General features: G+C 73.7%; 53 protein-coding genes (2 of these 53 only partly in view). 31 read left to right on the forward strand and 22 right to left on the reverse strand.

The genetic code is table 11. The features are described from left to right. Positions 1-559, forward strand: partial view of a LamB/YcsF family protein gene (locus tag GA0074704_RS03420; protein ID WP_088969144.1) — the 3' portion only. It extends 191 nt beyond the left edge of the window; only the last 559 of its 750 coding nucleotides appear in the window; its start codon lies off the left edge, out of view; it ends in the stop codon at positions 557-559. Positions 560-944: 385 nt separating this feature from the next. Here the strand turns inward: GA0074704_RS03420 and GA0074704_RS03425 are convergent, their stop codons facing one another. The 8 genes from GA0074704_RS03425 to GA0074704_RS03455 all read right to left on the reverse strand — a co-directional run bounded on the left by GA0074704_RS03425 (position 945) and on the right by GA0074704_RS03455 (position 12,435). Next, positions 945-2,777 carry an NHL domain-containing thioredoxin family protein gene (locus GA0074704_RS03425; protein WP_088969145.1) on the reverse strand — a complete coding sequence of 611 codons (1,833 nt, stop codon included), beginning with the start codon at positions 2,775-2,777 and terminating at the stop codon, positions 945-947. A 121-nt stretch (positions 2,778-2,898) separates the two neighbouring features. Continuing rightward, positions 2,899-5,853 (reverse strand): hypothetical protein, encoded by a 2,955-nt coding sequence (locus GA0074704_RS03430; RefSeq protein ID WP_088969146.1) that lies wholly within the window; start codon positions 5,851-5,853, stop codon positions 2,899-2,901. A 331-nt stretch (positions 5,854-6,184) separates the two neighbouring features. Continuing rightward, positions 6,185-6,322, reverse strand: a complete 138-nt coding sequence (locus GA0074704_RS29005; RefSeq protein ID WP_013283356.1) for a hypothetical protein — start codon at positions 6,320-6,322, stop codon at positions 6,185-6,187. A 226-nt stretch (positions 6,323-6,548) separates the two neighbouring features. Further along, positions 6,549-8,012 (reverse strand): dihydrolipoamide acetyltransferase family protein, encoded by a 1,464-nt coding sequence (locus tag GA0074704_RS03435; RefSeq protein ID WP_088969147.1) that lies wholly within the window; start codon positions 8,010-8,012, stop codon positions 6,549-6,551. Between the two features lie 5 nt (positions 8,013-8,017). Continuing rightward, the gene (locus tag GA0074704_RS03440) at positions 8,018-9,007 is read right to left on the reverse strand and encodes an alpha-ketoacid dehydrogenase subunit beta (protein ID WP_088969148.1); all 990 of its coding nucleotides are present in this window, start codon (positions 9,005-9,007) and stop codon (positions 8,018-8,020) included. After that, positions 9,007-10,191: a pyruvate dehydrogenase (acetyl-transferring) E1 component subunit alpha gene (pdhA, locus tag GA0074704_RS03445; RefSeq protein WP_088969149.1), complete on the reverse strand. Its 1,185-nt coding sequence runs from the start codon at positions 10,189-10,191 to the stop codon at positions 9,007-9,009. The genes GA0074704_RS03440 and pdhA overlap by 1 nt, the downstream gene beginning before the upstream one ends. A gap of 601 nt (positions 10,192-10,792) precedes the next feature. After that, positions 10,793-11,551: a hypothetical protein gene (locus GA0074704_RS03450; protein ID WP_157743586.1), complete on the reverse strand. Its 759-nt coding sequence runs from the start codon at positions 11,549-11,551 to the stop codon at positions 10,793-10,795. A 197-nt stretch (positions 11,552-11,748) separates the two neighbouring features. After that, positions 11,749-12,435 (reverse strand): NUDIX hydrolase, encoded by a 687-nt coding sequence (locus tag GA0074704_RS03455; RefSeq protein ID WP_088969151.1) that lies wholly within the window; start codon positions 12,433-12,435, stop codon positions 11,749-11,751. Positions 12,436-12,510: 75 nt separating this feature from the next. Here GA0074704_RS03455 and GA0074704_RS29625 point away from each other — a divergent pair, with 75 nt between their 5' ends. Both GA0074704_RS29625 and GA0074704_RS03465 read left to right on the forward strand, forming a co-directional pair. Further along, positions 12,511-13,614 carry an SPFH domain-containing protein gene (locus GA0074704_RS29625; RefSeq protein ID WP_088969152.1) on the forward strand — a complete coding sequence of 368 codons (1,104 nt, stop codon included), beginning with the start codon at positions 12,511-12,513 and terminating at the stop codon, positions 13,612-13,614. Continuing rightward, positions 13,611-14,522: a diacylglycerol kinase catalytic domain-containing protein gene (locus tag GA0074704_RS03465; RefSeq protein WP_088969153.1), complete on the forward strand. Its 912-nt coding sequence runs from the start codon at positions 13,611-13,613 to the stop codon at positions 14,520-14,522. The genes GA0074704_RS29625 and GA0074704_RS03465 overlap by 4 nt, the downstream gene beginning before the upstream one ends. Before the next feature lie 10 nt (positions 14,523-14,532). Here GA0074704_RS03465 and GA0074704_RS03470 read toward each other — a convergent pair whose 3' ends face one another. From GA0074704_RS03470 to GA0074704_RS03480, 3 genes are read right to left on the reverse strand one after another with little or no spacing between them, the layout of a single operon-like run. Beyond that, positions 14,533-15,741 carry a hypothetical protein gene (locus GA0074704_RS03470; protein ID WP_088973420.1) on the reverse strand — a complete coding sequence of 403 codons (1,209 nt, stop codon included), beginning with the start codon at positions 15,739-15,741 and terminating at the stop codon, positions 14,533-14,535. Between the two features lie 56 nt (positions 15,742-15,797). Beyond that, positions 15,798-17,462, reverse strand: coding sequence for a GTPase (locus GA0074704_RS03475; RefSeq protein WP_088973421.1), 1,665 nt, complete (start codon positions 17,460-17,462; stop codon positions 15,798-15,800). A 17-nt stretch (positions 17,463-17,479) separates the two neighbouring features. Then, complete coding sequence (locus tag GA0074704_RS03480) at positions 17,480-19,318, reverse strand: GTPase family protein (RefSeq protein WP_088969154.1); 1,839 nt, start codon at positions 19,316-19,318, stop codon at positions 17,480-17,482. Between the two features lie 208 nt (positions 19,319-19,526). Here GA0074704_RS03480 and dnaK point away from each other — a divergent pair, with 208 nt between their 5' ends. The 5 genes from dnaK to GA0074704_RS03505 all read left to right on the forward strand — a co-directional run bounded on the left by dnaK (position 19,527) and on the right by GA0074704_RS03505 (position 24,560). Beyond that, a complete protein-coding gene (dnaK, locus tag GA0074704_RS03485; protein ID WP_088969155.1) occupies positions 19,527-21,389 on the forward strand; it encodes a molecular chaperone DnaK in 1,863 nt (620 codons plus the stop codon). 47 nt (positions 21,390-21,436) lie between these two features. Then, positions 21,437-22,201 (forward strand): nucleotide exchange factor GrpE, encoded by a 765-nt coding sequence (grpE, locus tag GA0074704_RS03490; protein WP_088969156.1) that lies wholly within the window; start codon positions 21,437-21,439, stop codon positions 22,199-22,201. 85 nt (positions 22,202-22,286) lie between these two features. Further along, a complete protein-coding gene (dnaJ, locus tag GA0074704_RS03495; protein ID WP_088969157.1) occupies positions 22,287-23,477 on the forward strand; it encodes a molecular chaperone DnaJ in 1,191 nt (396 codons plus the stop codon). A 31-nt stretch (positions 23,478-23,508) separates the two neighbouring features. Beyond that, a complete protein-coding gene (locus GA0074704_RS03500; RefSeq protein ID WP_088973422.1) occupies positions 23,509-23,952 on the forward strand; it encodes a heat shock protein transcriptional repressor HspR in 444 nt (147 codons plus the stop codon). Positions 23,953-24,350: 398 nt separating this feature from the next. Next, the gene (locus GA0074704_RS03505; RefSeq protein WP_088969158.1) at positions 24,351-24,560 is read left to right on the forward strand and encodes a hypothetical protein; all 210 of its coding nucleotides are present in this window, start codon (positions 24,351-24,353) and stop codon (positions 24,558-24,560) included. A gap of 88 nt (positions 24,561-24,648) precedes the next feature. Here GA0074704_RS03505 and GA0074704_RS03510 read toward each other — a convergent pair whose 3' ends face one another. Beyond that, positions 24,649-26,811 carry an MMPL family transporter gene (locus tag GA0074704_RS03510; RefSeq protein ID WP_088969159.1) on the reverse strand — a complete coding sequence of 721 codons (2,163 nt, stop codon included), beginning with the start codon at positions 26,809-26,811 and terminating at the stop codon, positions 24,649-24,651. A gap of 74 nt (positions 26,812-26,885) precedes the next feature. Between GA0074704_RS03510 and GA0074704_RS03515 the strand changes: the two genes are divergently transcribed. Then, entirely contained in the window at positions 26,886-27,527 is a 642-nt protein-coding gene (locus GA0074704_RS03515; protein ID WP_088969160.1) for a TetR/AcrR family transcriptional regulator, read from the forward strand. A gap of 27 nt (positions 27,528-27,554) precedes the next feature. Here the strand turns inward: GA0074704_RS03515 and GA0074704_RS03520 are convergent, their stop codons facing one another. The 4 genes from GA0074704_RS03520 to GA0074704_RS03535 form a co-directional block, all read right to left on the reverse strand. Next, complete coding sequence (locus tag GA0074704_RS03520) at positions 27,555-27,986, reverse strand: hypothetical protein (protein ID WP_088969161.1); 432 nt, start codon at positions 27,984-27,986, stop codon at positions 27,555-27,557. 180 nt (positions 27,987-28,166) lie between these two features. After that, positions 28,167-29,378, reverse strand: a complete 1,212-nt coding sequence (locus GA0074704_RS03525) for a cation:proton antiporter (RefSeq protein WP_088969162.1) — start codon at positions 29,376-29,378, stop codon at positions 28,167-28,169. A 5-nt stretch (positions 29,379-29,383) separates the two neighbouring features. Beyond that, positions 29,384-29,881, reverse strand: coding sequence for a cation:proton antiporter regulatory subunit (locus GA0074704_RS03530; RefSeq protein ID WP_088969163.1), 498 nt, complete (start codon positions 29,879-29,881; stop codon positions 29,384-29,386). Between the two features lie 136 nt (positions 29,882-30,017). Continuing rightward, positions 30,018-30,248, reverse strand: coding sequence for a winged helix-turn-helix domain-containing protein (locus GA0074704_RS03535; protein WP_088969164.1), 231 nt, complete (start codon positions 30,246-30,248; stop codon positions 30,018-30,020). 379 nt (positions 30,249-30,627) lie between these two features. Here GA0074704_RS03535 and GA0074704_RS03540 point away from each other — a divergent pair, with 379 nt between their 5' ends. The 17 genes from GA0074704_RS03540 (at position 30,628) to GA0074704_RS03620 (ending at position 44,598) form a co-directional block, all read left to right on the forward strand. Then, positions 30,628-30,963, forward strand: a complete 336-nt coding sequence (locus GA0074704_RS03540; protein WP_088969165.1) for a DivIVA domain-containing protein — start codon at positions 30,628-30,630, stop codon at positions 30,961-30,963. Further along, on the forward strand, positions 30,960-31,214 hold the full coding sequence (locus GA0074704_RS03545) for a hypothetical protein (RefSeq protein WP_088969166.1): 255 nt from the start codon (positions 30,960-30,962) through the stop codon (positions 31,212-31,214). Before GA0074704_RS03540 ends, GA0074704_RS03545 begins: the two co-directional genes overlap by 4 nt. Before the next feature lie 85 nt (positions 31,215-31,299). Continuing rightward, positions 31,300-33,891, forward strand: a complete 2,592-nt coding sequence (clpB, locus tag GA0074704_RS03550) for an ATP-dependent chaperone ClpB (protein ID WP_088969167.1) — start codon at positions 31,300-31,302, stop codon at positions 33,889-33,891. A gap of 114 nt (positions 33,892-34,005) precedes the next feature. Next, positions 34,006-34,383: a hypothetical protein gene (locus GA0074704_RS03555; RefSeq protein ID WP_088969168.1), complete on the forward strand. Its 378-nt coding sequence runs from the start codon at positions 34,006-34,008 to the stop codon at positions 34,381-34,383. 54 nt (positions 34,384-34,437) lie between these two features. Continuing rightward, the gene (locus tag GA0074704_RS03560; RefSeq protein ID WP_088969169.1) at positions 34,438-35,304 is read left to right on the forward strand and encodes a hypothetical protein; all 867 of its coding nucleotides are present in this window, start codon (positions 34,438-34,440) and stop codon (positions 35,302-35,304) included. Between the two features lie 160 nt (positions 35,305-35,464). Further along, entirely contained in the window at positions 35,465-36,097 is a 633-nt protein-coding gene (locus GA0074704_RS03565) for a DUF4178 domain-containing protein (RefSeq protein WP_088969170.1), read from the forward strand. Positions 36,098-36,099: 2 nt separating this feature from the next. After that, entirely contained in the window at positions 36,100-36,594 is a 495-nt protein-coding gene (locus GA0074704_RS03570) for a DUF2617 family protein (RefSeq protein WP_088969171.1), read from the forward strand. Continuing rightward, the gene (locus tag GA0074704_RS03575) at positions 36,591-37,016 is read left to right on the forward strand and encodes a DUF4247 domain-containing protein (protein ID WP_088969172.1); all 426 of its coding nucleotides are present in this window, start codon (positions 36,591-36,593) and stop codon (positions 37,014-37,016) included. Before GA0074704_RS03570 ends, GA0074704_RS03575 begins: the two co-directional genes overlap by 4 nt. A 32-nt stretch (positions 37,017-37,048) precedes the next feature. Further along, on the forward strand, positions 37,049-37,471 hold the full coding sequence (locus GA0074704_RS03580; RefSeq protein ID WP_088969173.1) for a DUF350 domain-containing protein: 423 nt from the start codon (positions 37,049-37,051) through the stop codon (positions 37,469-37,471). Next, on the forward strand, positions 37,471-38,280 hold the full coding sequence (locus GA0074704_RS03585; protein ID WP_231926751.1) for a hypothetical protein: 810 nt from the start codon (positions 37,471-37,473) through the stop codon (positions 38,278-38,280). Before GA0074704_RS03580 ends, GA0074704_RS03585 begins: the two co-directional genes overlap by 1 nt. Further along, positions 38,277-39,848 carry a polyamine aminopropyltransferase gene (locus tag GA0074704_RS03590; protein ID WP_088969174.1) on the forward strand — a complete coding sequence of 524 codons (1,572 nt, stop codon included), beginning with the start codon at positions 38,277-38,279 and terminating at the stop codon, positions 39,846-39,848. The genes GA0074704_RS03585 and GA0074704_RS03590 overlap by 4 nt, the downstream gene beginning before the upstream one ends. A gap of 63 nt (positions 39,849-39,911) precedes the next feature. Then, positions 39,912-40,901, forward strand: coding sequence for a hypothetical protein (locus tag GA0074704_RS03595; RefSeq protein ID WP_172880860.1), 990 nt, complete (start codon positions 39,912-39,914; stop codon positions 40,899-40,901). 131 nt (positions 40,902-41,032) lie between these two features. Then, positions 41,033-41,956: a hypothetical protein gene (locus GA0074704_RS03600; RefSeq protein WP_197697588.1), complete on the forward strand. Its 924-nt coding sequence runs from the start codon at positions 41,033-41,035 to the stop codon at positions 41,954-41,956. 72 nt (positions 41,957-42,028) lie between these two features. Next, the gene (locus tag GA0074704_RS03605; RefSeq protein ID WP_088969176.1) at positions 42,029-42,637 is read left to right on the forward strand and encodes a hypothetical protein; all 609 of its coding nucleotides are present in this window, start codon (positions 42,029-42,031) and stop codon (positions 42,635-42,637) included. Between the two features lie 9 nt (positions 42,638-42,646). Next, positions 42,647-43,456: an SDR family NAD(P)-dependent oxidoreductase gene (locus GA0074704_RS03610; protein WP_088969177.1), complete on the forward strand. Its 810-nt coding sequence runs from the start codon at positions 42,647-42,649 to the stop codon at positions 43,454-43,456. A 167-nt stretch (positions 43,457-43,623) separates the two neighbouring features. Continuing rightward, complete coding sequence (gene pyrE, locus GA0074704_RS03615; RefSeq protein WP_088973424.1) at positions 43,624-44,163, forward strand: orotate phosphoribosyltransferase; 540 nt, start codon at positions 43,624-43,626, stop codon at positions 44,161-44,163. A gap of 57 nt (positions 44,164-44,220) precedes the next feature. Further along, positions 44,221-44,598, forward strand: a complete 378-nt coding sequence (locus tag GA0074704_RS03620) for an ArsR/SmtB family transcription factor (protein ID WP_088969178.1) — start codon at positions 44,221-44,223, stop codon at positions 44,596-44,598. 185 nt (positions 44,599-44,783) lie between these two features. Here the strand turns inward: GA0074704_RS03620 and GA0074704_RS03625 are convergent, their stop codons facing one another. The 3 genes from GA0074704_RS03625 to GA0074704_RS03640 all read right to left on the reverse strand — a co-directional run bounded on the left by GA0074704_RS03625 (position 44,784) and on the right by GA0074704_RS03640 (position 49,626). Then, positions 44,784-45,725, reverse strand: coding sequence for a DedA family protein (locus GA0074704_RS03625; RefSeq protein ID WP_231926752.1), 942 nt, complete (start codon positions 45,723-45,725; stop codon positions 44,784-44,786). Between the two features lie 219 nt (positions 45,726-45,944). Next, positions 45,945-47,609 carry an LPXTG cell wall anchor domain-containing protein gene (locus tag GA0074704_RS03630; RefSeq protein ID WP_088969179.1) on the reverse strand — a complete coding sequence of 555 codons (1,665 nt, stop codon included), beginning with the start codon at positions 47,607-47,609 and terminating at the stop codon, positions 45,945-45,947. A 394-nt stretch (positions 47,610-48,003) separates the two neighbouring features. Beyond that, complete coding sequence (locus GA0074704_RS03640) at positions 48,004-49,626, reverse strand: LPXTG cell wall anchor domain-containing protein (RefSeq protein WP_088969180.1); 1,623 nt, start codon at positions 49,624-49,626, stop codon at positions 48,004-48,006. Positions 49,627-49,806: 180 nt separating this feature from the next. Here GA0074704_RS03640 and GA0074704_RS03645 point away from each other — a divergent pair, with 180 nt between their 5' ends. Further along, on the forward strand, positions 49,807-50,289 hold the full coding sequence (locus GA0074704_RS03645; protein ID WP_088969181.1) for a SigE family RNA polymerase sigma factor: 483 nt from the start codon (positions 49,807-49,809) through the stop codon (positions 50,287-50,289). Beyond that, a complete protein-coding gene (locus GA0074704_RS03650) occupies positions 50,289-51,326 on the forward strand; it encodes an LCP family protein (protein WP_088969182.1) in 1,038 nt (345 codons plus the stop codon). The genes GA0074704_RS03645 and GA0074704_RS03650 overlap by 1 nt, the downstream gene beginning before the upstream one ends. Before the next feature lie 45 nt (positions 51,327-51,371). Here GA0074704_RS03650 and GA0074704_RS03655 read toward each other — a convergent pair whose 3' ends face one another. Further along, positions 51,372-51,584 (reverse strand): hypothetical protein, encoded by a 213-nt coding sequence (locus GA0074704_RS03655; RefSeq protein ID WP_088973425.1) that lies wholly within the window; start codon positions 51,582-51,584, stop codon positions 51,372-51,374. A gap of 118 nt (positions 51,585-51,702) precedes the next feature. On the opposite strand from GA0074704_RS03655, the gene GA0074704_RS03660 reads away from it, so the two are divergent. Both GA0074704_RS03660 and fbaA read left to right on the forward strand, forming a co-directional pair. Beyond that, positions 51,703-52,086 carry a phage holin family protein gene (locus tag GA0074704_RS03660; protein WP_088969183.1) on the forward strand — a complete coding sequence of 128 codons (384 nt, stop codon included), beginning with the start codon at positions 51,703-51,705 and terminating at the stop codon, positions 52,084-52,086. A gap of 123 nt (positions 52,087-52,209) precedes the next feature. Continuing rightward, positions 52,210-53,232 carry a class II fructose-bisphosphate aldolase gene (gene fbaA, locus GA0074704_RS03665; protein WP_088969184.1) on the forward strand — a complete coding sequence of 341 codons (1,023 nt, stop codon included), beginning with the start codon at positions 52,210-52,212 and terminating at the stop codon, positions 53,230-53,232. Positions 53,233-53,283: 51 nt separating this feature from the next. Here the strand turns inward: fbaA and GA0074704_RS03670 are convergent, their stop codons facing one another. Continuing rightward, positions 53,284-54,495, reverse strand: a complete 1,212-nt coding sequence (locus GA0074704_RS03670; RefSeq protein ID WP_088969185.1) for an LOG family protein — start codon at positions 54,493-54,495, stop codon at positions 53,284-53,286. Between the two features lie 277 nt (positions 54,496-54,772). On the opposite strand from GA0074704_RS03670, the gene GA0074704_RS03675 reads away from it, so the two are divergent. Next, entirely contained in the window at positions 54,773-55,201 is a 429-nt protein-coding gene (locus tag GA0074704_RS03675; protein ID WP_088969186.1) for a DUF3151 domain-containing protein, read from the forward strand. A gap of 46 nt (positions 55,202-55,247) precedes the next feature. On the opposite strand, the gene GA0074704_RS03680 is transcribed toward GA0074704_RS03675, so the two are convergent. Beyond that, positions 55,248-56,402: the 3' portion of a chromosome partitioning protein gene (locus tag GA0074704_RS03680; RefSeq protein ID WP_408632005.1), read on the reverse strand. 996 nt of this gene lie beyond the right edge of the window; the window shows 1,155 of its 2,151 coding nt (coding positions 997-2,151); its start codon lies beyond the right edge, outside the window — the gene reads right to left on this strand; the stop codon is at positions 55,248-55,250.

Consider the following 56,402-nt stretch of genomic DNA (forward strand, 5'->3'; position numbering starts at 1 on the left):
GGACCTGGCCGGCTTCGGCCGGCGGCACATCGCGTACGCCTTCACCGAGCTGCGCGACGAGGTCACCTACCAGCTCGGCGCCCTGGACGCGTTCTGCCGGCTGTTCCGCACCCGGGTCCGCTACCTCAAGCCGCACGGCGCGCTCTACCACGCGGCGGCGGTCGACGAGTCGCAGGCCGCCGCGCTGGTCGCCGCCATCAGCGGGTACGACCACGAGCTGCCGGTCCTCTGCGCGCCCGGCTCCACCCTCGCCCAGCTGGCGATGGGCGCCGGCCTGCGGGTGGTCGCCGAGGGCTTCGCCGACCGGGGCTACCTGCCCAACGGCGCGCTGGTGCCGCGCACGGCGCTCGGCGCGCTGGTCACCGACCCGGAGGAGGTGGCCGACCGGGCCGTGCGGATGGCCACCGAGCGGACCGTGGTGGCCGTGGACGGCACCGTCATCCCCTGCATGGTCGACTCGATCTGCCTGCACGGCGACACTCCCGGCGCGGTGGCGTCGGCGGAGATGGTGCGGGCCGCGCTGATCGACGCCGGCATCACCCCGAAGCCCTTCGCCTGAGCGCGCCGGTCCCGCCGGGCTGCGGGTCCCACCCGGGCGGCGGATCTGCTCGGGCGGGCGGTCCTGCCCTGCCGGGGACCTACCCGGTCGGTGGTGCCGCCGAGCTCAGAGGGACTCGTCGGCCGACTACAGACTTGAGAGCACAGACGACTCACCGGGAAACGTACCCTCAAGGCCGCCTGGCTGCCCGCCCGGCGCCCCCGATGGGTAGGTGCGGCGCCAGGGCCCTCGCCTGCCCGGAGCCGGCCGGCCCGCTGGCACGGTGAGTCGTCCACGCTCTCAAGTCTGTAGCGTCCCCGGAGACCCACCGGCCCGCCTCGGCCCGTGCTCGCCGGCCCACGCCCGTTGGGCCCCGCGCCTGCCGGCGGGCGGTGCGGCGGGACCGTCAGGCGTCCATGCCGCGCAGCACCAGCGGCACCCGGGTCGCGCCGCCGTCGACCACCCGCACCGGTACGCCCCAGTCCTGCCGGGTCAGGTGGCAGGCGGCGTGCTCGACGTCCGCGTCGCAGGTCGCCGCCTGGGCGGTCACCTGGAGCACGCCGGCGGGCACCGCGGCGTCGATCACCAGCCGGCGGGACAGGGCGGTGGTGGTGCCCGCCCCCTCCACCAGCAGCTCGGGCGGCGACGCCGAGACGACCAGCCGGGTGGACGGGCCGTACGTGTCGTCCAGTTTCTGCCCCGGAGCCGGCGTGAAGATGACGTCCAGGGTCAGCTCACCCGCCGCGACGTCGGTGGGCCGGCGCTCCAGCTTGTGCCGGGGCCCGTCCACCGTGCTCGCCCCGGCGGCGGTGAGCGCGCCCGGGGCCAGCCGGGTCAGCCGGTGCGCCGCCGACTCGACCACCAGCACCCCGCCGTCGGCGGTGAGCACCAGGTCGCTCGGCTCGGCCAGCCCGTCGGCCACCGTGCCGACCTGGCCGGTCTCCGGGTCGAACCGGCGCACCGCCCCGTTGTACGTGTCGGCGACCAGCACCGACCCGTCCGGCAGCGCCAGCACCCCCAGCGGGTGCTGGAGCAGCGCCCGGTCCGCCGGACCGTCCACGTGGCCGAAGTCGAAGAGGCCCTGCCCGACGGCGGTGTACATCACCCCGTTCTCCACGTACCGCACGGCGCTGGTCTCGCTGTCGGCGATCCAGAGCCGGGTGCCGTCGGCGGAGACCGACAGGCCGGACGGCTGGGCCATCCACACGTCCGGCAGCGCGCCGTCGCGCAGCGCCTCCACCGTCGTTCCGGCGTACATGCCGGCCGTACGCCGGATCGGGTCGAACCACCAGAGCTGGTGGATGCCGGCCATCGCGATGACGATCTTGTCGTCGTACCAGGCCAGGTCCCACGGGGAGGAGAGGTCGACGGAGAGCGCGTCGTGCGCGTGGTCGTCGACCGTCGAGCGCCACTGCCGCCCGGTGCCGGCGACCGTGACCACCTCGCCGGTGGCCAGCTTCACCCCGCGCAGCAGGTGGTTGACGGTGTCCGCGACGACCAGGTCGTACCCGGCCACCTCGGCGGCGTGCGCGGGCAGCAGGCACAGCCCCTGCGGCTCGGAGAAGGTGGCCGCCTCCGCCGGCCCGTCGGCGCGGCCCCGGGCGCCGGTACCGATCCGGCGCACCGGCTGCTCGCCGTCAGCCACCAGCTCGACCAGGGAGTGCCGGGCCGAGTCGGAGACCAGCAGGTTGCCGCCGTCGAGCACCACGGCCTTGCCGGGGAAGCGCAGCGCCGTCTCCGGCTCCGCCGGCGGGACGTACGGGCCGTCGCCGCGGTGCAGCGTGCCCTTCGCCTCGTGGGTGGCGATCAGCTCGTCGACCAGCCGGGCCAGCCCCTCGGCGTGCCCCTCGCCGGCCATCGTGGCGACCACGTAGCCCTCCGGGTCGACCACGGACAGGGTCGGCCACGCCTTCGCCGCGTACTGCTGCCACATGTCGAGCTCGGGGTCGTCGAGGACCGGGTGGTGCACGCCGTAGCGTTCCACGGCGGCGGCCAGCGCGGTCGGGTCCTTCTCGTGCTCGAACTTCGGCGAGTGCACGCCGATCACGACCAGCACGTCGCCGTACTTCTCCTCGAGCGGGCGCAGCTCGTCGAGCACGTGCAGGCAGTTGATGCAGCAGAACGTCCAAAAATCCAGGAGGACGATGCGGCCGCGGAGGTCGGCCAGCTTCAGGTCCCGGCCGCCGGTGTTCAGCCAGCCCCGACCGCGCAGCTCGGGGGCCCGTACTCGTGCGCTCATGTGCCCAGTCTGCCGGACGCCGCGGGTCCCCTCGGCCCACCCCCGCAGCGGCCTCGATCACACCCCGGACGTACGACGGCGGGGCCACGGATCGTCTCCGTGGCCCCGCCGTCGGGTACGCCTACTTGGTGGGTGCCGGCTTCAGGCAGAGCTTGGTGGTGCCGTCCGGCAGCACCACGTGCGGCTGGCCCGGGTCGGCGCAGGGCTTCTTGTTGTCGACCTTGGAGACCACGGTGAACGAGCCCGGCTCGCCGCAGGTCGCGGTGGCCGCCGTAGTGCCGGATCGCTTGACGCAGGAGCCGACCGCCGGATTGAACTTCGGCGCCGACTCGTTCTCGCCGCCGAGCTTGCCGAGCAGGGCGAGCAGTCCCAGCGGGATGGCCAGGATCGCCACCGCCACGAGCAGCACGACGGCCAGCACCCGGCCGTTGCGCACCTTGGGCACCGGCTGCTCCGCCTTCGGTTCCGGCTCCGGCTTGAACGAGTCGAACCGGCCCTGCTCGGGCTCGGTCGGAGCGCCCCACGACGGCCCGTCCGGCTGCCCACCGGGGAAGCCGCCCTGCTGGGCGCCCGGGAAGGCGTTCTGCTGGCCGCCCGGGAAGGCGTTCTGCTGGGCGCCCGGGAAGGCGGGCGGGAAGCCGCCCTGGTGCTGCTCGCCCACCGCCGGCTGGCCGTACGGCTGGGTGCCGTCGAGGGGCCGGCCGGCTCCGTACGGGTCGCCGGCGCGCTCGTCGGTGGGGTGCGGGCGGGTGCCGTTCATCGGCCGGTTGTTGCCGGCCGGGTCGACGAAGTTCGGCATGCCCTGCGGGAAGGCCGGCGGGGCCGGCGGGCCGGACGTGACCGGGACGGCGGCCGCGTAGGCGCGGCTCGCCGGGGGTCGGTCCTGGTCGTCGTAGTGCTGCTGCTGGCCCTGCTCGTGACCCGGCTCGTCCTGCTCCGGCTCGTCCTGCTCCGGCTCGGGGCGGGCCGGTCGGCCGTACACCCGGGGCTGCGGGGGCTGGTTGCCGCCGGGGTGCACCGGCTGGTCGGTCGGGGGTGTCACCCGGCTGGCCGTCGGCACCGAGGCGCTGGCGGAGGCGCTGCCGGCGTTGGGGTCCACGCCCGGCACCGAGGCCCGGCCGGACTCCGGCGAGGTACGCGGCCCCGGCACCAGCGGGCCGGCCGGCGACTGCGGCTCGTCCCGCGCGGCGTCGGCGCCACCCCAGGCGTCCCCGCCCTGCTCCGACGGGTAGCCGCGGCCGGCGTCGTCCCGGCCGGGCTGCTCGAACGGGCTGTACTGCGCCGGCGCCGAGTAGTCGGCCGGCGGTGCGGCGGCGAGGCTCGCGCCGGGCACCCGCTGCTCCTGCGGGGGCAGCGGTACGGCGTTGGCCGGTGAGATACCCGGCGCGGGGCCGGGCTGGTAGGCGGGCGGTTCCTCGGCGCGGTGCGGCTCCCAGCCGTTCTCGGCGGCCGGCTCGGCCTCCTGGCGGTTCCACCCGTCGCCGGGGGACCACGACGCCGCCGTCTCGGGGCCGTCCTGGCGTGCGGTGCGCTCGGCCCCCCACTGTCCGGCGTTCTCGGCGGCCGGCCCGGTCCAGGGCGGCGGGCCCTCGTCGCCGGTGACCGTGGCCGTGGCCCGGGCCGGCGGCGCGGAGGTCGGTTCGGTCCGGGGCCAGTGGGCGTTGTCGCCCCGGTCGCCCGGCTGCGGCACGGCGGCGGCGGTCGCCCACCCCCCACCGGAGGCGGGCTCGTCCGATGCCGGCCAGTCCTGCTCCGACCGCTCACCGTTCTGCTGCTGCGGAACGGCGGCGCTGCCGCGACCGACGGCCGGCTGCCCGGCGCCCGCGTTCCAGCCACCGGAGGCGGCCGCGTCGCCCTGGGCGGCGCCGTTCCAGCCGCCGGAGCGGGCGGCGTCGTCCTGCGCGGAGTCGTTCCAGCCGCCGGGGCGGGCGGCGTCGTCCTGCGCGGAGTCGTTCCAGCCGCCCGAGCGGGCCTGATCGTCCTGGTTGGAACCGTTCCAGCCGCCCGGGCGGGCAGCGTCGTCCTCGGTGGACCGGTTCCAGCCGCCGGAGCGGGCCGGGTCCTCCTGTGGCGCGTTCCAGCCGCCGGAGGTGGCGGGGTCGGCCTGCGGGCCGCGGTCCTGCTGCTGCCAGCCGCCCGAGCGCGCGGGATCGTCCTGCCCGGGGTGGGCGTCCTGGGCCGGTGCCGCCGGCTGCGGAACCTGGGCGGCGCCGCGGGCGGCCGGCTGGGCCTGCGGCCAGGCCGGTGCCGCCTGCGCGGCCTGCTGAGCCCAGGCCGGCTGGTCGTCCTGCGGGGCGGCGTTCGCCCGCCAGCCGCCCGAGCGGGCGGGGTCGTCCTGCTGGCCACCCGCGTTCCAGCCGCCCGAGCGGGAGGGATCGTCCTCGGTGGACCGGTTCCAGCCGCCGGAGCGGGCGGCGTCGTCCTGCCCGTCGTTCCAGCCGGGCCGGGAAGCGTCGTCCTGGCGGGCGTCGGCCGGCCAGCCGCCGGAGGTGGCGGGGTTGTCCGGGGCGCCGTTCCAACCACCGGAGCGGGCCTGGTCGTCCTGCTGCCCGGCGCCGTTCCAGCCGCCGCCCTGCGGGGACTCGTCCGCCGCAGGCCAGCCACCCGGGGCCGGCGCGCCCGGCTGCGGGACCTGCGCCGCGCCGCGCGCCGCGGCCTGCTGCTGCGGCCAGCCCGGTGCGGCCTGCGGGGCCTGCTGTCCCCAGGCCGGCTGGTCCTGCTCCGGGGTCTGCTGGGCGGCGGTGCCCCACGCTCCGGACTGTTCCTGCTGGGCCCAGGCGGCCTGGGAGGTGCCGGCGGCCGGCCCCCAGGTGCCCGGCGCCGGGGTCGGCTCGCCCGGCTGGGCCGAAGGCGCGGCTCCCCAGGCGGCGGTGGCCGGCTGGTCGTTCTGCGGTGCCCAGGCCGGGGCCGGAGACTGCGGCCGGTTGGCCGGTGGCGGAGGCGCCCAGCCGAGGTCGGGGGCGCCGTAGGGGCTGTTCTGCTGCGCGTTGCGGTCGCCGTACGGCGCCGGTCCGCCGGCGCCCGGCGACACCTCGTCCGGCTCCTGGCCGGGGCGGTGCGAGCCCTCGGACGTCATGGGTGCGCCTCCTCCATCACATGTCGGCCACCGATGCCGCCCGGTCGGGTCGGCAGGTGCCGGCGTCGCCGGCGATTTCGGCCGTACGGGCTCCCCGCACCGTATCCGGTCACCGCCCAGAGCCTCCGGGGAGCATCGGGTCATCACTGCGCGTCGCCGGACCGTGTCGATCAGCTTCTATCGCACCGGTCGGTTCCGGGTCGGCGGGTGGCGACCGAGCCCAACCGTACCGGGCGGTGCGGCGGGGTGGAATCCCGGGTGAAACGCCGACGACCCGCCCGGCTGGCCGGGCGGGTCGTCGATCTGGAGGAGGTGAGGAAAGTGGGTGGCGTCAGCTCATGTGACGCTGGGCGATCGCGAGGAGCTCCTCGCGGACCGCGGGCGAGTTGGCGGAACGCAGCGCGTGCTCGATGGCACGGGCCCGACGGTTGGCGTCACGGCGGGTACGGATGCGCTCGATCATGCTCATGGGTGTTCTCTCCTCCGGCTATTCGGTTGTCAGCCCCTGATGCATCCATTGAAGCGCAGACGGACCCCGATTTCCATCGATTATTAGGTGAGCTGAGCCACGCACCGAAGGATCGTAGGTCAACTAGATGGTGAACCGGAGGTTTCCAAGGCGGGAACGGCTACGGCCGGTGTGCCGGGCGTGAACCCGTGCACACCGGCCGTAGCGGTGTCGCTCATCGGAGGCGTCAGCCCCAGGCGAGCAGCGCCGCCTCCGGGTCGGCGAGGAAGTCGCCGACGTCACGCAGGAACTTCGACCCCAGCTCACCGTCGATGATCCGGTGGTCGAACGACAGGCCCAGCGTGGTGACCAGGCGCGGCTTCACCTTGCCCTTGTGCACCCACGGCATCTCGCGTACGGCGCCGAAGGCCAGGATCGCCGACTCGCCCGGGGGCAGGATCGGCGTACCGGTGTCGACGCCGAAGACGCCGACGTTGGTGATGGTGAACGTGCCGCCGGACATGTTGGCCGGGGAGGTCTTCCCGGTCTTGGCCGTCTGCACCAGCTCCGTCATCGCGTCCGCCAGCTCGCGCAGCGACAGCCGCCCGGCGTCCTTGATGTTCGGCACGATCAGGCCGCGTTCGGTGGCCGCCGCGATGCCCAGGTTGACGTAGTCCTTCACCACGATCTCGTCGCCGGCCCAGGTCGAGTTGACCATCGGGTGACGCTTGACCGCCAGCAGCACCGCCTTGGCGACCAGCAGCAGCGGCGAGACGCGGACGTCGCGCCACTCGCGCCGGGTGCGGAGCCGGTCCAGCGCCTTCATCGCCCGGGTCACGTCGACGGTCAGGAACTCCGTCACGTGCGGGGCGGTGAACGCCGAGCGGGACATGTTCTCGGCGGTCAGCTTGCGTACCCCCTTGACCGGGATGCGCTGCTCGCGGTCCGCGCCGAAGCTCGCGGCCGCCGGGGCCGCCGCCGTGACCGTCAGCGGCTCGGCCGCCGCCGGGGCTCCGCTCGCCGCCCGCTGTACGTCCTCCCGGGTGATCGAGCCCAGCGGGCCCGAGCCGGTCAGCGTGCCGAGGTCGACGCCCAGGTCCCGGGCCAGCTTGCGCACCGGCGGCTTGGCCAGCACGGCCCCACCGGCGGGCCGGTCGCCGTTGACCGCCGGGGCGGGCGACACCGGCGCGACCGGAGCCGGGGCGGCCTGGACCGGCGCGGCCGGGGCCGCCGTGGCCTGGGCCGGGACGCCGGCCTTGCGGGGCCGCCGCTTCGCCGCCGTGGTACGCGGGCCGTAGCCGACCAGCACGGCGGTCCGCCCACCCGGGGCGGCGCCACCGATCAGGCCCGGCTCGACCATGCCCTCCTCGGGCGCGATCTCCACCGCCGCCAGCGAGGCCGCCGACGGGGTGGGCAGCGCCGAGTCCGGCGCACCGGTCGTCGACTCCTCGATCGGGCCGGCGCCCGGGTCGGTGTCGATCGAGATGATCGGCGTGCCGACCTCGACCGTGGTGCCCTCCGGGTGGAAGATCGCCCGCACCTGGCCGGCCCACTTCGCCGGGATCTCGACGGCCGCCTTCGCCGTCTCCACCTCGACGATCGGCTGGTTCAGCTCGATGACGTCGCCCACCTTGACCAGCCAGGCGAGGATCTCGCCCTCGGTCAGTCCCTCACCCAGGTCGGGGAGGTTGAACTCCTTGATCCGTGACATTCCACTCACCAGCCGAAGGCGCGGTCGACGGCGTCGAGCACCCGGTCGAGGTCGGGCAGGTACTCCTCCTCCACCCGGCTGGCCGGGTAGGGGGTGTCGAAGCCGGTGACGCGTAGCACCGGGGCCTCCAGGGAGTAGAAGCACTCCTCGGTGATCCGGGCGGCGATCTCCGAACCGAGGCCCAGGTTGCCCGGGGCCTCGTGCACGACCACGCAGCGGCCGGTGCGCTTCACCGACTCGTACGCGGCGGTCAGGTCCAGCGGGGAGAGCGTGCGCAGGTCGATGACCTCCAGCTCCCGGCCGTCCTCGGCGGCGGCGGTCGCCGCGTCCAGCGCGACCCGGACCATCGGCCCGTACGCCAGCACGGTGGCGGCCGTACCGGGCCGGACCACCCGGGCCGAGTGCAGCGGGTACGCCTCGGACAGCGGGGCGTCCAGGTCGACCGGGCCCTTCTCCCAGTAGCGCCGCTTCGGCTCCAGGAAGACGATCGGGTCGTCCGACGCGATCGCCTGCTGGATCATGACGTACGCGTCCTGCGGGTTCGCGCAGGTCACCACCTTCAGGCCGGCGGTGTGCGCGAAGTACGCCTCGGGCGACTCGGAGTGGTGCTCGACGGCGCCGATGCCACCGCCGTAGGGGATCCGGATGACCATCGGGATCCGCACCTTGCCCTGCGAGCGGTAGTGCATCTTCGCCACCTGCGACACGATCTGGTCGTACGCGGGGTAGACGAAGCCGTCGAACTGGATCTCGCAGACCGGGCGGTAGCCGCGGATGGCCAGGCCGACCGCGGTGCCGATGATGCCGGACTCGGCCAGCGGGGTGTCGATCACCCGCTGGTCGCCGAAGTCCTTCTGGAGCCCGTCGGTGATCCGGAAGACGCCGCCGAGCTTGCCGACGTCCTCGCCCATGATGACGACCTTCGGGTCGTTCTCCAGGGCCCGGCGCAGGCCGGTGTTCAGAGCCTTGCCGAGGGTGAGCGTCTCCGTGGCCATCAGTGGGCGCTCCCTTCGAACGACTCCATGTACTTGGTGAACTGGGCCCGCTGCTCGTCCAGCTCCGGGGAGCCGTGCGGGTAGACGTGGTCGAACATGCTCACCGGCTCCGGGTTCGGCATGTTCAGCACCCGCTCGCGCAGGTGCACCGACTCGGTGCGGGCCTGCTCGTCGATCTCGGCGAAGAACGACTCGTCGGCGATCTGCTGCCTGGTCAGGAACGCCTTCATCCGGGCGATCGGGTCCTTGGCCTGCCAGGCCTCGACCTCGCTGGCGATCCGGTACCGGGTCGGGTCGTCGGAGGTGGTGTGCGCCCCCATCCGGTAGGTGTACGCCTCGATCAGGCTGGGGCCCTGGCCGAGCCGGGCGTTGTCCAGCGCGTGCCGGGTCACCGCGTACGTGGCGAGCACGTCGTTGCCGTCCACCCGGACACCGGGGAAGCCGTAGCCGCCGGCCCGCCGGTAGAGCGGAACCCGGGTCTGCCGCTCCAGCGGCTCGGAGATTGCGTACTGGTTGTTCTGGCAGAAGAACACCAGGGGGGCGTTGAAGACGCTGGCCCAGACGAACGACTCGTTGACGTCGCCCTGGCTGGTGGCGCCGTCACCGAAGTAGGCGATCACCGCCTCGCCGTCGTCGGTGCCGGTCTTGCCGTCGATGGCGACGCCCATGGCGTACCCGGTCGCGTGCAGGGTCTGCGCCCCGATGACGATCGTGTACATGTTGAACTTGAACTCGTTCGGGTCCCAGCCGCCCTGGTCGACGCCGCGGAACAGGCCGAGCGGCATGATCGGGTCGATGCCCCGGCAGTAGAGGACGCCGTGCTCCCGGTAGGTCGGGAAGGCCATGTCCTGCGTACGCAGGGCCCGGCCGGAGCCGACCTGGGCGGCCTCCTGGCCGAGCAGGCTGGCCCAGAGGCCCAGTTCGCCCTGGCGCTGCAGCGCGGTGGCCTCGGCGTCGAGCTTGCGGACCAGGACGAGGTCGCGGTAGAGCCCGCGGTACTCCTCGTCGGTGAAGTCGACGCGGTACTCGGTCCCGTCCGGGCCGGTCGCGCTCTCGATCCGCTCGCCCTCGGCGGTCAGCAGCTGTACGAGTTCCGGGTCACCGGCGGCCGCGGCCGCGGCCTGCTTGGAACGGGGTGCGGCCCGCCGGCCGCGGGTGGGTACCCCGGGGTCGCCCTTTGCCATCCGTCTCTCCCTGTCGTGTCTGCGCCGGCTTCGGGGGGTGACCCGTTCCGCGCAAGTCCTGCACCTGGCCCGGCCGGTGCCGGGCTGGTTCCTGGCGGCCACGCCCAACCCTTGGTGAGGGTTGCCGCGCGGCGTGAGCCGGGCTCGTTGGGGCGAACCCGGATCGGGAGCGCCGGCGCTCGTCCACGCCTGCCGCGGGTGCGCGGAGGTCGCGGCTGCACTGCCGTCGTGCCTGAATGATTGCAGAGGAGGTGAGCGGCCCCACAGTACGGCCCTCCGTACCGTCGGGCTTCCGTCTGCTTCGGGCGCTTTGTCGCTTGGAAGATTCACGCCGACGGACATTTTGTGTGTCGACACGCTGTGCCGGCTGGTGAACTGAACGTCACTGGTTCAAGCTGGTGGGGCAGATGCGTCTTAAGTGGCCTTTGTCCGTTTAAGGCTATGCCCGACCATCGCCCGTGTCGTCGACGAGGAGTGTGCCGGTGTCCGATCAGAACGACGGTCCCGGCGTACCCCTGCTCGGCCGGCACCGCGCCGGCGGCGGCTACCGCCGGGTGGTCGGCGTCCACCGGGCACCGGGGCTGACCGGCCCCACCCGGGGTTACCTCTTCACCGTCGCCCTGCTCGCCGGCACCGCGTCCATGCCCATCCTCGCCGCGATCAGCGCCGGCTCGGCCACCGTCGGCAGCACGGCCCTGCCGGAGAGCGGTACGCCCTTCATCCCGACCCCGTCCGTGGGCCCCGTGGTGATCCAACCCCCGTCGACCGGCCAGCCCGCCGCGCCGCCGAGCCGCCCGGTCCCGGTGGTGCCGACCGGCTCGGTCCCGCTGGTCCCCCCGCTCCCGGCGTCGGCCGCACCCGACCCGGCGGCGCCCGTCGCCCCGCGTCCCGGGCCGGCGGTACGCGTCCCCGCGCCGGCCGCCCCGGCCGGTCCCGTCGCGAAGCCCGCGCCCCGACGCAGTACCTCCCCGGCGGGCCGCTCCCCACGTCCCGCCCCGACCAGATCGACCACCCCGCCGCCGACCAGGTCACCCCGGCCGACCCCGCGGCCCACGCCCAGCCCGACGCCGCCCCCGCCGCAGTCGCCGCCTCCACCGCAGTCGCCGACCCCCGAGCCGACGCCGAGCCCGACGGTCACCCTCTCCGAGCCGGCGCCGTCCCCCAGTGGGAGCAGCCCGGACGGCTCCTCCGGTACGCCCACCGACCCGTCACCCACCACCACCCTGACCCCGACGACCACCGTCGCCCCCACGAGCACTGTCGCCCCAACGACCACCGTCGGCCCGACGGCGACCTGCACCCCGCCGACCACCGCCACCCCGACCACCGTCGCCCCGCCGACGACGGGAACTCCGGTCACCTCCGGCGCCCTGGCCACCTCCGGAGCGCCTACAGACTTGAGAGCGTCAGCGACTCATCGGGCTGAGTCGTTGAGGCTCTCAGATCTGTAGCGACTGAGGCGTAAGTGTCCTCGGCCCCGGGACAGCCCGAGGTGGTGGCGCATGGCGGTCCGTCTCGGGCGTCGGTGGCTCCCCGCGGGGTCCGGAGCGAGAGTTGTCAGCGGTGCTGGCGGAGCATGGGCGGGTGCAGGAGGGTGGCCGGACCGCGCCGGAAGAGCTGAGCCGGGCGTCCCCGGTCACCCTCGGTGGATCGGCCGACCGGCTCCACGAAGCCGGGCGTTCCGGTGACCTTGCGGTGGAAGTTGCGGGGGTCGAGTCGGGTGTCCCAGACCGTCTCGTAGACCGTCCGCAGCTGCGCCACGGTGAACTCCGGCGGGCAGAAGGCGGCGGCCAGCGGGGTGTACTCCAGCTTGGCCCGGGCCCGTTCCAGCCCGTCGGCGAGGATCCGGTCGTGGTCGAAGGCGAGCCGGTCCCGGGCGACCTTCGTGACCGGCACCCACTCGGCCGCCGCCGCGTCGGTGCCGGCGACCGGGGTGGGCAGGTCCGGTAGGAGCGCGAGCCAGGCCACGGTGACCACCCGGCCGCGCGGGTCCCGCCCCGGGTGGCCGTACGTGCCGAGCTGTTCCAGGTGCCCGGCCGGCTCGGGGAGGCCGGTCTCCTCGGCCAGCTCGCGGACGGCCGCGTCGGGCAGGTCCTCGTCGATGCCGACGAAGCCGCCGGGCAGCGCCCAGGCCCCCTCGTACGGGGGGATGCCGCGGCGGACCAGCAGCACGGCCAGCTCGTCTGCGCGGACGGTCAACACCACCAGGTCGGCGGTCACCGCGAAGGGCGGGTACTCGGCCATCTCTTTATCACCACCTTGACGATAAGGTACCAGAGCGTTTATCGTCGTGATGACGAAAAGGGGAGGGCGAGAACCATGGCCGACGTTTCGAGGCGACTGTTCCTGCGGCACCTGCGCGGGACCCCGACCACCTGGGTACGGCTGGGGGTGGGCGGTCGGGTCCGGCGCGAGGGCGTCGGGCTGTCCTTCTGGTACCGGCCGCTCAACGCGGTGCTCAGCGAGGTGCCGGTGGACGACCGCGAGCTGCCGCTGCTGTTCCACGCCCGCACCGGCGACTTCGCCGACATCACCGTGCAGGCGACGGTGACCTACCGGGTGGCCGACCCGGCGCGCGCCGCCGGCCGGCTCGACTTCTCGGTCGACCCGCGCACCGGCAAGGCCCGGGCCCGCCCGCTCGACCAGGTGGCCACCCTGCTGGCCGAGCTGGCCCAGCAGCCGGCGCTCGACCTGCTGGCCCGGGTGCCGCTCGCCGAGGCGCTGACCACCGTCGCGCCGGTCCGCGAGGCGGTCGCCACGGCGCTGGTCGACGAGCCCCGCCTGACCGACCTGGGGGTCGCCGTGGTCAGCGCCCGGGTGGTCGCCGTCCGGCCCGAGCCGGAGCTGGAACGGGCGTTGCAGACCCCCACCCGGGAGGCCGTCCAGGTGCAGGCCGACCGGGCCACCTACGCCCGGCGGGCGCAGGCCGTCGAGCAGGAACGGTCGATCGCCGAGAACGAGCTCCAGAACAAGATCGAGCTGGCCCGCCGGGAACAGCAGCTGGTCGAGCAGCACGGCGCGAACACCCGCCGCCGGGCCGAACTCGACGCCGCCGCCGAGCTGGCCACCGCCCAGGGCAAGGCGGAACGGGAGAAGGTCGCCAACGCGGCCGCCGCCGAACGGGCCCGGGTGCTCGCCGCCGCCGAGGCGGAGAAGGAGCGGGTGCTGGCCATCGGCACCGCCGAGAAGGAACGCGCGCTCTCGGCCGCCCGCGCGGACGGCGTACGCGTGGTGGGGCACGCCGAGGCCGAGGCCGAGGCGGCGAAGCTGGCCGCGTACGCGGAGCTGCCGCCGGAGGTGCTGCGGGTCCTGACCGTCCGCGAGCTGGCCGGCCGGCTCCCGCAGATCGGGCAGCTCACCGTCACCCCCGACGTGGTGACCGACCTGCTGGCCCGGCTGGCCGGACCGGCGACCGGCCGATGAGCGCGACCCTGGCCCCCCGGGTGGTCGTGGTGAGCCGGCGCAGCGAGCTGGACGAGCTGCTGGGCCGGCACGGCACCCGGGCGGCCGCCGCCTGGTACCTGCGCGAGCGGGGCCGGGACCTGGCGGAGGTCGTCGACCGGCACGACGCCCTCCAGGCGGCGCTGACCACGGTCGGCGCCGCCGTCCCGGCGGACTGGCGGCGCGGCGCGGTGGACCGGGACGACCTGCCCCGGTTCCTGTTCGGGCCGGAGGACGTGGTGGTGGCGGTCGGGCCGGACGGGCTGGTCGCCAACGTGGCGAAGTACCTCGACCGGCAGCCGGTGGTCGGCATCGACCCGGAGCCGGGCCGCAACGCCGGGGTGCTGGTCCGGTTCACCGCCGGGCAGCTCGGCGGCCTGCTCCCGGCGGTCGTCGCGGGCGCCGCGCCGACCCGGCGCCGGGCCATGGTCCGGGCCGCGCTCGACGACGGGCAGGAGCTGGTCGGCCTCAACGAGGTGTACGTCGGGCACGCCTCCCACCAGTCCGCCCGCTACCAGCTCACCGTGCCCGTGGAGGGGCGGGCACGGCGGGAACGGCACTCCTCCTCCGGGGTGGTGGTCGGCAGCGGTACGGGGGCGACCGGCTGGTGCGCGTCCATCGCGCGCGACCGTCCGGGTGCGCCGCGGCCGCCCGCCCCGGAGGAGGAGGCCCTCTGCTGGTACGTGCGGGAGGCGTGGCCGTCCCCGGTCACCGGCGCGACCCTCACCGCGGGCAGGCTGGACCGGGCCGACCGGCTGGAACTCGTCGCCGAGTCCGACGGCCTGGTGGCCTTCGCGGACGGCCTGGAGGCCGACCGGCTGGCGCTGACCTGGGGCCAGCGCCTCACCGTCGACGTCTCCCCCCGGCACCTCACCCTCGTCGAGCCGTGACCAGGACCGGTCAGGTGTCGGTGAGGCGGTCCCGGTTGGCCTCGATCCAGGCGTCCAGGGCGGCCGGGTCGTCCGGGTCGACGCCGTCGGCCATCAGCTGGGCCACCGCCGCGGTGGCGGGGCTGCGCCGCTCGCCGGTGCTGTAGAGGCGGGCGAACTCTCCGACCAGCTCCTCGATCACCCGGTCGGTCTCGGCGGCGGCCCGCTCGGGCAGGCCCCGCTGCCGGGCCGCGTACGCCACCCAACCGCGCAGCACCCGGGGCAGCATCGCCGCGTCGTCCATGTCCAGCACGGCCCGCCGGTGCACCCAGTCCAGCAGGAACAGCTCGGCGACCATCGGGCTCCACCGCATCGGGTCCCCGTCGGGGAAGCTGGCCGCGTGGTCCAGCAGCAGGCTGAGGCAGAAGTGCAGCGAGGCCAGGTCGTCGCCGGTGATGGTGTCCAGCCCGAAGCGGGCCGCCTCGGGTGAGGCGAGGAAGGCGCGTACCAGCGCGGTGCGGTCCACCTCCGGCGGCGTGGGCGGGGTCGCCGCCGCGCCGGCGGGCAGCACGGCCAGCCGGGCCCCGGCCAGCGACCGGTCGGTGCCGAGCGAACCCTCGGCGGGCAGTTCACCGAGGTCGTCGGTGATCGCCAGGTACCGGGTCACCTCGGCCCGCATCCGGGCCGGGTCCTCCTCCCGGAACCAGGTCAGCTCGTCGGCGGTGCACAGGTCACGGGCCTGCTCCACCACCCGGCCGGCGGGGCCGCCGACGAAGATGTCCTTGGTGATGCCGATGTTGTGGTCGACCAGTGCGACCAGGGCGTGTTCCGGTCCGCCGGCCTCCTCGTCGTCGTACGCGAAGGTGGCCAGGTAGGAGGTCTGGTCGCCGTACACGTCGCCGTAGCACCAGGCGCCGGTGAGCCGGACCCGGCCGAGCTGGCCGGCCCAGGCGGGCGCCGCCGCGCCGGGGCGGACCTTGGCGGTCCCCTCGGCGTCGGGGACCAGTGCGGCGAAGACCGAGCGGATGGTGGTGGCGGCGGCGCTGCGCCGGCGTGCGGTGGCGGACAGGAAGCCGGCGACGAACTCGCGTACGGCGGTCTCCCGGTCGGTCTCCGCGATCGCGTAGATGCTGCCGAGCAGCGCCGTGCCGAGCATCTCCGCGTCGAAGGCGCAGTCGAGCCTGGTCACGTCGCGGGCGGCATGCAGCACCGCCTCGTAGGGGGTCTGTGGCGAGGCCATGGCACCGACCCTACGCCGGGTGCCGGCCGGCAGCCGGATCCGCGACGCCGCCACGCTCAGCGACGGGCCGCCTCCCGCAGCGCCTCCCGGGCCCGGCCGTAGCGGGCCAGCACCGCGCGGACCGGGTCGAGCACGTGCTCCTCGCCCACGGTGGCGACCGCGCCGGTGAGCCGCTTCTCCGCCCGCCGCCGGGCCCGCCCGGCCGCCCAGCCGATCACCGGCCGGGCCAGCGCCGCCACCAGCAGCCCGGCCAGCAGGCCGCCGAGCAGCAGCACGGTCGGCAGGGGCACCTCGCCGACCCGCGGATAGTCCAGGGCCGGCAGGCCCAGGGCGCGCAGCGCGTAGCCCGCCGCCAGCCAGAGCAGGCCGGCCAGCGCGGCCAGGGTCACCAGCCACTGGAGGCCGCCGACCAGCCGCCACCACACCGGGCGGCGGTCCATGCCCAGGTCGGTGCCCGCCACCGCGCGGTCCAGCGCGTCCGGCAGGTCGCCGAGGCGGGACCGGGCCGCGGTGGTCACCGCGCCCGGCCACGGCGCCGGCAGGCCGGCGGAGGAACGGTCGGCCACCGACCGGATCGCCAGCCCCAGCGCCGAGCGCTGGGCCGCGGTCGGATCGGGTACGGAGGTGGCGGCGACCAGGCTCTCCTCCGGCGCGTCGGCCCCGGCGGCCGGTCCGGGCAGGTGCAGCCGGCGCAGCGGATCCGGTCGCAGCTTGCGCCACGCCCGCACCAGCGGCCAGCCGGTCGACCCGACGGCCCGGTGCCGGTACGCGCCCCGCACCGCGTCGGCGACCGCCGGCACCCCGGCCGCCCCGGCCAGCGCCCGGGTCAGCTCCCGGCCGGCGGCCTCGTCCGGCCCGGTGGCCGGCGCGTCGGCGGAGACCAGTTCGTCCAGCCCGGCGACCACCGTGTCGACGTCGCCGGAGAGCCGGCGCAACGCCGCCTGGCGTTCGGCGACCGTACGCTCCAGCGCCTCCCGCAGCGCGGTCAACCCGGCCGGGTCGACGGCCACGGTGGCGTGCAGCGGCACCCCGGCCAGCCCGTCGGCGTCGAGCAGCCGGCGCAGGTCGTCCAGGACCCGGGGCAGCTCGGCCGGCGGGAGCCGGTCGGCCTGGTTGAGCACGACCAGGGTGACGTCCTTGTGCCGGTGGAACTCACGCAGGTAGCTGGTGTGGATCACCCGGTCGGCGTACTTCTGCGGGTCGACCACCCAGACCACCAGGTCGACCAGGCCGAGCAGCCGGTCCACCTCCAGCCGGTGGGACCGCTGCACCGAGTCGAAGTCGGGCAGGTCGAGCAGGACCAGCCCGTGCAGGTCGGTCTCGTCGTCGGCGTCCAGCGCGCTCTCCCGTACGAACCGGTGCCGGGGCAGCACCCCCACCCAGTCGAGCAGCCGGTTGGCGCCGTCCAGTTGACCCCAGACGCAGGCGTGCGCCACGCCGGTGGTCGGGCGGCGGACGCCCACCGGGGAGAGGTCCAGCCGGGCCAGGGCGTTGAACAGGCTCGACTTGCCGCTGCCGGTGGCCCCGGCGAGCGCCACCACGGTGTGGTCGCGGGAGAGCTCCAGCCGGGTGCCGGCCCGCTCGACGACGGTGTGCGCGGCGACGAGCTGCGCGTCGGGCACCTGGCCGTCGACGGCGTCGAGGAACCGGCGTACCGCGGCGAGGCGGTCGACCAGGGCGTCCGCGTCGACCCGCTGGTCGCCCCGGATCGCCTCGCGCATCCGGCCGACGAAGTTGGTCACCGGTCCTCACCCTCGTACGCGGTCGCTCCGGGCAGGATGGGGCCGCCGGGGCGACTCAGCCCGCTGCGGTGCCGGGCCACCTCGACCCGGCCGGCGGCGCGGCGCAGCGCGTCACCGGTGTCGGCGGCGGGCCGGGCGTCGGCGGTCCGGGCGAGGAAGCGCTCGGCCTCGGAGTCGAGCAGGCCGCGTACCCGGTCGAGCAGGTCCTCACGGGCCTTGGCGGCCAGGTTGCGGACGGCCTGGTCGCCGAAGATGGCCTGGAGCACCGCCTGCGCGGCGACGGTGGTGCCGGCGCCGGTGGCCACCTCCAGCCCGGTCGGGATGAACGCGGTGGAGGCGAAGACCGCGATCATGACGGCCAGCCCGGTGGCGTTGACCGCGTACGCGGCGGTGCGGGCCACGAAGCGCCGGTCGCCGCCCTCGACCCGGACCAGCTCCAGCACCCCGCGCTGCCAGTCCCGGACCAGCCGTTCGGCCCGCGCCGGCAGGTCCTCGGCGGCGTGCGCCAGTGGGGGGTCGAGCAGCGCGGCGCCCGCCGGATGCGCCTTCCACCCGGTGTACGCGTTCTCGGCGGCCTCGGCGGCGACCCCGCGCAGCAGGGTCACCAGCTGCGACTCGATGGCGGTGGAGAGCTCGGCGGCGGGTGCGGGACGGCCGGTCACCGCGGCGAGCAGCCGGTCCCGGAGCCGGCCGATCCGGGCCTCCAGGGTGCGGAACAGCTCGCCGGTGCCGACGAACTCCTGCCAGCGGGCGAGCACCTCGCCGCGGAGCAGTCGCCCGTCGGAGAGCCCCTGCTCGACGGTGCGGTGCGCCCCCCGGTACGCCGCCCGGACCCGCTCGTCGAGCGCGTCGGCGGTGGCCACCTGCTCCTCGGCGGCGTCGGCCAGCCCGTCGACCTGCGGGTGCAGCGCGCCGAGCGCGCCGTCGAGGGTCTGCCGGACCACCGCGGAGCGGGCGTCGGCGTCCGCGGCGAGCCGGGCGAACCAGGAGGCCAGCGGGGCGGTGACCTTGTCGGGGAGCAGCCCCTGCCCGTCCACCCAGGTCTCGGGGAGGACGAAGAGCGGCGCCGAGCCGAGATCCTGGGCGGCGAGCATCTCCTGGAGGTGGGCGGCGATCTCGTCGGCCGCCTCCGGGGGCACCCGGTCGAGCACCATGGCGATCACCGCGCCCCGGGCCCGGGCGCTGCGCAGCAGCTCCCACGGGACGGCGTCGGCGTACCGGGCGGCGGTGGTGACGAAGAGCCAGAGGTCGGCGGCGGCCAGCAGTTGGCCGGCGAGCGCCCGGTTGGCGTCGACCACGGAGTCGATGTCGGGGGCGTCGAGGAAGGCCAGCCCGGCCGGGAGCGCGGGCGCGGTGACCAGGTGCAGGGTGCCCGGGTCCTCGCTGGGCTCGTTGGTGCGGGTGAGGCCGGGCAGCAGCTCGCCCTGGCGGAACCAGCCGGAGTCGGCCGGGTTGCAGACCAGCACCGGGGAGCGGGTGGTCGGGCGGAGCACCCCCGACGCGCTGACCCGGGCCTGGACGAGGCTGTTGACCAGGGTGGACTTGCCGGCGCCGGTGGAGCCGCCGACCACCACCAGCAGCGGCGCGTCGAGCCGGGCCAGCCGGGGCAGCAGATAGTCGTCGAGTTGGTCGGTCAGGGTGCCGGCGGTGTGCCGGGCGGGCTCCGCCGAGGGCAGGGCCAGCGGGAAGCGTGCCGCGTCGATCGCCGCCCGCAGGCCGGTCAGCGCGGCGGGCAGGCCCTCACCGGGCGGTGCCTCGCCGCCCTCCGACGGGCCGGTACGGGCGGCGACGGCGGGAGCGCTCGGTGCGGTGGCGGGATCGCCGTGCGTCGTCACCGCTAAAGCGTGCCCGACCGACGCAAGGGAAGACAACCGGAGGGTAATAACGGTCGGGTTGCGTCGGGTCCGCTCAACCTCGACTTGCGGTTTGGCGATGGCGTGGCACTATTGAGTCAAGTTCACTCAACTTGTGGTGCGGTCGCGGACAGTGACCCGCCGGGCAGGCCCTCTGACCTGCCCAACCTTACGAAGCGAGGAAGCGAAGATGGCACGTGCGGTCGGTATCGACCTCGGCACGACGAACTCCTGCGTCAGCGTTCTCGAGGGCGGTGAGCCCACCGTCATCGCCAACGCTGAGGGCTCGCGGACGACCCCGTCGATCGTCGCGTTCGCCCGTAACGGCGAGGTGCTCGTCGGTGAGGTCGCCAAGCGCCAGGCGGTGACCAACCCGGACCGGACCATCCGCTCGGTCAAGCGGGAGATCGGCACCAACTGGTCCGTCGACATCGACGGCAAGAAGTACACCCCGCAGGAGATCTCGGCGCGCACGCTGATGAAGCTCAAGCGGGACGCCGAGGCCTACCTGGGCGAGCAGATCACCGACGCGGTGATCACCGTCCCGGCGTACTTCAACGACGGGCAGCGTCAGGCCACCAAGGAGGCCGGTGAGATCGCCGGCTTCAACGTGCTGCGGATCGTCAACGAGCCGACCGCGGCCGCCCTGGCGTACGGCCTGGACAAGGGTTCCAAGGAGCAGACCGTCCTGGTCTTCGACCTGGGTGGCGGCACCTTCGACGTCTCCCTGCTGGAGCTCGCCGAGGGCGTCGTCGAGGTCAAGTCGACCTCCGGTGACAACCACCTCGGTGGTGACGACTGGGACCAGCGGATCATCGACCACCTGGTGAAGACCTTCCGGGGCGAGCACGGCATCGACCTGGCCCAGGACAAGATGGCGCTCCAGCGCCTGCGCGAGGCGGCCGAGAAGGCCAAGATCGAGCTGTCGGCGGCCACCACCACCAACATCAACCTGCCGTACATCACGGCTGGCGCGGCGGGCCCGCTGCACCTCGACGTGACGCTGAGCCGCGCCGAGTTCCAGCGGATGACGCAGGACCTGCTGGATCGCTGCAAGGGCCCGTTCGAGCAGGCCGTGAAGGACGCCGGGATCAAGGTCTCCGACGTCGACCACGTCATCATGGTCGGTGGCTCCACCCGGATGCCGGCCGTGACCGACCTGGTCAAGCAGCTCACCGGCCGTGACCCGAACAAGGGCGTCAACCCGGACGAGGTCGTCGCCGTCGGCGCCGCCCTCCAGGCCGGCGTGCTCAAGGGTGAGGTCAAGGACGTCCTGCTGCTCGACGTGACCCCGCTGAGCCTGGGCATCGAGACCAAGGGCGGCATCTTCACCAAGCTGATCGAGCGCAACACCACCATCCCGACCAAGCGCTCCGAGGTCTTCACCACGGCCGACGACAACCAGCCGTCGGTGCTGATCCAGGTGTTCCAGGGCGAGCGGGAGATCGCGGCCTACAACAAGAAGCTCGGCACCTTCGAGCTGACCGGCCTCCCGCCCGCGCCGCGCGGCGTGCCGCAGATCGAGGTCACGTTCGACATCGACGCCAACGGCATCGTGAACGTGCACGCCAAGGACCTGGGCACCGGCAAGGAGCAGAAGATGACGATCACCGGCGGCTCCTCGCTGCCGAAGGACGACATCGAGCGGATGCGCCGGGACGCCGAGGAGCACGCCGACGAGGACAAGCGTCGCCGGGACGAGGCGGAGACCCGCAACGTCGCCGAGGCGCTCCAGTGGCAGACCGAGAAGTTCCTCGCCGAGAGCGGCGACAAGCTGCCCGCCGAGAACCGCGAGCAGCTCAACGAGGCCCTCGGCGAGCTGCGTGGCGCCCTCGGTGGCCAGGACATCGAGGCCATCAAGTCGGCCCACGAGCGGCTCGCGCAGGTCTCCCAGCAGGCCGGTTCGCTGCTCTACTCCCAGCAGCAGGGCGAGCCGGGCGAGCCGGGCGCCCCGGGCGCGGCCGGTCCGGGCGCGGGTGCGACCGGTGGCCCGCAGGCCGGCGGCCCGGACGACGTGGTGGACGCGGAGATCGTCGACGAGGACAAGAAGTGACGGTCCGCCCCGCACCCCACACCACGGCAGAGGGATGAGGTAGCCGCATGACGGAGAAGCCACGAGCCGCCGACCCGGGCGCCACCGGGTCGGCGCCGGGTGGCTCCGCGACCGCCGGGAAGTCCTCCGGCGAGGAGCGGGTCGTCATCCGCAACAACCGCAAGATCGGCAAGGCCGAGGAGGCGCCCGCCGCCGCCGACGCCGGGACGGACGTCCCGGCCGAGGGCCTGGTCGAGGAGGGCGAGATCGTGGTCGACGAGATCGAGATCGAGGCCGACTCGGTGGACGGGCCGACCCCGGCCGGTCCGCCGGTGGTGGACGCTCCGGCCCAGCCGGCCCAGCCGGCCCAGCCGGCCGACGGCGGCGGTTCGCCGCTCGGCGCCGAGCTGGAGGCGCTCCGCGATCAGCTGGACGAGCGGACCCGGGACGTGCAGCGGGTGTCGGCGGAGTACGCCAACTACCGCAAGCGGGTGGACCGGGACCGGGGCGTGGTCCAGGAGCAGGCGACCGGCTCGGTGCTCGCCGCGCTGCTGCCGATCCTCGACGACCTGGACCGGGCCCGGGAACACGGCGACCTGGTCGGGCCGTTCGGCACGGTGGCCGAGCAGCTGGTCACCGCCCTCGGCAAGTTCGGGCTCACCCCCTTCGGTGAGCAGGGCGACCCGTTCGACCCGACCCGGCACGAGGCGGTCGCGCACCAGACGTCCGCCGACGTGACCGAGCCGACCTGCGTACAGATCATGCGCCGGGGCTATCTGCTCGGCGAGCGGCTGCTGCGACCCGCGCTGGTCGCGGTGGCCGATCCGGAATAGTGGCCGACCGTGTCCTGGTCGCCCCGGCCGCCGCCCGACGGTGGCCGGGGCGGCCGGGGCACGTCACTCGGAAGGGGGTGGACCGGTGAGTTCCAAGGACTGGCTCGAGAAGGACTACTACGCCGTGCTGGGCGTGGAGAAGTCCGCCTCCTCGGACGAGATCAAGAAGTCGTACCGGAAGCTGGCCCGGCAGTCGCACCCGGACCACAACCCCGGTGACCCGAAGGCCGAGGAGCGGTTCAAGGCCGTCTCCGAGGCGTACGCGGTGCTCGGCGACGACAAGAAGCGCCGCGAGTACGACGAGATGCGCTCGCTGTTCGGCTCGGGCGCTTTCCGTCGCAACGCCCGCGCCGGTGGCCAGCCGGGCGGCGGTGTGCCGTTCGACGTCTCCGACCTGTTCGGCGGCGCTGCCGCCGGTGGCGACACCCGGTTCGGCGGCGGCGGCTTCACCGACCTGTTCAGCACCATCTTCTCCGGAGGTGGTGGCGCCGGTGGCCCGGCCCGTCCCCGCGGTCCGGCCCGCGGGCGGGACGTCGAGGCGGAGGTCGCGCTCGACTTCGGCGACGCCGTACGCGGTGTCACGCTGCCGTTGACGCTGCGCGCTCCCGGGGTCTGCGACACCTGCCACGGCAACGGCGCGAAGCCGGGCACCCAGCCGGTGACCTGCCCGGTCTGCCACGGGGCCGGCGTGACGAACCGCAACCAGGGGTCCTTCAGCTTCTCCGAGCCGTGCCGCAACTGTCAGGGCGTCGGCACGATCGTGGAGGAGAAGTGCCCGGAGTGCCACGGCACCGGCGGGGTCACCAAGACCCGCACGCTGAACGTCCGGGTGCCCGCCGGGGTGGCCGACGGACAGCGGATCCGGCTGGCCGGGCGGGGTGAGCCGGGCGACCGGGGCGGCCCGGCCGGCGACCTCTTCGTGCACGTCAAGGTTCGCCCGGACGAGCTGTTCGGACGCACCGGGGACGACCTGACCCTCAACGTGCCGATCACGTTCACCGAGGCGGTGCTCGGCACCGACCTGCGGGTGCCCACCCTCGACGGCGCGGTGACCCTCCGGGTTCCGCCGGGTACCCCGTCGGGTCGGGTGCTGCGGGCCCGGGGCAAGGGTGTCGTCCGCCGCGACGGGCAGGCCGGTGACCTGCTGGTCACCCTCGACGTCGTGGTCCCCGCGAAGGTGTCGGACGAGGCCCGTGCGGCGTTGGAGACGTTCGCCGAGCAGAGCCCGCCGGCTGCCCGGGAACATCTCGACGCTCGGGTGCGTCGATTCAGTTGACCCCACGGCGGTACGTGCGGAGGTGAGCGGGATGTCGAGCGAGTACGTCGGTTCGGATGACCCTGCGTACGAGGCCAAGGTGTTGATGATCTCGGTCGCGGCACGGATGGCCGGGATGCATCCGCAGACGTTGCGCCAGTACGACCGGCTCGGCCTGGTGCAGGCCGGCCGGGCCACCGGCGGTGGCCGCCGGTACAGCGTCCGGGACGTGGTGCTGCTGCGCGAGGTGCAGCGGCTCAGCCAGGACGAGGGGGTCAACCTCGCCGGGGTCAAGCGGATCATCGGCCTGGAGCGCCTGCTGGAGCAGGCACAGCAGCGGGTGGCCCGGCTGGAGGCGGAGCTGGATGCCGCGTACCGGCGGATCGCCGAGCTGGAGTCCGGGCTGGGCGGCTTCCCGCGCGGCGACCTGGTGCCGACCTCGCGCACCTCGACGGCGCTGGTCGTCTGGCGCCCCCGCCGCAACCCCGAACGCTGACCACGCCCGACCCCTGCTCAGCTCCGCTCATCTCCACGAACGGCGGTGTCCCCCACCCGGGGGCACCGCCGTTCGCCGCATCCTGGCCCTTCCCAGGTACGGGGCGGGCACGGGTTGCCACGACCGAAGCGCTCGGTGGAACGCCATGCGTGTCGCCGGCCCGTTTTGACACCCACCACGTTCCACCGACGCGCTGATCGGCTCGAACGTCCCCTGCGCCCGCAGAGCAGGTCGACAAGCCGTCGACGTGGCGAGCCGGGCCGAAACAGTCGGCAAGCTCGACGACCACCGGAAGACCCGAGGTTCTCCGGGGATCGCCTGCGCCGGATCTGGCTCCTCCGCTAGCCTCAGAATCAGGTCCAACCAACTCAATCCGGACTCCAATGGCAGGGGGAGCCATGGCGGAATCGGCGAAGAAGGTTGCCCAGCAGGCGGAGGACCGGCTCGAGAAGGTGGCCGAGAACGTCCGGGAGAGATTCGACCGGGTCACCGAGGGTCGCTTCACCGACCGGATCAAGAACGGCAGGTTCGCCGACCAGGTCGACCACGGTATCGACCAGGGGCGAAACGAGGCGAGACGCCGCGACCAGGGCGGATCGGAACGCTGACGATCCGCCGACGTGCGGGCCGGGACCCACGGGGGGTCCCGGCCCGTTCGCCGTCCGGGGACGTGCGGGCCGAGACGCGGTGACGTCGTCAGGGGGTCCCGACCCGCGCACTGTCCAGGCCGGCGGACACCAGGTCACGGGATCGGGCGGTGGTCGGGTGCGCCGGCCACCAGGCGTGGTGGCCCAGCATGCCGAGCAACGCCGGGGCCAGCACCGTACGGATCAGGGTGGCGTCGACCAGGACGGCTGCGGCGAGACCGACACCGATCATCTTGACCAGCGTGTCGTCGATGGCCACGAAGCTGACGAACACCGCCGCCATGATGGTTGCCGCCGCCGTGATCACCCGTCCGGTGCCGGCCAGCCCGTTCGCCACCGCCCGGTGGGGGTCGCCGGTGCGGTCGTACTCCTCGCGGACCGACGAGAGCAGGAACACCTCGTAGTCCATCGAGAGTCCGAACAGGATCGCGAAGAGCAGCATCGGCACCACGGACATGATCGGCACGGGATGGTCCACGCCGATGAGCGACAGCCCCCAGCCCCACTGGAAGACGGCCACGAGCACGCCGTAGGCCGCGCCGATCGAGAGCAGCGCCAGCAGGGCGGCCTTGAGCGCGATCAGCGGTGCCCGGAACATCGCCACCAGCAGCAGCCCGGCGGCGACGACCACGCCGAGCACCACCCACGGCAGCCGGCCGGCGACCGCGTCGGCCATGTCGATCATGTACGCGGTCTGGCCGCCGACGGCCACCGCGGCGCCGTCGGGGCTCAGCGTCGCCGGCCCGACGGTACGCCGGATCCGGTGCACCAGGTCGCTGACCTCGGGGTCCTGTGGTGCGTGCCGGGGCACCACGGTCAGCAGCGCCAGCGTGCCGTCGGGGCTGCGTACCGGCGGGGTGGTCAGGGCCACCTCGGGGTCGGCGGTGAGGGCCGTGGTCAGCCGGTCTAGGGCGGGGTCGGCGGGGCGTTGCACGGCCAGCACCAGCGGGGCGTTCCAGCCCGCGCCCAGCTCGTCCCGCACCGTCTCGTACGCCTGCCGTTGCGGCCAGCCGGCCGGCTGGTTGCCGTCGTCGGGAGTACCGAGACGCAGGCTGAGCAGCGGGGCCGCCAGTCCCAGCAGCACCACGGCGGCGGCCGCCGCGTACGCCAGCCGGTGCCGGTCCAGGTGTCGGCCCCACCGCGCCCAGCCGGACCGCGCACCGGTCGCCCCGTGACCGGCCGGTGCGCGCAGAACGGGGAGCCGCCAGCGGTCGACCCGGTGGCCGAGGAGGCCGAGCAGGGCCGGCAGCAGGGTGAGCGCGGCGAGCATCATCGCGGTGACGGTCAGCGCGGCGGCCAGGCCCATCGCGCCGACGAACGGGATGCCGGTGAAGAGCAGGCCGAGGATGGCCACCACGACGGTCGCCCCGGCGAAGAGCACGGCGTGCCCGGCGCCGGCCACCGCCCGGCCGGCGGCGTCGACGGGCGACAGTCCGTCGGCGAGGTGGGCGCGGTGCCGGATGACGATGAAGAGCGCGTAGTCGATGCCGGCGCCGAGGCCGAGCATCACCGCGACGATCGGCGCGGAACTGGGGATGTCGGTGAGCGCGGCGGCGAGCAGCACCAGCCCGGTGCCGGTGACCAGCCCGACCAGCGCGACCACCAGCGGCAGCCCGGCGGCCACCACCGAACCGATGGCGAGGATCAGCACCAGCAGCGCGACGCCGGCGCCGACCGCCTCGGCGGGGCCGGTCTCCGGCTCGAACGCGACGTCGATGACGAGGCCGCGGAAGCTGGTCTCGATCCCCCGGTCGCGGGTGGCCGTCGCCGCCGCGTCCAGCCGCTGGTACGCCCCCGCGCCCAGCTCGCCGGCCTGCTGCGCGTACCGGACGGTGCCGATGGCGGTGCGCCCGTCGGGGCTGACCACTCCCGCGCCGGCGAGCGGGTCGTCGACTCCGGTCACCTGGGGCTGGTGCCGGATCTCCGCGATCATCGCCTCGACGGCGGCCCGTCGGTCGGGTGCCCGCAGGTCACCGTCGGGGCTGTGCCAGACGATCTCGGCGCTGGCCGCTCCGTACCCGGGAAAGGCGGCGCGGGCCAGGTCGGCCGCGCGCTGCGACTCGGCGCCGGGGATGCGGAAGTCGTTGGCGAAGCCGCCGCCGGCCGCCTGCCCGAGGCCGAGCAGGGCGACCGCGGCCAGCAGCCAGCCGGCGAGGGTGCGCCAGGGGTGGCCGGCGGTGGCCCGGCCGACCCGGTCCAGGAAGGTTTCCATGCCTCCACGATAAGTGCACTGACTGCAAAATTGCAATGAGTGAAGGTAAGCATGGAGTGCAGTAACCTGGCGCGATGACGTCCGGGCAGGGACTGCGGGAGCGGAAGAAGGAGCGCACGCGGCAGGCGCTGATCAGCGCCGCCCTCGAACTCTTCGCCGAGCGCGGGTACGACCAGACGACCGTGGCCGACATCGCGGCCGGCGCGGAGGTCTCCACGCGCACCTTCTTCAGCTACTTCCCGAGCAAGGAGGAGATCCTCTTCGCCGACACCGAGGAGCGGCTGGCCCTGGCCTTCCAGGTCATCGACGACCGTGGTCCGGACGACGAGCCGGTGGAGCTGCTGGTCCGGGCGATCGGCCGGGTCTTCGACCAGGCGGAACGGTTCGGGCACGAGTTCCTCCGGGCCGCGCCGGTACGACTGCGGCTGGTCCTCTCCGTGCCGGCCGTGCAGGGGATGGCGCTGCAACGGCTGCTCTCCGCGCAGCAGCGGCTCGCCGCCCACCTGCACGAGGCCTTCCCGGACCGGCTGGACCGGATCCAGGCCGCGGCGATGGTCGGCTCGCTGATCGGTGCGGTGATGAACGCGATGATGACCCTGGTCGGCGAGGTGGACCGGGTCGAGGAGCTGTTCGGGGGCCCGCCGGAGCCGATCCTCGCCGAACTGCGCCGGGCCGTACGCGTGGCGGTCGCCGGCCTGGACGCCACCGCCGGCTGAGCGGCCGGCGCGGGCCCTGCGGCGCGATCAGCCGATCCTGCGGTTCTCCCGGACCAGGCCGCCCTCGCACCAGTCCCGGTAGGCGAAGAGCTGCGGTCGGGCCAGCAGCACCCGGCTGTTGTGCGCCCAGGTCCGCATCGGTTCGTCGCCGGAGCGCTCGGCCTGCTCGACCAGCTTGCGGAAGCGGCGCTTCGGGTGGGCCCGGAAGTTCGTCCGGATGCCGTCGGCGGCGTAGATGTAGAGGCAGTGCAGCGCGAACCGGCGGGCCGGGCAGGCCGGGTCCATCGCCAGGTCGAAGAGGGTGAGCACCAGGTGGTCGCCGGCGACCAGCAGGTCCCAGTCCGGCGGCATCGAGGCCAGCGGGACCGAGTCGGGTTGGTATGCCCACGACCGCAACTCCGCCGGCGACGGGTCGACGGGGTTGGCGAAGCCGTGGAACGTCGACTCCTGCACGGTCAACCGGCCAACCTTCCGCGTTCGCCCGCGGGGGGCACCCGCCACCCGCGAGCCCTGCCTGCTGGGGCGACACGGTAGCGCGCCGCTGGCCTGCGGCGGAAGCCCCTGACCGGGAGTTCTTCCCCACCGGATGCGCCGGGGCGGGTCGACCGGACGGCCGACCCGCCCCGGCGCTCGGGCGGCTCAGTCGCCGGTCGGGACCGGGGTCGGCGGCCGGCTCGCCAGCGCGCGCCGCCGCAACCACAGCTTGAACCAGGCGAAGTCGGGCAGCCGGGCCAGCATCGGCCCGGTCACCACGGTGATCAGCACGTACGCCGTGGCCAGCGCGGCCAGCCGGGGATCGACCGGATGGGCGGCGGCGACCGCCAGCCCGGCGATGACGATGGAGAACTCGCCGCGCGGCATCAACGCCAGGCCGGCCCGCCACCGGCCGGGCTCGGCGATGCCCACCCGTCGGGCGGCCAGGTAGCCGGTGAGCAGCTTCGTCCCCATGGTGATCACGGCCAGGACCAGCGCCGGCAGCAGCACCGGCGGCATGTCCCTCGGGTCGGTGACCAGGCCGAAGAAGACGAAGAAGACCGCCGCGAAGAGGTCCCGCAGCGGGGAGAGCAGCTCGGTGGCGTGGTGCGCCACCGGCCCGGAGAGCGCGATGCCGACCAGGAACGCGCCGACCGCCGCGGAGACCTGGAGCTCGGCCGCCAACCCGGCGACCAGCAGGGTCAACCCGAGTACGCCGAGCAGCAGCGCCTCCGGGTCCTTGGCGGAGAGCGCGGCGGAGATCAGGTGGCCGTACCGGATGGCGACCACCAGCACGACGACCACGGTGAGCACCGCGACGCCGAGCGCGACGCCGCCCTTGACCAGACCGACCCCGGCCAGCAGTGCGGTGACCAGCGGCAGGTAGAGCGCCATGGCCAGGTCCTCGATGACCAGCACCGAGAGGATCACCGGGGTCTCCCGGTTACCCACCCGGCCCAGGTCGCCGAGGACCTTGGCGATCACACCCGACGAGGAGACCCAGGTGATGCCGGCGAGCACCACCCCGGCCACCCAGCCCCAGCCGAGCAGCATCGCGAACGCGAAGCCGGGCAGCGCGTTGAGCACCGCGTCGATCAGCCCGGCGGGGGCCGCCGAGCGGAGGTTGCCGACCAGTTCGTTGGCGCTGTACTCCAGGCCGAGCATGACCAGCAGCAGGATCACGCCGATCTCGGCGCCGACGGCGAAGAACTCCTCGCTGGCATTGAGCGGCAGCAGCCCGCCGTGGCCGAAGGCGAGCCCGGCGAGCAGGTAGAGCGGAATGGGGGAGATGCCGAAGCGCCGGCTGAGTCGGCCGAGCAGGCCGAGCAGGAGCAGCAGGGCGCCGACCTCGATGAGCAGTTTGGCGGTTTCGTGCATACGCGTCAGCCGTCCGGAGTCTCGGCGAGGATCGCGGTGACCCCGTCGAGGCCCTGACGGGTGCCGACCACGACCACCACGTCACCGGCCGCGAAGCGGAAGGCGGGGTCGGGCGACACGTTGACCTCGCCGTTGCGGAGGACCGCCACGATCGAGGCGCTGGTGCGGGTACGCGCCTTGGTGTCACCGAGCCGCTTGTTGACGTACTTCGACCCGGCCGGAATGGCGATCTGCTCGGTGAGCAGGCCGGCCGCCTGCTCGCGCAGGCCGGAGAGCTGGCCGAGCATCAGCGACGCGCCGAGGATGTCGGCCAGCGCCTCCGCCTCGTCGTCGGTGAGCGGGATGTCGTGCTGGCAGGAATCGGGATCGTCCGGGTCGTACAGGACGAGGTCGCGGCGGCCATTGCGGTGGGAGACCACACCGAGCCGGCGACCGGATTCCGTCATGAGGTCATGACGGACACCGATGCCCGGGAGGGGGGTCTGCTCGACACGTACTCGCACCCGGGAGAGGCTACCCGGCGTACGCCCATCCGCCGGACGGCCGCGCGCCGAGCCCCGGAAGGCCCCGTTTGCGGCAAGTCGCGCCATCCCGGGCTCGGATTGGGCCCAGTTGCGGCAGGAGTAGCTGTGGTTGGCGTCAGGGTGTCGGCTGGCGAGGGGTGACGTAGGTGCCCTTCCCCTGGTGGCCTTCGACCAGACCTTCCGCTTGCAGGATGAGCAACGCCGACCGCACCGGCTCGGCGGAGACGCCGTAGAGAGCGATCAGCTCACGCAAAGAGGGCAGCTTGTCGCCGGGGGCGTACTCCCCTGAGGCGATCTTGTCGCGGATGTCCTGGGCGATGCGTTGACGGTCGGAAATGCGGGGCATGGCGGCAACTCCTGGTAGGCCCCAAGATCTTCCCACGCATGAGACCGCTCGACCAACACATCGCGTGCTTAGCCTGGTCACTGCTTGTCATTGCATGCTTTGCATTGTATGTTGCTCGGGCGGACGCCTTCGGCGGAAAGCCTGGTAGGCAAACCGGCCTCCCGGTTGGCATCCGCCGCTGGCACGGCTGGAGCAGTGCGGGCCTGCCGTGCCAGCCCAGTGGCCCGAGTCGGCTGGCATCGACTCGACAAAGCGGCCCTGTCGTCGTGCCGCCGAGCGGGGCTGCGGCGGCAGGGCGGGACGGTCCGGCCCGCGGCGCCCCGGCCGGACCGTCCCTCCAGCCCGCACCCGTCCGTCCTCGACGAAGGGACCGAAGACCGTGCGCAACCTGCTGCGACCCCTGCTGAAACGCCGCAACTCCCGGTCCGGAGGTCGGTCCGGGCCGCCCAATCGACCGTCGGCCGGGGCGTACCGGTCGACGACGTACCTCCCGCTCCGCCCCTGGCAGATCCGGACCCGCACCTTCTCCGCCCGTCGGCACGGCCTCGACCCGGTCGAGGTGGCTACCTTCCTCGACCGCGTCGCGGGCGACCTCGCCGCCGCGTACGCCGAGGTCGCCCGCAGTCGGGAGGAGGCGGCGCGGATCAAGGCCGCGCTGCGTGACTGGCAGTCCCGGCAGGCGCCGAGCATGCGCGACCTGGCGCGGCGACCGTGACCGGTCGCTACGTCGTGCACCTGCCGGTGACGGCCACCGACCTGGCCCGCGCCAAGATGCTCGCCCGAACGGCGGCGCGGTCGTTGGCATTTCTCGCCCACGTCGACCCCGGGGAGACCACCGTCTCCACCGAGGACGACCAAGGGGTGCGGCATCGAGTGTTCTGCGACCGGCGGCTCGACGGTGGTCGGCGCTGCGTGCTCCGCGCGGATCACGAGACGCCGTGCACCGCTCGCCTACCTCGGAAGTGATCGGCGTCACATGGATGGAGTTGAGCGGAATAGGCTCAACTCTGGTTGTGTCCTTCCTAGTGGACACGCCGATCCGGGGGAGCCCATGAACACGGAACGCCTCACCACCAAGAGCCGCGAGACCATCACCGGTGCCGTCGCCCAGGCCAACCAGCGCGGGCACGCCACCGTGGAGCCCTGGCACCTGCTGCTCGCCCTGCTCGACACCGAGGGTTCGACCGCCGCGGGCCTGCTGCGCGCCGTCGGGGCCGACCCCGCCGAGCTGCGCCGGGTCGCCCAGCGCTCGGTCGACGCCCTGCCCGCCGCGCGCGGCTCCAGCATCGCCGAGCCCACGCTGGCCCGGGAGTTCGTCAACGCCATCGGCGCCGCCGAGCAGATCGCCCGGCCGCTGGGCGACGAGTACACCTCCACCGAGCACCTGCTCGCCGGCCTGGCCCGGGTGGGCGGCGCGGTCTCCGTCGCGCTGCGCAACGCTGGCGCCACCGAGGAGAACCTGGTCGCCGCCTTCCCGACCGTCCGGGGTGGGGACCGGCGGGTCACCACCGCCGACCCCGAGCAGACCTACCAGGCCCTCGCCAAGTACGGCGTGGACCTGACCGCCAGCGCCCGCGACGGCAAGATCGACCCGGTGATCGGCCGGGACTCCGAGATCCGCCGGGTCATCCAGGTGCTGTCCCGGCGTACCAAGAACAACCCGGTGCTGATCGGCGAGCCCGGCGTCGGCAAGACCGCGATCGTCGAGGGCCTCGCCCAGCGGATCGTCGCGGGCGACGTGCCCGAGTCGCTGCGGGACAAGAAGCTGGTCTCGCTCGACCTCGGCGCGATGGTGGCCGGCGCGCAGTACCGCGGCCAGTTCGAGGAGCGGCTGAAGTCCGTCCTGGAGGAGATCAAGAACTCCGACGGCCAGGTCATCACCTTCCTCGACGAGCTGCACACCGTCGTCGGTGCCGGCAAGGGCGAGGGCTCGATGGACGCCGGCAACATGCTCAAGCCGATGCTGGCCCGCGGTGAGCTGCGGATGGTCGGCGCGACCACCCTCGACGAATACCGCGAGCACATCGAGAAGGACCCGGCGCTGGAGCGGCGCTTCCAGCCGGTCCTGGTCGGCGAGCCGACCATCGAGGACACCATCGGCATCCTGCGCGGCCTCAAGGAGCGCTACGAGGTGCACCACGGCGTACGCATCACCGACGCCGCCCTGGTCGCCGCCGCCGCGCTCTCCGACCGCTACATCACCGACCGGTTCCTGCCCGACAAGGCGATCGACCTGGTCGACGAGTCCGCGTCCCGGCTCCGGATGGAGATCGACTCCCGCCCGGTCGAGGTGGACGAGATCGAGCGGGCGGTCCGCCGCCTGGAGATCGAGGAGATGGCGCTGGCCAAGGAGCCGGACGCCGCCTCCGCCGAGCGGCTGGAGCGGCTGCGCAAGGAGCTGGCCGACAAGCGTGAGCAGCTCACCGCCCTCTCCGAGCGCTGGCAGCTGGAGAAGAGCCACATCACCAAGCTCTCCACCGCCAAGGAGGAGCTGGAGCGCCTGGGCGGCGAGGCCGAGCGGGCCGAGCGCGACGGTGAGCTGGAGCGCGCCGCCGAGCTCCGCTACGGCCGGATCCCGGCGCTGAAGGGTGAGCTGGCCCAGGCCGAGGAGGAGCTGGCCCGCATCCAGGCCGACGGCGCCATGCTCAAGGAGGAGGTCGGCGCGGACGACATCGCCGCCGTGGTCGCCTCCTGGACCGGCATCCCCGCCGGCCGGCTGCTGGAGGGGGAGACCGCCAAGCTGCTCCGGATGGAGGAGACGCTGGGATCCCGGGTGGTCGGCCAGGCCGAGGCGGTCAGCGCCGTCTCCGACGCGGTCCGCCGCGCCCGGGCCGGCGTCGCCGACCCGGACCGCCCGACCGGCAGCTTCCTCTTCCTCGGCCCGACCGGTGTCGGCAAGACCGAGCTGGCCAAGGCGCTCGCCGAGTTCCTCTTCGACGACGAGCGGGCCATGGTCCGCATCGACATGAGCGAGTACGGCGAGAAGCACTCCGTCGCCCGCCTGGTCGGCGCCCCGCCCGGTTACGTCGGCTACGAGGAGGGCGGCCAGCTCACCGAGGCGGTGCGCCGCCGGCCGTACTCGGTGATCCTGCTGGACGAGGTGGAGAAGGCCCACCCGGACGTCTTCGACATCCTGCTCCAGGTGCTCGACGACGGCCGGCTCACCGACGGCCAGGGCCGTACGGTCGACTTCCGCAACGCGATCCTGATCCTCACCTCCAACCTCGGGTCGTCGGTGATCAGCGACCTGACGCTGGCCGAGGAGCAGCGCCGGGAGGGCGTCCTCGCGGTGGTCCGGTCGCACTTCAAGCCGGAGTTCCTCAACCGCCTCGACGACATCGTGGTCTTCGCCGCCCTCCAGGGCGCCGACCTGCGGGCGATCGTGGACATCCAGCTCGACAGGATGCGGCGCCGACTGGCCGACCGCCGGCTGGGCCTGGAGATCACCGAACCGGCCCGGGAGTGGCTCGCCGAGCACGGGTACGACCCGATCTACGGCGCCCGGCCGCTGCGCCGGCTGGTCCAGTCGGCGATCGGTGACCAGCTCGCCAGGGCGCTGCTCGCCGGGCAGATCCGTGACGGGGACACCGTGCGGGTCGACCTCGCCGACAGCAAGGACGCTCTGGCGGTCACCGCCGCCTGACGCGCGGGTAGGGGTCTCTTCCCAACGCTTCCGGCCGGGAAGGGGCCCCTGCTCGTCGGGCGGATGCCTTGATCGTGAGGGTGAGGACGCGGCCGGCGGGGAAAGGATGAGGGCATGTTGGGCATGGGGAAGAAGGACAAGGAACTCGACGCCGCCGTCAAGGAGCTGGCGAAGGCCGACACCGTGGCGTTCGGTGGGGTCGGCATCGCCTCGCAGGTGCTGCCGGTGACCGAGGCGTACCGGCGGGTCGAGGCGGCGCTCGCCGCGCATCCGCAGGAGGCCCGCAAGCAGGTCCGCTGGCTGCTCAAGCACGGCTCACCGGCCGGCAAGGCGTACGCGGCGACGCTGCTCCAGGCGGTCGACCCGGAAGCGGGGCGGGACGCCTGGACGGAGTTGCGCGACGACAAGGGCGAGTTCACCACCTTCACCGGCTGCGTGATGAACAAGGCCACCCTCCGGGAGTACGCCGCCGACCGCCTCACGGCCGGCTGAGTCCGACCGGGAACGGGACTGCGGACGGCGGGCCGGAGGCCGTAGCTTTCCGGCATGACGACGACCGAGGACCCACCGGTCCGGCCGCCCCGCCCCCACGTCGTCACCGTCGCCTTCTGGCTGCAGATCGCGCTGGTGACCGTCCTGCTCCTGCTCGTCGCCCTGGTGGTCTGGCACGCCTTCTACTGGAACGGCGAGATCGACCGGGCGCTCGCGGCGGTCCCGGACGCCGATCCGGCCGAGGTCGCCGGCGAGCGCAGCTCGAACGTCGTCCCGTCGGCCGTGCTCGGCGGGCTGGCCGTGCTGGTGGCGCTCGGCTGGGGCATCACCGCGATCGGGGTGCGGCGGGGCAGCAACCCGGCGCGGATCACGACGTTCGTGCTCGGCGGCGCCCTGGCGCTGCTGTGCATCGGCCCGGGCTGCTCCGGTGCGCTGCTCGTCCCGTTCTTCATGATCGCCGGGGACCCGGAGGGCGACTACGACGAGTACGACGACCCGGGCGCCGACCCGGGCGAGTCGAAGTTCCTGGACACCCTGTACAGCTCTTCCACGTACGGCTCGGATGATCTCTTCTTCGGGCTCGGCGGCATCGGCGTGCTCCTGGTCGTCGGCCTCACCATCGCGGTCGTGGTGCTGCTGCTGACGCCGACGGCGAACCGGTGGTTCAACCCGCGGACCGCCTCGGCGCCGCCCGCGATCGGTTATCCCGCCCCGGCCGCCTTCGTCCTGCCGCCCGGCTACATGATCTGCCCGGACCCGCGGGCCCACGTTGTTCCCGCCGGTGCCCCGCCCGTCGTCCCGCCGACGTCGGACGCGACCCCGCCGACGTCGGACGCGAGCCCGGCCGCGACACCGGACGCGGGCACGGAAGCGAGCCCCGGGGCAGACGCCCCACCACCCGACGGTCCGGGCACCCCCTGACCCGGCCCACCGGCGTGCGGCCTGGTCGACGGGGCTGACCGGCTGAGTCGACCGGGCAGAGTCGGCTCCGTCACTGTTCGGTCACTCAGGATTCCTCCGCTGTCGCAGGATGCGGGCGGTTGTTACCGTCACCGCGACGCACGTGGGGAGGGCGGTCGGGGTGGATCGTGATCTGGGGTACCTGGTCCTGGCGCTGGGATGTCTGCTGGCGGTGGCCGGTGTGGTGATCGCCGTGGTGGCGGTGCTGCGCTCGCGGTCCCGGCCGCGCGCCCGCAGCGGCCCGGCCGACCCGTTCCGGGACACCGACGCCGACGCGCTGCGCGGTGACCCGCGCGGCCTCAAGCCGGGCGACATCGTCGAGATCCGGGGCGCGTCGTACGCGGTCCGCGGCTCGGTGCACCTGGTCGAGGGGGCGTGGAGCTGGGCGGAGCACCTGCTCGACGACGCGGCCGGCGCGAAGCGTTGGGTCTCCGTGGAGGAGGACCCGGACCTGGAGCTGGTGCTCTGGACGGCGGAGCCGGGCGCCACCCTCACCCCGGGCGCGCCCACCCTGGACTTCGACGGCCGCCGGTACTCCTGGGAGGAGTCCGGCCAGGCCCGCTACTCGGCCACCGGCAGCACCGGGCTGGACCCGAGCGGCACGGTCCGCTACCACGACTACCGCGCCCAGGGCGGTGCCCGACTCGCCTTCGAGGCGTACGGGGAGGCCGGCTGGGAGGTGGCCCGCGGCGAGCAGCTGCACCGGGCCGAGGTGATGATCTACCCGCAGGGCGGCCCGGAGAAGGTGGCCTGAGCGTGCTCGTCACCCTGCACGCCCCGTACGTCGACACCAGCGCCGCCGACCTGAGCCTGACCCTGGGTGGTCCGGAACGACCCGCGCTGCACGTCCGGGAGCTGACCCTGCCCGACGGGCCGGCCCTGCGGCTGCGCCTGCTCGGCGCCTCGCACCAGGTCGTCTGCGGCGAACTCACCGAGACGGTGGCCTGCCTGCCGGGGCGGCCACCCGCGCTGCCCGCGGCGCTGCACGACGAGGCGACCGGCTACCGGTTCACCGCCGTGGTGCTCCGGCCACCCGGCGACGGGCTGCGCGCCCGGGTCGCCGCGCTCCGCGCCGAACTGGCCGGCGACCCGTACGCGCTGGTCGGGGTCTTTCCCGGCGACCCCGACGCGGTGACCGCGCTGGCCGTCCGGCCACGGATGCCGGACGGGTCGGTGGCCTGGCGCACCTGGCACGCGTACCCGCAGACCAACGAACTGGTCCTGACCGAGACGGCGGTGGTAACCCGATGACGTACCGACGGTGGTTCGTGCTGGGGGTGGCGTTCGCCGTGATCGGCGCGCTGGTCGCGGCCTTCGCGATCTTCTACGGCAACTTCTCGCCGCGCGGCTACGTGCAGGACCACTACACCCGGGCCGCCTCCCGGGACATCGACTCGAACGCGGTCGCGTACACGTCGAACCGGGCGCCCAGCCAGGTCGCGAAGGACGTCACCGGCGCCTGGAAGCCGGCCGACCAGTACGTCGACGGCAGCGGCGTCTACCTGCGCTACGACGACGACTCGGTGGTGATCCTGCCGATCGCCACCGGCTCGGTGATCCTGCTGGAACGGATGCGGACCGCGTACCCGCGCTACCACTCCACGGTGGGCAGCTACTGGGGTTGGGGTCGGGGCAGCACCGTGCGGGGTGGCGGCCCCGGCGCCGGCAAGTGACCCGATCCGACGAGAGAATCCTGGAGTTCCCTGTGCAGAACCTGGTCACCGATCTGGTCGTCACGCTCGCCTACGGCGCGGTCGGCGTGGTGCTGATGGCCGTCGGCTACCTGCTGGTCGACCTGGCCACCCCCGGCAAGCTCCACGAGCTGATCTGGGCGCAGCGCAACCGCAACGCCGCGCTGCTGCTCGCCTCGAACCTGGCCGGCGTCGGCACCATCGTGGTGGCCGCGATCGCCGCCAGCGCCGACGACTTCGCCCTCGGCCTGGTCGGCGCGGCCGCGTACGGGCTGCTCGGGCTGCTGATCATGGCCGCCGCGTTCGTGCTCCTGGACCTGGCCACCCCGGGCCGGCTCGGTGAGATCCTGGTCGACCCGGAGCCGCACCCCGCCGTCTGGGTCTCCGGCGTCGTCCACCTCGCCACCGGCGCGATCATCGCCGCCGCGATCAGCTGATGGCCGGTGCGGACCGCGGCACGACCGGCGCGAAGAACCCGGTGAGCAGCGCCAAGGCGCCGGCGTGGAAGCACGTGCTGTTCTCGGTCGTCCTGTTCGGTGTGCTCGCCGCCTGCATCCTCGGCTCGATCTTCGGCGGTGGCGACTCCGGCACCGACGTGCCGGCCCCGGCCGCCGACGAGCGGGCCGACACCGTGCCGCTGCTCGCCCGGGCCACCGCTGACCAGGGCATCTGCTACGGCTGGTCGCTGACCGAGGGCTGGGGCTCCGACCCGGTGAACGTGGGCTCCAACCTCGGCGACGGGGTGGCGGTGGAGGACAACCCGTCCTGCCCGCGCTGGGTACAGGTCGTCGCCGAGATCAACTACACCTCGGCGAGCAGCGAGAGCAGCGACTCCGCAGTCGTCCGGGTCACCGGCTCCGAGGACATCGGGTACGCCGAACTGTCCACCGTCCGATCCGGGCTCGAACGACTCGGGCTGGACGAGGACGCCTTCGTCGACGACCCCGGCTGGGCGGTCACCCGGGCCGCGGTGATGCTGCCGCTGCTCGCCGTCGAGGCGGGGCTCGCCCAGCCGGCCGCCACCCCCAGCGCCGGTCCGGTCAGCCCGACGCCGCTGCCCGCCGCGGGCAACGACTTCCTCCGCGACCGGTGGGGCTGGCTGGTCGCCACGTTCGGGCTGCTGCTGCTCGCCGCGCTGCTGCTGACCGTCGGAGTGGTGCAGCGCCGCCGCCAGCTTCGCGAGGCGGTGCCCGCGCAGCGCGCTGGGGCGGGCACGGCGGGGCCGCGTACCCGGGAGAACGCGTGACCACCGACGTGCCGGCCGCCCCCGCGCGGTGGCGGGCGGCCCGCGCCGGGGTGCTGGTCGCGGTCTTCGTCTGCGCGGCCTGCGGCCTGGTGTACGAGCTGGCGTTGGTCGCCCTCGGCAGCTACCTGATCGGCGACGCGGTCGGCCAGGCGTCGATCGTGCTCGGCGTGATGGTCTTCGCGATGGGCGTCGGCGCGCTCGCCGCGAAGCCGTTGCAGTCCCGGGCCGCCGCCGCGTTCGCCCTGATCGAGCTGCTGCTCGCCCTCTTCGGCGGGCTGTCGGTCCTCGGCCTCTACGCCGCGTTCGCCTGGCTGGACCTCTACGGCCCGGCCCTGGTCGGCACCGCGTTCCTGCTCGGCCTGCTGATCGGTGCGGAGATCCCGCTGCTGATGGTGATGCTGCAACGCATCCGGGAGCAGTCCGCCGGCAGCGCGGTGGCCGACCTGTTCGCCGCCGACTACGTCGGTGCGCTGCTCGGCGGACTGGCCTTCCCGTTCCTGCTGATCCCGGTCTTCGGCCAGCTCAAGGGCGCCCTGGTCGTCGGCGCGGTGAACGCGGTCGCCGGCCTGGCACTGGTCTGCACGGTCTTCCGTCGGGACCTGAGCCGCCGGGCCCGCGCCGCGCTCGGCGCCGGCGCCGTCGTGGTCGCTCTCTGCCTCGGGTACGCCTGGATCACCGCCGCCGACTTCGAGGTGACCGCCCGGCAGCAGCTCTACCGGGACCCGGTGGTGCACGCCGAACGCAGCCGTTACCAGGAGATCGTGCTGACCCGGTCGGTACGCGAGGTCGGCCACGCCGACACCGACCTGCGGCTCTTCCTCAACGGCGACCTCCAGTTCAGCTCCGTCGACGAGTACCGCTACCACGAGTCGCTGGTGCACCCGGCGATGCGCGGCCCGCACGGCGAGGTGCTGGTGCTCGGCGCCGGGGACGGGCTCGCGGTGCGGGAACTGCTGAAGTACCCCGACGTCCGCCGGATCACCGTGGTCGACCTCGACCCGGCGGTCGTGCGGATCGCCCGCACCGAGCCGCAACTGCGGGCCCTCAACGGCAACTCGTTCGCCGACCCGCGGGTACGGGTGCTCAACGTCGACGCGTTCGGCTGGCTGCGTACCGCCACCGACCGGTTCGACGTGGTGGTGGCCGACCTGCCCGACCCGGACGAGACGGCCACCGCCAAGCTCTACAGCGTCGAGTTCTACGCGCTGATCCGCTCCGTCCTGGCACCCGGCGCGCGGCTGGTGGTGCAGTCCGGCTCGCCGTACTTCGCGCCCCGGTCGTACTGGTCGATCGAGGCGTCGGTACGCGCCGCCGGCTTCGCCACCGTGCCGTACCACGTGGACGTGCCGAGCTTCGGCGACTGGGGGTTCGTGCTCGCCGCGCCGGGCACCGTCCCGCCCGCGCTGGCGCTGCCCGACGACGCGCCACCGCTGCGCTTCCTCACCCCGGCGGTGCTCGCCGCGGCGGCCACCTTCCCCGCCGACCGGGGCCGGCTCGACGTACCCGCCTCCACGTTGTTGCAGCCCAGGGTCCTGGAGTACGCCCGAACGGAGTGGCGCGGCTACTAGGTTCGGGGCATGTCGCCCGCCCGCCGTCCACCCCGCCCCGGGTGGGGCTGGCTGCTCCGGCGGGTGCCCACCCGGGCGGTCGACGCGGCGGCTTACCTCCAGGCGTTCGTGCTCTCCGGAGTGGTCACCGTGCTGGCCGTCCGGGCGTACCTCCAGGCCACCGGCTATCCCAAGCTCGGCGGCGGCGGCCTGCACATCGCGCACGTGCTCTGGGGTGGGCTGCTGCTCGCCGTCGGGCTCGGCACCGTGCTGGTCTTCCTCGGCGGCGGTCCCCGGACGGCCGGCGCGATCATCGGCGGGATCGGCTTCGGGCTCTTCATCGACGAGGTGGGCAAGTTCGTCACCACCCGGACCGACTACTTCTACGCCCCCGCCGCCGGCATCATCTACGGCGCGTTCGCCCTGCTGGTCGTCCTCACCCAGGCGGTACGCGGCCGGATCCGGCTGACTCCCGCCGAGCGGGCGGCGAACGCGCTGGACATGGTGCTCGGGGGGCTGCCGGGCGGGCTGACCGACCGGCGACGCGCGGCGGTACGGCGGCTGGCCCGGGGCTCCGGCGCGCAGGTCGAGGCGGCGCTCGCCACACTGCTCGACGCGGTGCCCCGGCGCGAGCCGCCCCCGGTGCGGTTCTGGCGACGCTGGGCCGACCGGTCCCGCCGACTGGTGGTCTGGCTGACCGAGCGCCGCTGGCTGGTCTGGCCGGTGGTGATCTACCTGCTGGTCGAGCCGGCGGCGACGGTGCTCGCGGTGGTGCTGGACGTCGCCACCGGCGAGTTGGACCGGGAGCGCGAGTGGGGCGCCGTCATCGGTGTCCTGATCGCCGCGCTGATCACCGGCACGCTGAGCATCCGGGGCGCGCTGCGGCTGCGCCGGGACCGGCTCGACGCGTTCCGGCTGTTCAAGCTGGCCCTCCTGGTCGACCTGCTGTTCGGGCAGGTCTTCAACTTCACCGTCAACCAGTTCGGCGCGGTGGTCAACCTGGCCGTCGACCTGTTCCTGCTCGGGGTGGTGACCGCCGAGCACCGCCGGCTCCGCGGCGCCGTCGCCGACTGAAACCCGGCGGGTCCGCTCCCTTCCGTCGTGCCCGGTTGGCCCACGGTCGATACGGTGTGGGCGCGATCCAGGAAGGGAGAACCGTGGTCGATTCCCAGAGCACACCGCCGGCCCGCGTACGGCCGTCCGTCGTGACGATTTCGAGTTACCTGCTGATGGCGGTGGCCGCCATCCAGCTGATCAACCTGATGATCAGCCTCATCACCGCCGGCAAGACCCGCGACGTGCTGAAGGACGCCTACTCGGGCAGCAGCGCCGAGGGCGCCGAGGCGGTCGGAGACATCGCCTTCGCCGCCATGATCGGTGGCGCGATCCTGGGGCTGCTGATCGCGATCGCCCTGGTGGTGCTGGCGCTACTCAACAACCGGGGCCGCAACGGCGCCCGGATCACCACCTGGGTGCTCGGCGGCATCATGGTCTGCTGCACCGGCGGTGGCCTGGCCGGCAACGCGACGGGCGGCTTCGTCAACAGCGCCGGCACCTCCAGCGACGGCACCATGCCCAGCGCCGAGGAGGTCCAGCGCCGGCTGGAGGAGGTGCTGCCCTCCTGGGTCCAGCCGGTGAGCACCCTGCTCGGTGTGCTCAGCCTGCTCGGCCTGCTCGCGGCGCTGATCCTGCTGGCCCTGCCGCAGGCCAACGAGTTCTTCCGCAAGCCCGGGCACGGTGGGGAGCCGCCGGTCGGCTACCCGGGCTACCCGGGTTACCCGCAGGGCGGCCAGCCGGGTTACCCGCAGCCGGGCTACCCGGGGCAGCCGGGCTACCCGGGGCAGCCGGGTTACCCGGGGCAGCCGGGCTACCCGCAGCCGGGCCAGCCGTCGTACCCGGGGCAGCCGCCGTACCCGGGCCAGCCGGGGCAGCCGGAGTCCGGCCAGCCGGGCTGGCCGCCGGCACCGGGTCAGCCGGGTCAGCCCGGCCAGGCTGGACAGCCGGGGCAGCCGCAGGGGCACGAGCAGTGGCAGCCGCCGGCCGCGCCCTCGTCCGGCCCGGACCAGCCGCCGACCCTGGACCAGCCGCCGACCGACCGGTCCGACCCGGAGCGGCCGGCCGGAAGCTGACGCACCGATAAGCGCGACGCCGACGATCCCTCCGAGTAGGTTGCAACCCGACGCCTACCGGAGGGACCCGTCGTGTCGTACCCCGAGGTCGCGCCGGCCCGTCGACCCGCGGCGGTGACCCTGGCGGCGGCGGTGCTGGCCCTGATGGTGGCCGGCGCGCTCGCCTACGCGGTCACCGCCCTGGCCGTCCTCGGCGGCACCGTCGACCGGTTCCGGACCGCGGCTGGAGCCACCACGGCCCGGCCCGACGAGGTCGACACGGTGGTCGCCCTGGTCAGCGGCTCCGCCGTGCTGTCGGCGGTGGTGACCGTGCTGGCCGCCCTGCTCCTCGTCGGTCTGGCCGTCGGCCTGCTGGCCGGGCGCCGGGGCGCGCGCACGGCCACCTGGGTGGTGTGCGGGCTGGGACTGCTCTGCGGCTGCTGCAGCGTCGCCGCGGTGGTCGGCCAGCGGGCGGCGCCGCTGCGGCTGGGCGGGGGACGGGTCAGCGGCGAGCTGCTGGGGCTGGTGGCCGAGGCGTACCCGTCGTGGTGGATCCCGGTCAACGCGGGGCTTTCCGTCGCCCAGGCGCTCGGCTACGTTGTGGTGGCCGCGCTGCTGGCCGTGCCGGCCGCGAACGCCTGGTTCGGCGGTCGCCGGGCACCGGCCGGCCCGCCGGTGACGCCCCCGTTCCCGCCCCGCTGAGGATCGCCCGTGACGACCGAGGACCGCACCACCGAGCGGTGGGCGCTGATCACCGGCGCGACCGCCGGCATCGGCGCGGCGTTCGCCCGCCGGCTGGCCGCCGACGGCTGGCACCTGGTGCTGGTCGCCCGGGACGCGGCCCGGCTCGACGCCACCGCCACCGAGCTGACCGACCGGTACGGGCGGCAGGTGGTCACCCTCCCCGCCGACCTGTCCACCGACGACGGTTGCGCCACCGTCGAGGGCCGGCTCGCCGCGGAGCCACCGGTCGACCTGCTGGTGAACAACGCGGGGATCAGCCTCAACCGGCCGTTCCTGCGCTCCACCGCCGAGGACGAGACCCGGCTGCTCCGGCTCAACGTGCACGCGGTGCTGCGGCTGAGCCTCGCCGCCCTCGAACAGATGACCCGACGGCGGCACGGGGCAGTGATAAATGTCTCTTCGGTCGCCGGTTTCGGCGCGGTGGCGCCCGGTTCGACGTACCCGGCCAGCAAGGCGTGGGTGACCAACTTCAGCGAGTCCGTCGGCCAGTCCGCGCGCCCGTACGGGGTGCGGGTGATGGCGCTCTGTCCCGGGTACACGCGTACCGAGTTCCACGACCGGGCCGGTATCGACATGTCCGGCATCCCCGCCGCGGCGTGGCTGCGGGCCGACGACGTGGTCGACGAAGCCCTGCGTGACCTGGGTAAAGGCAAGTTGGTGAGCGTTCCCTCGTGGAAGTACAAGGCGGCCGTGGCGGGGCTGCGGCACGCACCGCAGTGGCTCCTGCACCGGGTGACGCGGGACACCCGGGGACGGATCGACGGTCGGGAATCCTGACCGGAGCGGGCCCGCCGGTCGCCCCCGTGGCCGGGGCGCGGCACCGGTAGCGCATGCCCGCCCGGTTGCGCACGGTAGTCGTACATCGTCACCCATCGGTCGCCCGCAGGGTTGACCCGGGTGGACCCCGCACACGGCTCCCAGAGTTGAGCAGTACCCTCTTCGCCATGGGGGACCGCGACGACCTGCGTAAATTCATTGCCGACCTGGCTGTCGTGCACGGTCGGGTGGTGCTCTCCTCCGGCCGCGAGGCGGACTGGTACGTCGATCTCCGTCGGGTCACGCTCCATCACCAGGCCGCTCCGCTGGTCGGTCGGGTGATGCGGGAGTTGACCGCCGACTGGGAGTACGACGCCGTCGGCGGCCTGACTCTGGGCGCCGACCCGGTGGCGCTCTCGATGCTGCACGCGGCCTCCGCCGCCGACCAGCCACTGGACGCGTTCGTGGTCCGCAAGGCGGGCAAGGCGCACGGGTTGCAGCGGCGGATCGAGGGCCCGGACGTGGCCGGGCGCCGGGTGCTGGCGGTCGAGGACACCTCGACCACCGGAGGCAGTGTGTTGACCGCCGTCGAGGCCCTCCGAGAGGCCGGGGCCGAGGTGGTGGGCGTGGCCGTTATTGTTGATCGAGGAGCCGGCGACGCGGTGCGAGCCGCCGGACTGCCCTATCTGGCGGCCTATACGTTGGCTGACCTCGGCCTTCTGGCGTAAAAGTTTGCCGATTCGGATTTGCCGATATGCAGGCAGATCGATGGTGCTGGTGGAAGGATGGAATTCGTGGGAACTGCGTTGGCTGAAATGACCATGCCTCAGATCTCGCCGCTTGCCGGCGAGCCGATCGAACGTGCCGATGCCGAGCGGCTCGCGGGGGTCCTGAAGGCCCTCGCGGATCCCGCGCGGCTCCGCCTGCTCAGCCTGATCCAGTCGGCCCCCGAGGGCGAAGCGTGCGTGTGCGACCTGACCGCGCCGCTCGGCCTCTCCCAGCCGACGGTCAGCCACCACCTTCGTATCCTCACCGAGGCCGGCTTGCTGGAGCGGGAGAAGCGTGGTGTGTGGGCGTACTACCGACTGGTGCCGTCCGCGATCGCCACGATCGCTGACCTGCTCACCCCGCCGCGCAAGCGGGCCACCAAGAAGGCCCGCTGACGCTGACGGTCCGGGTCGTCCCGCTGCGGGACGGCGTCGGGTGGCGAGCAAGGGGTGGCGCCACCACCGGGCGATGACGCCTGCCCGTTCGCGGGCACGTCACTGACCACACACCCGCCGGGTTGCCGGCGGGAGTACGCCGATGGCCGGGTCCCCACCAGGGAACCCGGCCATCGGCGTACGCGTCACCAGCCCTGACCGTGCTCCGGGCGCCGCGGGTCGGGCTGCTCCCCGTACCCCTGGACCGGTCGGCCGTCACCGGGCTGGTCGTACCCGGGCTGCGGGGTCTGCTGCGGGCGGCCGTACACCGTGCCGCGGCCCTGCTCCCGCGGCGCCTCGTGCCGGTGGTGCTCGCCGTGGTCGAAGGCGTCCCGGACGGCGTCGACCGCACCGGCCGCGCTGGCCGCCGCGATCACCGCGACCGCCTCGCCGCGCTTGCGCGCCCGGCGGTCCCGGAGGAACTCGAAGAAGATCGGCAGCACCGAGATCAGGATGATCACCGCCACCACCGGCAGGATGTACCGGTCGATCTTGTCGCCGATGGCGTTGTAGATCTGCTCGGCGAGCAGGTAGCCGATCAGCAGGATGCCGTCCACCCAGAGGATCGCGCCGACGATGTTCCAGAGCAGGAACTGCCGGGCCGGCATCCCGAGCACCCCGGCGACCGGGTTGAGGAAGGTCCGCACGATCGGGATGAAGCGGGCCAGCACGACGGCCTTGGCCGGGCCGAACTTCTGGAAGTAGTACTCGGCCTTCTCCACGTACTCCCGCTTGAACAGCCGGGAGTTGGGCCGCTCGAACATCCGGCGACCGTAGTGGGCACCGAGCCAGTGGCCCAGCTGCGCGCCCACGATGGCGCAGAGCGGACCGCCGATCAGCAGGCCCGCCAGCGAGATCCGGGTGCCGTCACCGAACATCGCGTCGGCGACCGGCGACGCGGCCACCCCGGCCAGGAAGAGCAGCGAGTCGCCCGGGAAGAAGAAGCCGACGAGCAGCCCCGTCTCGGCGAAGAGGATCACCCAGACGCCGATCAGCCCGAAGGTGTGCAACAGATCCTTGGGGTCGAGCGGGTTCAGGGCGACGCTCTCCGAGATCACCCGGGTCTTCTCTGCTGTGTCCACGGCCACAAAGGGTACGCGACCCGGGCGTGGTCACGGGTCCGGTCCCGACCGGCCCGCCGAGGGGCGCGGGCGGCGGGCGCGCTGCACGACCGTGGCGCCTCCGCTGCCGTCCCGAGGCCCACCGGTATCCGGTCGCACGCCGCCCTCGACGGCGAGCGGTACCGGAGACGGCGGTGCCCCGCCGGACCTCGGAGGTCTGGCGGGGCACCTGGTGAAGCGGACGGGTCAGGCGACGAAGCGGGTCCGGCGGCGCCGGGCCACCAGGTAGCCGGCCGCGCCGGCCACCAGCAGCAGGCCGCCGACACCGGCGATCAGGGTGGCGGGGCTGCCGGTGACTGGCAGGCCGTCGCCGTCACCGCCCGCGCCGCCACCGTTGCCGCTGCCGGGCTGGTTGCCGTCGCCCGGGGTGCCGCCGTCACCGTCGCCCGGGGTGCCGCCGTCGCCCGGGGTGCCGCCGTCGCCTGGACCATCGCCGTCGCCCGGGGTGCCGCCGGGGTTGTCGCCGTCACCGGGGCCGTCGGTTCCGCCGTCGTCGGTGGGGTTGATGACGATCTTCGCCTTGTTGTTCGACTGGTCGGCGTCCCCGGGGAGGCCCACCAACACGTCGCCCAGGTCGTCCGGCACCACCCGGTCGATCCGCAGCGTGAATGAGTACGACAGGCTCTGACCCGCAGCGAGGACCCGGGTCGGGCACATGTACGACTCGTAGCCCGGCGTGCCGTCCGGCGGCCTGGTCGGGTTCTCCGGGTCGGACGGTGGGCCCTGAGGGCTGGGGGTGCAGTCCTGCGGCACCGTTTCCGCCCAAGTTCCTTGCGGGATGAAGATCTGCATCCAGAACCGGTAGGCGGGATCCACCGACGCCGGTCCGAGGTTCTTGGCGGTCGCCGTCACCGTGACCCGGTCGTTCTGCTTGCCGCTGGCGGAGCTGCCGATCGCCACCACGTCGGCCGGGTTGTCACCCGTGATCCTGACCTGGAAGTAGTCGCCGTTGCCGTAGCTGTCAAGATCCGTCTGCGGAGTGCCGGCGGCCTGCTGGGCGGCGGTCACCTCCACGAGGCGCAGCTCCTTGCCGGAGCCGGGCTCCGACCCGTCGCCGCCCCCCTTCGTCTTCCAGTCCAACTCGGTGTACCAGGAGAGGTAACTGGGGTACTCCACCCCGGTGCGGGCCGTGTCGGAGACGCGCAGCGGGAGGGCCTCGGAGAGCCGGTACGACCGGCCCGGCTCCAGGTCGGTGCCGAACCGGCAGACCATTCCACCGCCGTCGTGCTTCGCGCAGTTGCTGAAATTGCCGGCGTACGGGGCCACCGGCTCGTCGCCCATCGCCAGCACGACACCGTGCACTGTGCTCGGGCTGACGTTCTGCACCGCACTGCGTACGCCGATCGTCGAACCGGGAGGACCGCTGACATCCGCCAGCGGCTCGGCGAGCCGCAGATCCACCTGCTCGGCGACCGTCACCCTGACCGTGTGGACCGCCGTCGCGCCATCCGCGGTCACCTTGACCGGCATCTCGGCCTGCTGCCCGGGCACCGTGTCCGGCTTGACGGTCAGCTCGTAGACGAAGTACGGGAAGCCGGTACGACCCTCCGCCGGTACGCAGTGCAGGATGGCTTCGTCCCGCTCGCAGCTCCAGTAGTAGCTGCGCCACTCAATCGTGGCCAGGGGCGCGACCTTCGACAGGTCGAGGTCCAGGCTGACCCCGGTCGAGCCCCCTTCCGGCAGTTGCGCCTCAAGGAATTCGGGGCCGCTCTTCTGCCCGGGAACCACCACGACGTCGCGGGCGGAGATCTCGATCGCATCCTCGGCGAAGCCGGGGGTGGCGGAGGCCGCGACGAGTGCGGCCACGACTCCCAACCCGCCCAGCCACCGCCGAGCGAAGTGCTTGGTCATTACCGTTTCCTCCCCCATGGCACGACTGGCAACGCCCCGGCCAGCACCAGTCCGGCGCTCCAACGCCGAAGGTCTCGCGTGGACACTGTCAGTCCTCCCCGTCGTGACGATTGCGCAGGTGAATGTGCGGGCGACCCCGGCACCTGCCGCAGCAGCCTAGAAGATCCTGAAGGGAGTCGAAGTCCCACGCAGCCGGTCGGCGACCTGGTCCGGCCGAAAGGTCGACTCGCGGGAGTGCAGTGATTCGGCCGAGCAGCACCTCGGTCTGTACCCGGATCCGGGTGGTCGCGCCGGCGATGAGGGCGAGGGTGACCAGTGGCTCGGGGTTGTCCCGCCACGACGCAGCCCCGCCGGCCCGGGTGCGGGCCGACGGGGCTGCGTGGTCAGGAACCGATCAGGCGACGAAGCGGGTCCGGCGGCGCTTGGCGACCAGGTAACCGGCCACGCCGGCCACCAGCAGCAGGCCGCCGACCCCGGCGATCAGGCTGGCCGGGCTGCCGGTCACCGGCAGGGTCGGGCCGTCCTGGTCGCCGCCGCCGCCGCCGCCGTCGCCCGGCTGTCCGCCGTTGCCGGGCTGTCCGCCGTCGCCCGGCTGCCCGCCGCCGTTCTCCGGGGCGTTCACCAGGATCTCGGCGGTGTTGTTGGTCGGGTCGAGGTCGGGGCGCTCGGCGCGCAGGGTGCCGGTGAGCACCTCGATCCCGCCGGTCAGCGGGCCGGCCTTGTCGACCCGGAGGCCGAACTCGAAGGTCACCTTCGCGCCCTTGCCGGCGGGAGTCTCCAGCTGATCGCAGAAGTAGACCGAGGCGCCCGGCTTGGGCGCGCCCTCACCGCTGCCGTCGTCGGCGAAGCAGTTCTCCGGCACCTTCACCGCGGTCGTGCCCGCCGGCAGGGTCACCAGCGCCACCGCGAACAGGCTCTCGGTGCCGCCGGTGTTCAGCGCGGCCGGGCCCTTGTTGGTGAAGCCGACGGTCGTCGGGACGACGCTGCCGACGGCCCCCTTGACCCGGGCGCCGTTCGCCGCCACGTCGGTCCGCTGGTTGCCGGTCACCCGAAGGCTCAGGCCGGCGGCGTTGTTGTCCAGGTCGGTGTCGGTCTGCGGGACTGCCTGGGTGCTGCGCCGCGTGGTCAGCCGCAGCGCCTCGCCGGTGCCCCTGGTCCGTGCCTGGGCGAAGAGGCCGACCTCGTCGCGGGCCTCCGCCCAGTCGGCCTTGGTCAGCCAGATGCTCGCGCCACCCTGCCGGTCCGGGGCCCAGGCGTCGGCCGGAATGGTGAACCCGAACGACGAGCTGACCACGACGGAGTCACCGGCCGGGACCTTCCCGTCGAAGGTGCAGGCGAACAGGTTCGGCACGAAGGCCTCGGTGGCGTACTCACAGTTCGAGTAGCGCTCCGACGGGGCGAAGTCGTACGAGCCGGCGACCACCAGGACCGCGCCGTCGGCGTCCGTGCCGCCCACGTTGGTCATCGTGAGGGGGGCCGGAACGGTCGTGCCGGGCGCGCCCCGGAGTTCCAGGTCGTCGCCGGCCGCCAGGTCGACACCCTCGCCGACGGTGACCGTCGAGCGGAACGTCTCGGTGTCGGCGTCGGGGCCGGTGACGGTGAACGTCAGTTCGCCGTGCTGCCCGGGCTTCGCCGTGTCGGTGGCCCGCACGTCCAGCGAGATCAGGCCGAGCTCCGGCTCCCGCTCCTGGCCCACCGTGCAGGTGAGGATGGCGCCGTCACCGGTGCAGGGGACGGAGCCCTCGGCGGAGGACACGACGGCGAAGCCGGCGACCGCGCCCCGGTCCACCGTGACGGTGTAGCTGGCGAACGGCATGTCGGTGAGCGCGTAGAGGTCGACCACCTTCGCCGGCCCGCCCGGGGCGACGGTCGCGTTGTTGGCGTAGAGCGCGTACTCCTGCGCCTGCCGGTCCGGCACGGGCAGCGGAGCGGCGGCGGCCGGGACGGCGGACACGGCGACGAGCGCGCCGGCGACGCCGAGCCCGGCGAGCCAACGCCGGGACGGGTGCGAGTGCATCGGGGGGTCCTCCAGAGGGGGATGCCACGGTGGCAGTTCGCGCAGCTTAGAAGATTCTCAAACCGTGCGTCGTCCGGCTGGCCCGTTGACGGGTCCGGAATGGCCGAAAGGTTGACCGGCGGAAATGCAATGATCCGCCCACCCGGGCTCGTCACTCTTCACGGGACACCGGGAGGTGCAGTGACGTACGAGGAATTCGCCGACGCGCGACTGGCCGCGCTGCTGCGGTACGCGGTCATGCTGACCGGCGATCCGCACCAGGCGCAGGACCTGGTGCAGGACACCATGGTGCGGGCCCAGCTGAACTGGCGCCGGATCGCCCGGGCCGACTCGCCCGAGCGGTACGTACGCCGGATGTTGACCAACCAGTTCGTCGACTGGCGGCGCGGCTCCTGGGTGCGCCGGGTGCTGCTGCGCGGCGAGCCGGACGACGGGCCGCCGGCGCCGGTGGACCACGCGCAGTCCGCGGTGGACCGCGACGAGGTGTGGGACTGGCTGTCCCGGCTGCCCCGTCGACAGCGGGCCACGCTGGTGCTGCGCTACTACGAGGACCTGCCCGACGCGGAGATCGCCGAGATCCTGGGCTGCGCGGTGGGGACCGTCCGCTCGTCCATCTCCCGCGCCCTCGCCACGCTCCGGTCCACCTACGCGGAGGCCTGCTGATGACCGAGGAAGAGCTGCGTGCCGCGTTCGCCCGGCACGAACCGTCGACCCCGCCCGCCGGGCCGGTACGCGCGGCGATCGACCGGCTGGTGGCCCGCCGCCGTCGCCGCCGACGGGGAGCCGCCGCGACCGGGGCGGCGCTGGCCCTGCTGGGCGTGCTCGGGCTCGGCGTGCCGCAACTGCGTACCCTCGGCGGTCAACCGGTCGAGGTGCCGCTGGCGGCCGGGCACGCAACGCCAACCGGAGCACTGAACGTGCTGCTGCTCGGGCTGGACGTGGCGGACGGCTCCCGCCCGCCGCGCGCCGACTCGGTGCTGATCGTGCACGTCCCCGCCGACCGCAGCCGGCTCTATCTGATCTCGGTGCCCCGGGACCTGCGGGTCGCCGGTGGGGACAAGCTCAACGCGACCTTCGCCGCCGGCGCCGGCCGGTCCGACCTGCGCGGCGGCTACGCGGCCACCCGCCGGGCGGTGACCGGCCTGACCGGCGTACGCCTCGACGCCGGCGCGGTGCTCACATACCCGCTGCTGCGCACCCTCACCGACGCGGTGGGCGGGGTGGACCTCTGCCTGGACCGGCGGATCCGCTCGACGCACACCGGCCGGGTCTTCCCGGCCGGCTGCCAGCACCTCGACGGGCGGGCCTCGGTGGACCTGCTGCGCCAGCGGTACGGCCTGCCGGCGGGCGGCCTCGACCGGGACCGCAACGCCCAGCGCTGGGCCGCCGCGCTGCTGCACCGGATCGACCAGCGGGGCGTGCTGACCAACCCGGTGCTGCTGAATTCGCTGCTGCGTGAGATGGGCGGCGGGCTGGTCACCGAGACCGGCCGGGCCACCCTGCCGCAGTTGCTCGTCCCGGCGGCGACGGCGGCCCGGGCCGAACCGGTGGCGATCTCCCTGCCGGCGGGCTTCGCCGAGGGGCGGCCGGGCGGGGTGGCGCTCGACCGGTCGGCGCCGGCCTTCTTCGCCGCGCTGCGCGAGGACCGGCTGGCCGCCTGGACGGCCGCGAACCCCAGGTGGGTCAATCCGCTGGACTGACCCTCGACCCGGTCCCGCCCCGCTGGGCGGGGCCGGGCGCGTCGGTCAGCGGTAGTCGTCCTCGTCGCCGGTGACCACCCGGGCCTGCTCCATGGCGTCCCAGTCGTCGACCTCCAGGCCCCGGTACGGCTCGGGCTCGGCGTCGCCGGGGTCGGTCGAGGTGGCCTGCTCGACCGCGTCGGCCGGCTCCGCCTCCGGGTCCCGCTCCTCCGGAGCGAGGTGGTCGCTCGGGGTGAAGTCCTCGTCGGGCTGACCCATCTTCCCTCCCTGGATCTCGGCGGGCAGTTGCTCCACCCACCGTACGGGCTGCGTCGGGCAGCCGCCCGAGTCGTCCGATTGCCGCACCGGGTTGGCGGGGCGGTGCCAGGATGAGGGGGTGGGTTTCCTGATCCGGCTGGTGATCACCGCGATCGCGCTGTGGGTCACCACGCTGATCGTGCCCGGGGTCGAGGTCTCCGGGCGCAACGGGGCGAACACGGCGCTCACCCTGCTCGTGGTGGCGCTGATCTTCGGCGTGGTCAACGCGGTGCTCAAGCCGGTCATCAAGGTGTTCGGCTGCGTGTTCTACCTGCTCACGCTCGGCCTGTTCGCGCTGGTCGTGAACGCGCTGCTGTTCCTGCTCACCGACTGGATCGCCCGTGGGCTGCACCTGCCGTTCCACGTGGACGGCTTCTGGGCGGCGTTCTGGGGGGCCATCGTGATGGCGGTGGTGAGCTGGCTGATCAGTGTGGCCGTACCGGACCGGCTGGAGAGCCGGTGACGGGTCGGTTGTGCCCGTCGCCACCTTCTACGGGATACTTCCCGCGGTGGACAGCGCGGTCCGGCGCACCAACGGAATGAAGCGGCCTGCACGGCCGACAGCGGTAAGTAAGGAGCGCATCACATGCCCATCGCTTCCCCCGAGGCTTACGCGGAGATGCTGGACCGCGCCAAGGCTGGCCGGTACGCGTACCCCGCGATCAACGTGACCTCGTCGCAGACCCTGAACGCGGCGCTGAAGGGCTTGGCCGACGCGGAGAGCGACGGCATCATCCAGGTCTCCACCGGTGGCGCGGAATACCTCTCCGGCCCGTCGGTCAAGGACATGGTGACCGGCGCGGTGGCGTTCGCGGCGTACGCGCACGAGGTGGCCAAGAAGTACCCGGTCAACATCGCGCTGCACACCGACCACTGCCCCAAGGACAAGCTGGACAAGTTCGTCCGGCCGCTGATGGGCATCTCGCAGGAGCGGGTGAAGGCCGGCCAGGAGCCGCTGTTCCAGTCGCACATGTGGGACGGCTCGGCCGTGCCGGTGGCGGAGAACCTGGAGATCGCCGCGCAGCTGCTCGACGAGGCCGCCAAGGGCAAGATCGTCCTCGAGATCGAGGTCGGCGTTGTCGGTGGCGAGGAGGACGGTGTCGAGAACGCCATCAACGACAAGCTCTACACCACCGTCGACGACGGCCTGGCCATGGTGGAGGCGCTCGGCCTGGGCGAGAAGGGCCGCTACATGGCGGCGCTGACCTTCGGCAACGTGCACGGCGTCTACAAGCCGGGCAACGTCAAGCTCCGTCCCGAGGTGCTCAAGCAGATCCAGGACGCGGTCGGCGCCAAGTACGGCAAGGAGAAGCCGCTCAGCCTGGTCTTCCACGGTGGTTCCGGCTCGCTGCTGTCCGAGATCCGCGAGGCGCTGGACTACGGCGTGGTGAAGATGAACATCGACACCGACACCCAGTACGCCTTCTCCCGCCCGGTCGCGGACCACATGTTCCGCAACTACGACGGCGTGCTGAAGGTGGACGGCGAGGTCGGCAACAAGAAGATGTACGACCCGCGGGTCTGGGGCAAGGCCGCCGAGGCCGGCCTCGCCGCCCGGGTCGTGGAGGCCTGCGAGCACCTGCGCTCCACCGGCACCCGGATGAAGTGACGAGCGATCGTTGAACGGGCCCCTCGCCAGTCGGCGGGGGGCCCGTTCGTCTCACGCGGTCAGGACGCGGACCGCCTCCCGCACGTCGTCGGTGAGCAGGACGGTGCCCGACAGGTCCCCGAACGGCGAGGCGGCGAGCAGCGGCCGCAGCAGCGCCTCCACCGGCAGCTCGTCGGTCCAGTACGCCCGGTCCAGGAAGACGTACGCACCGCTGGCGCCGTCCGTGCCGTAGTAGGTCTTCGTCGCCGCCTGGAAGACCTCCTGCACGGTGCCGGCCTTCCCCGGGGCGAAGACGATCCCGCCCCGGGCCAGCCGAAGGATGGTGTCCTCCCGGATCGCGTTGGAGAAGTACTTCGCGATCCGGCCGGCGAACAGGTTCGCCGGCTCGTGCCCGTACAGCCAGGTGGGGATGGCCAGCCCGCCCGAGCGGGCCCAGCCGGTGTCGGCGGGGGCGGGACGCTGCGCTGGCAGGGACGGGCCGGCCGCGTACCGGGTGCGGACCCGCAGCGCGACCTCGGTGTAGCGGTCGTGGTCGGTGAAGTCGGGCGCCGTGGCGAGCAGGTCGATCGCCGCGGTCAACTCGTCGGCCGGCCAGGCGGAGAGGAACGCGCCCAGGTTGGCCGCCTCCATCACACCGGGCCCGCCGCCGGTCACCACCAGCCGGTCGGCCCGGGCCAGCTCCCAACCCAGCACGGCCGCCATCCGGTACGCGGCGCTGCCGCGCGGCACCGCGTGCCCGCCCATCACGCCGACCACGGACTGCGGCCCGTGCGCGTCCAACCAGGCCCGGGTCGCGTCGACCAGGGCGTTGTCCACGCCGTGGTCGTGCAGCCGCTGGCCGAGCGCCTCCCGGACGTCGGGCAGTGCCCCGCCGTGCGCCCGGAAGTGCTCGTACACCCGGGTGTCGTACATGCCGGCGAACCCGCCGTCGGCGAACCCGGCGGCCAGGTCGTCGGCGCTGTAGAGGTGGGACGGCTGGGTCGGGTAGGGCAGGCCGGAGAAGGGCGGCACCACGTTCGCGCCGCGCCGGACCAGGTCGGCGCCGACCTCCCGGCCGGCGAACCGGCAGCCCACGAAGAGGGTGCCGGTGACCTCGGTCCCGGTCAGGTCGGGGACGGGGTCGAGGTCCAGTCGCAGGCCCTGCACGGTGACCCCGGCGAGGCTGCCGGTGGCCAGCCGCCGGTCGAACGCGGAGCGGGTCTCGATCTCTTCGACGGTGTGTCGGTGCGGCGCGATGACGTCTGCGGGAGGTGGGGTCGGCACCAGGTCATCCTGCCCGGAGCGGGCAACCCGGCAAACCTTCGGCGACGGGCGGCCCCCGGAGACGACAGGAGCCCGACGGCCAGGCCGTCGGGCTCCTGCGTAACCGGGTCCTGGGGAGGCTCCGGACCAATAGTTGTAGTGGAAAACATCCCGTCACGGCATGGGCCGCGGGTACCTGTCGGCCGGGCCGCGGGCGTGACCAACGCCTCAGCCGTTCAGTCAGCCGGCTCCCCGGACCCCCTCGCGCGGCGGCGGGCGAAGCGGGTTGAATGGGGCGATGCAGAACCTGTTGCCTGAGCCACCGGCCACCCTCCTGCCCGCGCACGAGGAGGCCGACGCCATCCTCGCGGCCGCCGCCGAACAGGGCACCGACGAGGCGTACGCCGAGGTCGCGGCCCGTTTCCCGAGCTACAGCGCCGGTTGGGGCGCGCTGGCCAGCCGGGCGCTGGACGCCGGCCAGGTCGTCCAGGCGTACGCCTACGCGCGCACCGGCTACCACCGTGGCCTGGACCAGCTGCGCCGCAGCGGCTGGAAGGGCCACGGCCCGGTGCCCTGGTCGCACGTGCCGAACCAGGGCTTCCTGCGCTGCCTGTACGTGCTGTCCCGGGCCGCGGGCGAGATCGGCGAGGCCGACGAGGCGGCCCGCTGCGCCCAGTTCCTCCGCGACTGCGACCCGGCCGCCGGGGACGCCCTCGCCGGCAACTGACGACCGCGCCGCCCGGCCGACCCGTGCAGGGTCGGCCGGGCGCTGTTCAGAGCCCTTCGGCCACCGAGGCGGCGATCTTCAACCAGGCGTCCCGGGTGGCCGAGGAGAGCTGGCCGTACCGGATCGGCTCGCCGGTGTCGATCAACCGCTCGTACGGCGCCAGCAGCACCGCCCGGGTCCGGGCGGCGAAGTGCGCCTGGATCGCCGGCAGGTCGATCTCCTTGCGGGACGGTGGCATCGACACCACGGTGACCGCCTGCCGGACCAGCCGCTGCCGGCCGCTCTGCTCCAGGTGGTCGAGCATCCGGGCGGCGGTCTCCGCCGAGTCGTTCCGAGCCGACATGGTGACCACCAGCTGGTCGGTGGCGTCCATCGCGGCCTGCCAGTTCTGCGCCCGGACGTTGTTGCCGGTGTCCACGAAGATCAGCTTGTAGAAGCGGCTGACCACGTCCCGGATCTCGGCGAAGGCTGCCGCGGTCAGCATCTCGCCGCCGGTGGCCGACTCGTCCGAGGCGAGCACGTCGAACATCCCCTCGCCCTGCGAGCGGACGTACTGCGACAGGTCCCCGACCCGGCCGTGCGCGCCCTGGAACTGCCCGAGGTCGCGCAGCATGTCCCGCACCGTACGCGAGTGGAAGTCCTGCTGGGCCCGCATCCCCAGGGTGCCCTGGGTCTCGTTGTTGTCCCAGGCCAGCACGTACCCGCCGCGCTTCTGCCCGAAGGTCATCGCGAGCAGCAGGATGGCGACGGTCTTGCCGGCGCCGCCCTTGGGGTTGACCACGGTGACCTGACGCAGCCCGCCGAAGTTGCGGCGCACCATCTCGATGTCCCGGCGGATCTCCTGCTCGTGCCGGCCCGGGGCGAGCCGCAGCAGCCCCATCCGGTTGACCACCGCCCGGACGCCTATGGTGGCGACCGGGTCGACCGGCCGGGCCTGCCGGCGGCGGGCGAAGTCCTCCGCGGTCGGGGTGGGCCCGGCCTCCGGCGTCCAGCCCTGCTGGGCCGGCGGCACCCGGGTCACCCCGTCCGCCTCCTGGTACGGCTGCTGGGGCACCGGGGAGACGCCGGGTACGCCCTGCTGCCAGGCCGGCGGATACCAGCCGCCCGCCTGCGGCTGCGGGGCCGGACCCGGCACGGCCGGTGGCGGATGGCCGGGGACGCCCGGCGACGGCGGGAACGGCCCGAGCCGCGGAGTGGCCGC

The sequence above is a fragment of the Micromonospora siamensis genome (genome assembly GCF_900090305.1).
In the GTDB taxonomy this organism is placed as follows: domain Bacteria; phylum Actinomycetota; class Actinomycetes; order Mycobacteriales; family Micromonosporaceae; genus Micromonospora; species Micromonospora siamensis.

Excerpts from the sequence above, each read along its gene's own strand:
- GA0074704_RS03425 (WP_088969145.1), bottom strand. The coding sequence starts at position 2,777 with ATGAGCGCACGAGTACGGGCCCCCGAGCTGCGCGGTCGGGGCTGGCTG.
- GA0074704_RS03430 (WP_088969146.1), bottom strand. The coding sequence starts at position 5,853 with ATGACGTCCGAGGGCTCGCACCGCCCCGGCCAGGAGCCGGACGAGGTG.
- GA0074704_RS29005 (WP_013283356.1), bottom strand. The coding sequence starts at position 6,322 with ATGAGCATGATCGAGCGCATCCGTACCCGCCGTGACGCCAACCGTCGG.
- GA0074704_RS03435 (WP_088969147.1), bottom strand. The coding sequence starts at position 8,012 with ATGTCACGGATCAAGGAGTTCAACCTCCCCGACCTGGGTGAGGGACTG.
- GA0074704_RS03440 (WP_088969148.1), bottom strand. The coding sequence starts at position 9,007 with ATGGCCACGGAGACGCTCACCCTCGGCAAGGCTCTGAACACCGGCCTG.
- pdhA (WP_088969149.1), bottom strand. The coding sequence starts at position 10,191 with ATGGCAAAGGGCGACCCCGGGGTACCCACCCGCGGCCGGCGGGCCGCA.
- GA0074704_RS03455 (WP_088969151.1), bottom strand. The coding sequence starts at position 12,435 with ATGGCCGAGTACCCGCCCTTCGCGGTGACCGCCGACCTGGTGGTGTTG.
- GA0074704_RS29625 (WP_088969152.1), top strand. The coding sequence starts at position 12,511 with ATGGCCGACGTTTCGAGGCGACTGTTCCTGCGGCACCTGCGCGGGACC.
- GA0074704_RS03465 (WP_088969153.1), top strand. The coding sequence starts at position 13,611 with ATGAGCGCGACCCTGGCCCCCCGGGTGGTCGTGGTGAGCCGGCGCAGC.
- GA0074704_RS03470 (WP_088973420.1), bottom strand. The coding sequence starts at position 15,741 with ATGGCCTCGCCACAGACCCCCTACGAGGCGGTGCTGCATGCCGCCCGC.
- GA0074704_RS03475 (WP_088973421.1), bottom strand. The coding sequence starts at position 17,462 with ATGCGCGAGGCGATCCGGGGCGACCAGCGGGTCGACGCGGACGCCCTG.
- dnaK (WP_088969155.1), top strand. The coding sequence starts at position 19,527 with ATGGCACGTGCGGTCGGTATCGACCTCGGCACGACGAACTCCTGCGTC.
- grpE (WP_088969156.1), top strand. The coding sequence starts at position 21,437 with ATGACGGAGAAGCCACGAGCCGCCGACCCGGGCGCCACCGGGTCGGCG.
- GA0074704_RS03500 (WP_088973422.1), top strand. The coding sequence starts at position 23,509 with ATGTCGAGCGAGTACGTCGGTTCGGATGACCCTGCGTACGAGGCCAAG.
- GA0074704_RS03505 (WP_088969158.1), top strand. The coding sequence starts at position 24,351 with ATGGCGGAATCGGCGAAGAAGGTTGCCCAGCAGGCGGAGGACCGGCTC.
- GA0074704_RS03510 (WP_088969159.1), bottom strand. The coding sequence starts at position 26,811 with ATGGAAACCTTCCTGGACCGGGTCGGCCGGGCCACCGCCGGCCACCCC.
- GA0074704_RS03515 (WP_088969160.1), top strand. The coding sequence starts at position 26,886 with ATGACGTCCGGGCAGGGACTGCGGGAGCGGAAGAAGGAGCGCACGCGG.
- GA0074704_RS03525 (WP_088969162.1), bottom strand. The coding sequence starts at position 29,378 with ATGCACGAAACCGCCAAACTGCTCATCGAGGTCGGCGCCCTGCTGCTC.
- GA0074704_RS03535 (WP_088969164.1), bottom strand. The coding sequence starts at position 30,248 with ATGCCCCGCATTTCCGACCGTCAACGCATCGCCCAGGACATCCGCGAC.
- clpB (WP_088969167.1), top strand. The coding sequence starts at position 31,300 with ATGAACACGGAACGCCTCACCACCAAGAGCCGCGAGACCATCACCGGT.
- GA0074704_RS03555 (WP_088969168.1), top strand. The coding sequence starts at position 34,006 with ATGTTGGGCATGGGGAAGAAGGACAAGGAACTCGACGCCGCCGTCAAG.
- GA0074704_RS03560 (WP_088969169.1), top strand. The coding sequence starts at position 34,438 with ATGACGACGACCGAGGACCCACCGGTCCGGCCGCCCCGCCCCCACGTC.
- GA0074704_RS03575 (WP_088969172.1), top strand. The coding sequence starts at position 36,591 with ATGACGTACCGACGGTGGTTCGTGCTGGGGGTGGCGTTCGCCGTGATC.
- GA0074704_RS03585 (WP_231926751.1), top strand. The coding sequence starts at position 37,471 with ATGGCCGGTGCGGACCGCGGCACGACCGGCGCGAAGAACCCGGTGAGC.
- pyrE (WP_088973424.1), top strand. The coding sequence starts at position 43,624 with ATGGGGGACCGCGACGACCTGCGTAAATTCATTGCCGACCTGGCTGTC.
- GA0074704_RS03620 (WP_088969178.1), top strand. The coding sequence starts at position 44,221 with ATGGAATTCGTGGGAACTGCGTTGGCTGAAATGACCATGCCTCAGATC.
- GA0074704_RS03630 (WP_088969179.1), bottom strand. The coding sequence starts at position 47,609 with ATGACCAAGCACTTCGCTCGGCGGTGGCTGGGCGGGTTGGGAGTCGTG.
- GA0074704_RS03640 (WP_088969180.1), bottom strand. The coding sequence starts at position 49,626 with ATGCACTCGCACCCGTCCCGGCGTTGGCTCGCCGGGCTCGGCGTCGCC.
- GA0074704_RS03650 (WP_088969182.1), top strand. The coding sequence starts at position 50,289 with ATGACCGAGGAAGAGCTGCGTGCCGCGTTCGCCCGGCACGAACCGTCG.
- GA0074704_RS03655 (WP_088973425.1), bottom strand. The coding sequence starts at position 51,584 with ATGGGTCAGCCCGACGAGGACTTCACCCCGAGCGACCACCTCGCTCCG.
- fbaA (WP_088969184.1), top strand. The coding sequence starts at position 52,210 with ATGCCCATCGCTTCCCCCGAGGCTTACGCGGAGATGCTGGACCGCGCC.
- GA0074704_RS03675 (WP_088969186.1), top strand. The coding sequence starts at position 54,773 with ATGCAGAACCTGTTGCCTGAGCCACCGGCCACCCTCCTGCCCGCGCAC.